This is a genomic window from Ideonella sp. FW305-24, from assembly GCF_058788035.1.
Map to the genome: position 1 here is coordinate 1 of NZ_JBYTAI010000003.1, position 57032 is coordinate 57032.

Annotated in this window: 49 protein-coding genes, 1 tRNA gene and 2 pseudogenes (1 of these 52 running past the window's edge); 18 read left to right on the forward strand and 34 right to left on the reverse strand. The window is 64.3% G+C overall.

Annotated elements, in window-relative coordinates:
- Window positions 1–197: 197 nt before the first annotated feature.
- Together AC3WR5_RS08765 and AC3WR5_RS08770 are read left to right on the forward strand one after the other, a co-directional pair.
- On the forward strand, window positions 198–1109 hold the full coding sequence (locus tag AC3WR5_RS08765; protein ID WP_492483590.1) for an alpha/beta fold hydrolase: 912 nt from the start codon (window positions 198–200) through the stop codon (window positions 1107–1109).
- A 94-nt stretch (window positions 1110–1203) separates the two neighbouring features.
- Window positions 1204–1914, forward strand: coding sequence for a TetR/AcrR family transcriptional regulator (locus AC3WR5_RS08770; protein ID WP_492483592.1), 711 nt, complete (start codon window positions 1204–1206; stop codon window positions 1912–1914).
- Window positions 1915–2015: 101 nt separating this feature from the next.
- Here the strand turns inward: AC3WR5_RS08770 and AC3WR5_RS08775 are convergent.
- Window positions 2016–2204, reverse strand: a pseudogene (locus AC3WR5_RS08775) (SDR family NAD(P)-dependent oxidoreductase); the annotation flags it as partial.
- Window positions 2205–2207: 3 nt separating this feature from the next.
- Window positions 2208–4469, reverse strand: coding sequence for an ATP-binding protein (locus tag AC3WR5_RS08780; protein WP_492483594.1), 2262 nt, complete (start codon window positions 4467–4469; stop codon window positions 2208–2210).
- A 399-nt stretch (window positions 4470–4868) separates the two neighbouring features.
- Here AC3WR5_RS08780 and AC3WR5_RS08785 point away from each other — a divergent pair, with 399 nt between their 5' ends.
- A complete protein-coding gene (locus AC3WR5_RS08785) occupies window positions 4869–5684 on the forward strand; it encodes a transglutaminase-like domain-containing protein (protein ID WP_492483596.1) in 816 nt (271 codons plus the stop codon).
- Between the two features lie 260 nt (window positions 5685–5944).
- Here AC3WR5_RS08785 and AC3WR5_RS08790 read toward each other — a convergent pair whose 3' ends face one another.
- From AC3WR5_RS08790 to AC3WR5_RS08800, 3 genes are all read right to left on the reverse strand, one after another.
- A complete protein-coding gene (locus tag AC3WR5_RS08790; protein WP_492483597.1) occupies window positions 5945–8086 on the reverse strand; it encodes a hypothetical protein in 2142 nt (713 codons plus the stop codon).
- A 14-nt stretch (window positions 8087–8100) separates the two neighbouring features.
- Window positions 8101–10779 carry a TonB-dependent receptor gene (locus AC3WR5_RS08795; RefSeq protein ID WP_492483599.1) on the reverse strand — a complete coding sequence of 893 codons (2679 nt, stop codon included), beginning with the start codon at window positions 10777–10779 and terminating at the stop codon, window positions 8101–8103.
- A 61-nt stretch (window positions 10780–10840) separates the two neighbouring features.
- Window positions 10841–13036: a GH32 C-terminal domain-containing protein gene (locus tag AC3WR5_RS08800; protein WP_492483601.1), complete on the reverse strand. Its 2196-nt coding sequence runs from the start codon at window positions 13034–13036 to the stop codon at window positions 10841–10843.
- 361 nt (window positions 13037–13397) lie between these two features.
- Here AC3WR5_RS08800 and AC3WR5_RS08805 point away from each other — a divergent pair, with 361 nt between their 5' ends.
- From AC3WR5_RS08805 to AC3WR5_RS08850, 10 genes are all read left to right on the forward strand, one after another.
- Window positions 13398–14426: a LacI family DNA-binding transcriptional regulator gene (locus tag AC3WR5_RS08805; protein ID WP_141286698.1), complete on the forward strand. Its 1029-nt coding sequence runs from the start codon at window positions 13398–13400 to the stop codon at window positions 14424–14426.
- The gene (locus AC3WR5_RS08810) at window positions 14423–15664 is read left to right on the forward strand and encodes a sugar ABC transporter substrate-binding protein (protein ID WP_492483604.1); all 1242 of its coding nucleotides are present in this window, start codon (window positions 14423–14425) and stop codon (window positions 15662–15664) included. The genes AC3WR5_RS08805 and AC3WR5_RS08810 overlap by 4 nt, the downstream gene beginning before the upstream one ends.
- Window positions 15654–16718 carry a carbohydrate ABC transporter permease gene (locus AC3WR5_RS08815; protein WP_492483606.1) on the forward strand — a complete coding sequence of 355 codons (1065 nt, stop codon included), beginning with the start codon at window positions 15654–15656 and terminating at the stop codon, window positions 16716–16718. Before AC3WR5_RS08810 ends, AC3WR5_RS08815 begins: the two co-directional genes overlap by 11 nt.
- Window positions 16715–17602 (forward strand): carbohydrate ABC transporter permease, encoded by an 888-nt coding sequence (locus AC3WR5_RS08820; RefSeq protein WP_492483608.1) that lies wholly within the window; start codon window positions 16715–16717, stop codon window positions 17600–17602. Before AC3WR5_RS08815 ends, AC3WR5_RS08820 begins: the two co-directional genes overlap by 4 nt.
- 66 nt (window positions 17603–17668) lie before the next feature.
- Window positions 17669–18724, forward strand: coding sequence for an ABC transporter ATP-binding protein (locus tag AC3WR5_RS08825; protein ID WP_492483610.1), 1056 nt, complete (start codon window positions 17669–17671; stop codon window positions 18722–18724).
- A 28-nt stretch (window positions 18725–18752) separates the two neighbouring features.
- A complete protein-coding gene (locus AC3WR5_RS08830) occupies window positions 18753–20267 on the forward strand; it encodes a glycoside hydrolase family 32 protein (protein WP_492483612.1) in 1515 nt (504 codons plus the stop codon).
- Between the two features lie 161 nt (window positions 20268–20428).
- A complete protein-coding gene (locus AC3WR5_RS08835; protein WP_492483614.1) occupies window positions 20429–21562 on the forward strand; it encodes an FIST signal transduction protein in 1134 nt (377 codons plus the stop codon).
- Entirely contained in the window at window positions 21559–22677 is a 1119-nt protein-coding gene (locus AC3WR5_RS08840; RefSeq protein WP_492483616.1) for an ATP-binding protein, read from the forward strand. The genes AC3WR5_RS08835 and AC3WR5_RS08840 overlap by 4 nt, the downstream gene beginning before the upstream one ends.
- 384 nt (window positions 22678–23061) lie before the next feature.
- Window positions 23062–23661 (forward strand): type IV toxin-antitoxin system AbiEi family antitoxin domain-containing protein, encoded by a 600-nt coding sequence (locus AC3WR5_RS08845; RefSeq protein ID WP_492483618.1) that lies wholly within the window; start codon window positions 23062–23064, stop codon window positions 23659–23661.
- Window positions 23658–24401, forward strand: coding sequence for a nucleotidyl transferase AbiEii/AbiGii toxin family protein (locus AC3WR5_RS08850; RefSeq protein ID WP_492483620.1), 744 nt, complete (start codon window positions 23658–23660; stop codon window positions 24399–24401). The genes AC3WR5_RS08845 and AC3WR5_RS08850 overlap by 4 nt, the downstream gene beginning before the upstream one ends.
- Window positions 24402–24672: 271 nt before the next feature.
- Here the strand turns inward: AC3WR5_RS08850 and AC3WR5_RS08855 are convergent.
- Both AC3WR5_RS08855 and AC3WR5_RS08860 read right to left on the reverse strand, forming a co-directional pair.
- Window positions 24673–24942: pseudogene (locus AC3WR5_RS08855) on the reverse strand (relaxase/mobilization nuclease domain-containing protein); the annotation flags it as partial.
- Between the two features lie 71 nt (window positions 24943–25013).
- A complete protein-coding gene (locus AC3WR5_RS08860) occupies window positions 25014–25589 on the reverse strand; it encodes a hypothetical protein (protein ID WP_492483622.1) in 576 nt (191 codons plus the stop codon).
- Window positions 25590–25924: 335 nt separating this feature from the next.
- Here AC3WR5_RS08860 and AC3WR5_RS08865 point away from each other — a divergent pair, with 335 nt between their 5' ends.
- A complete protein-coding gene (locus AC3WR5_RS08865) occupies window positions 25925–26197 on the forward strand; it encodes a hypothetical protein (protein WP_492483623.1) in 273 nt (90 codons plus the stop codon).
- Between the two features lie 477 nt (window positions 26198–26674).
- Here AC3WR5_RS08865 and AC3WR5_RS08870 read toward each other — a convergent pair whose 3' ends face one another.
- The 14 genes from AC3WR5_RS08870 to AC3WR5_RS08935 all read right to left on the reverse strand — a co-directional run bounded on the left by AC3WR5_RS08870 (window position 26675) and on the right by AC3WR5_RS08935 (window position 37256).
- Window positions 26675–27478, reverse strand: a complete 804-nt coding sequence (locus AC3WR5_RS08870) for a GntR family transcriptional regulator (RefSeq protein ID WP_492483625.1) — start codon at window positions 27476–27478, stop codon at window positions 26675–26677.
- Between the two features lie 4 nt (window positions 27479–27482).
- On the reverse strand, window positions 27483–27650 hold the full coding sequence (locus AC3WR5_RS08875; protein WP_492483627.1) for a hypothetical protein: 168 nt from the start codon (window positions 27648–27650) through the stop codon (window positions 27483–27485).
- 353 nt (window positions 27651–28003) lie between these two features.
- The gene (locus AC3WR5_RS08880) at window positions 28004–28300 is read right to left on the reverse strand and encodes a hypothetical protein (protein ID WP_492484602.1); all 297 of its coding nucleotides are present in this window, start codon (window positions 28298–28300) and stop codon (window positions 28004–28006) included.
- Window positions 28210–28395: a hypothetical protein gene (locus AC3WR5_RS08885; RefSeq protein ID WP_375140549.1), complete on the reverse strand. Its 186-nt coding sequence runs from the start codon at window positions 28393–28395 to the stop codon at window positions 28210–28212. The genes AC3WR5_RS08880 and AC3WR5_RS08885 overlap by 91 nt, the downstream gene beginning before the upstream one ends.
- Window positions 28395–29573: an MFS transporter gene (locus AC3WR5_RS08890; protein WP_492483629.1), complete on the reverse strand. Its 1179-nt coding sequence runs from the start codon at window positions 29571–29573 to the stop codon at window positions 28395–28397. Before AC3WR5_RS08890 ends, AC3WR5_RS08885 begins: the two co-directional genes overlap by 1 nt.
- Window positions 29528–29713 carry an MFS transporter gene (locus AC3WR5_RS08895; RefSeq protein WP_492483631.1) on the reverse strand — a complete coding sequence of 62 codons (186 nt, stop codon included), beginning with the start codon at window positions 29711–29713 and terminating at the stop codon, window positions 29528–29530. The genes AC3WR5_RS08890 and AC3WR5_RS08895 overlap by 46 nt, the downstream gene beginning before the upstream one ends.
- Before the next feature lie 100 nt (window positions 29714–29813).
- Complete coding sequence (locus AC3WR5_RS08900; RefSeq protein WP_492483632.1) at window positions 29814–30923, reverse strand: alcohol dehydrogenase catalytic domain-containing protein; 1110 nt, start codon at window positions 30921–30923, stop codon at window positions 29814–29816.
- A gap of 208 nt (window positions 30924–31131) precedes the next feature.
- A complete protein-coding gene (locus tag AC3WR5_RS08905; RefSeq protein WP_492483634.1) occupies window positions 31132–32562 on the reverse strand; it encodes an aldehyde dehydrogenase family protein in 1431 nt (476 codons plus the stop codon).
- Window positions 32559–34169, reverse strand: coding sequence for a bifunctional 3-(3-hydroxy-phenyl)propionate/3-hydroxycinnamic acid hydroxylase (locus AC3WR5_RS08910; RefSeq protein WP_492483635.1), 1611 nt, complete (start codon window positions 34167–34169; stop codon window positions 32559–32561). Before AC3WR5_RS08910 ends, AC3WR5_RS08905 begins: the two co-directional genes overlap by 4 nt.
- A 28-nt stretch (window positions 34170–34197) precedes the next feature.
- The gene (locus tag AC3WR5_RS08915) at window positions 34198–34599 is read right to left on the reverse strand and encodes a nuclear transport factor 2 family protein (RefSeq protein ID WP_492483637.1); all 402 of its coding nucleotides are present in this window, start codon (window positions 34597–34599) and stop codon (window positions 34198–34200) included.
- A gap of 31 nt (window positions 34600–34630) precedes the next feature.
- On the reverse strand, window positions 34631–35173 hold the full coding sequence (locus tag AC3WR5_RS08920; RefSeq protein WP_141284519.1) for a VOC family protein: 543 nt from the start codon (window positions 35171–35173) through the stop codon (window positions 34631–34633).
- 29 nt (window positions 35174–35202) lie between these two features.
- Complete coding sequence (locus AC3WR5_RS08925) at window positions 35203–35745, reverse strand: cupin domain-containing protein (protein ID WP_492483639.1); 543 nt, start codon at window positions 35743–35745, stop codon at window positions 35203–35205.
- Between the two features lie 46 nt (window positions 35746–35791).
- Complete coding sequence (locus tag AC3WR5_RS08930; protein ID WP_492483641.1) at window positions 35792–36373, reverse strand: amino acid synthesis family protein; 582 nt, start codon at window positions 36371–36373, stop codon at window positions 35792–35794.
- 22 nt (window positions 36374–36395) lie between these two features.
- Window positions 36396–37256 (reverse strand): fumarylacetoacetate hydrolase family protein, encoded by an 861-nt coding sequence (locus AC3WR5_RS08935; RefSeq protein WP_141284525.1) that lies wholly within the window; start codon window positions 37254–37256, stop codon window positions 36396–36398.
- A 189-nt stretch (window positions 37257–37445) separates the two neighbouring features.
- Here AC3WR5_RS08935 and AC3WR5_RS08940 point away from each other — a divergent pair.
- Window positions 37446–38605 (forward strand): IS3 family transposase gene (locus AC3WR5_RS08940; RefSeq protein WP_492484561.1). Its coding sequence is split into 2 segments (ribosomal slippage): window positions 37446–37716 and window positions 37716–38605, totalling 1161 coding nucleotides; the frame shifts between segments, so codons are not numbered across the junction.
- A gap of 176 nt (window positions 38606–38781) precedes the next feature.
- Here AC3WR5_RS08940 and AC3WR5_RS08945 read toward each other — a convergent pair.
- The 7 genes from AC3WR5_RS08945 to AC3WR5_RS08975 all read right to left on the reverse strand — a co-directional run bounded on the left by AC3WR5_RS08945 (window position 38782) and on the right by AC3WR5_RS08975 (window position 48879).
- Entirely contained in the window at window positions 38782–39897 is a 1116-nt protein-coding gene (locus AC3WR5_RS08945) for an alcohol dehydrogenase catalytic domain-containing protein (RefSeq protein ID WP_492483643.1), read from the reverse strand.
- Window positions 39898–39942: 45 nt separating this feature from the next.
- Window positions 39943–41040 carry a WD40/YVTN/BNR-like repeat-containing protein gene (locus AC3WR5_RS08950; RefSeq protein ID WP_492483645.1) on the reverse strand — a complete coding sequence of 366 codons (1098 nt, stop codon included), beginning with the start codon at window positions 41038–41040 and terminating at the stop codon, window positions 39943–39945.
- A 52-nt stretch (window positions 41041–41092) separates the two neighbouring features.
- On the reverse strand, window positions 41093–42457 hold the full coding sequence (locus tag AC3WR5_RS08955; protein WP_141284535.1) for a DUF1329 domain-containing protein: 1365 nt from the start codon (window positions 42455–42457) through the stop codon (window positions 41093–41095).
- 17 nt (window positions 42458–42474) lie between these two features.
- Window positions 42475–44133, reverse strand: a complete 1659-nt coding sequence (locus AC3WR5_RS08960; protein WP_492483647.1) for a DUF1302 domain-containing protein — start codon at window positions 44131–44133, stop codon at window positions 42475–42477.
- 190 nt (window positions 44134–44323) lie between these two features.
- Window positions 44324–44701, reverse strand: coding sequence for a nuclear transport factor 2 family protein (locus AC3WR5_RS08965; protein ID WP_492483649.1), 378 nt, complete (start codon window positions 44699–44701; stop codon window positions 44324–44326).
- Between the two features lie 78 nt (window positions 44702–44779).
- Window positions 44780–47215: an efflux RND transporter permease subunit gene (locus AC3WR5_RS08970; protein WP_141284541.1), complete on the reverse strand. Its 2436-nt coding sequence runs from the start codon at window positions 47213–47215 to the stop codon at window positions 44780–44782.
- Entirely contained in the window at window positions 47212–48879 is a 1668-nt protein-coding gene (locus tag AC3WR5_RS08975; protein WP_492483651.1) for a bifunctional 3-(3-hydroxy-phenyl)propionate/3-hydroxycinnamic acid hydroxylase, read from the reverse strand. Before AC3WR5_RS08975 ends, AC3WR5_RS08970 begins: the two co-directional genes overlap by 4 nt.
- 398 nt (window positions 48880–49277) lie before the next feature.
- On the opposite strand from AC3WR5_RS08975, the gene AC3WR5_RS08980 reads away from it, so the two are divergent.
- The gene (locus AC3WR5_RS08980) at window positions 49278–49559 is read left to right on the forward strand and encodes a hypothetical protein (RefSeq protein WP_310733300.1); all 282 of its coding nucleotides are present in this window, start codon (window positions 49278–49280) and stop codon (window positions 49557–49559) included.
- A gap of 102 nt (window positions 49560–49661) precedes the next feature.
- Here the strand turns inward: AC3WR5_RS08980 and AC3WR5_RS08985 are convergent, their stop codons facing one another.
- The 3 genes from AC3WR5_RS08985 to AC3WR5_RS08995 all read right to left on the reverse strand — a co-directional run bounded on the left by AC3WR5_RS08985 (window position 49662) and on the right by AC3WR5_RS08995 (window position 52496).
- Entirely contained in the window at window positions 49662–49934 is a 273-nt protein-coding gene (locus tag AC3WR5_RS08985; RefSeq protein WP_310733301.1) for an IS66 family transposase, read from the reverse strand.
- A gap of 234 nt (window positions 49935–50168) precedes the next feature.
- On the reverse strand, window positions 50169–51128 hold the full coding sequence (locus tag AC3WR5_RS08990; protein ID WP_141284548.1) for a PDR/VanB family oxidoreductase: 960 nt from the start codon (window positions 51126–51128) through the stop codon (window positions 50169–50171).
- 90 nt (window positions 51129–51218) lie between these two features.
- Window positions 51219–52496 carry a Rieske 2Fe-2S domain-containing protein gene (locus AC3WR5_RS08995; protein ID WP_492483654.1) on the reverse strand — a complete coding sequence of 426 codons (1278 nt, stop codon included), beginning with the start codon at window positions 52494–52496 and terminating at the stop codon, window positions 51219–51221.
- 317 nt (window positions 52497–52813) lie between these two features.
- Here AC3WR5_RS08995 and AC3WR5_RS09000 point away from each other — a divergent pair, with 317 nt between their 5' ends.
- Window positions 52814–53530: a GntR family transcriptional regulator gene (locus AC3WR5_RS09000; protein ID WP_492483656.1), complete on the forward strand. Its 717-nt coding sequence runs from the start codon at window positions 52814–52816 to the stop codon at window positions 53528–53530.
- A 276-nt stretch (window positions 53531–53806) separates the two neighbouring features.
- Here AC3WR5_RS09000 and AC3WR5_RS09005 read toward each other — a convergent pair whose 3' ends face one another.
- On the reverse strand, window positions 53807–54670 hold the full coding sequence (locus tag AC3WR5_RS09005) for a fumarylacetoacetate hydrolase family protein (protein ID WP_492483658.1): 864 nt from the start codon (window positions 54668–54670) through the stop codon (window positions 53807–53809).
- Between the two features lie 685 nt (window positions 54671–55355).
- Between AC3WR5_RS09005 and AC3WR5_RS09010 the strand changes: the two genes are divergently transcribed.
- A complete protein-coding gene (locus AC3WR5_RS09010) occupies window positions 55356–55907 on the forward strand; it encodes a hypothetical protein (protein WP_492483660.1) in 552 nt (183 codons plus the stop codon).
- A gap of 614 nt (window positions 55908–56521) precedes the next feature.
- Here the strand turns inward: AC3WR5_RS09010 and AC3WR5_RS09015 are convergent.
- A tRNA-Val gene (locus AC3WR5_RS09015) sits at window positions 56522–56596 on the reverse strand.
- 82 nt (window positions 56597–56678) lie between these two features.
- On the reverse strand, window positions 56679–57032 hold the 3' portion of the coding sequence (dnaQ, locus tag AC3WR5_RS09020; RefSeq protein ID WP_492483662.1) for a DNA polymerase III subunit epsilon. It continues 354 nt past the right edge of the window; only the last 354 of its 708 coding nucleotides appear in the window; its start codon lies off the right edge, out of view; it ends in the stop codon at window positions 56679–56681.

Here is a 57032-nt window from a genome sequence, read left to right on the forward strand (position 1 = left end):
GGGCCGATGGCCATCGCGATCATGGGCGGCCTCGTGACGGCCACGGCGCTGACCCTGGTCTTCGTGCCGGCGCTGTATGCCGCGTGGTTCCGCATCCGGCGCGACAGCCCGGCGCAGACACCGGCTGCGGCACCGCTCGCAGACACGGCCACACCCGCTGGCCATTGACGCACCCGTCAAATATTGGGGAAACAAGCTTGTCTGCAACCACCAATTCCCGTTCCGGAATCAGAATCCCGGGGACCACCGAACACTTTCTGGACCCGCTCGGGCCACAAGCCCGAAGCCATGGTCGACTGCGTTACCTCGCGGGCGGAACCGGGGCGCCGTTGGTCTTGCTTCACACCGTGCGCACGCAGGCCGAGCACTTCCGCAACCTCATCCCGCTGGTCCAGGATCGGTACACGGTGTACGCACTCGATCTGCCCGGCATGGGTTACTCGCAGATCGTGCCGGGTGCTTCCTACGACGAGCCCGCGATGCGCGATGCAGTGAAGCGCTTCATCACCCAACTCGACCTGCGCGACGTGACGCTGCTTGGCGAGTCGATGGGCGCCACGCTCGCCCTGACAGCCGCTGCAGATCTTCGCGAGAGAGTGCGGCGTGTCGTGGCGATCAATGCCTATGACTATGCGGGGGGAATCGCGCGGTCCAGCCTCCTGGCGCGGTTCATCGTGACCGGCGTGCTTGCCCCGGGCATTGGCCCGACCATCGCGGGTGTCGAACCCAAGGCGATCATGCGCGCCGTGCTGCGTGGAGGTCTCGGCGACACGACCGCCCTGACCGACGACTATGTCGATGAACTGCTGAAGGTCGGACGCGGCCCAGGCTACCCGGTCGTTGCCCGTGCGGTGTACGGGAACCTGCCCAGCCTCATCGCGGCCCGGTCCCGATATCCCGAGGTCGGCGTACCGGTCCATCTCATCTATGGAGAAAGGGATTGGTCACGACCGTCGGACCGACAGGCCAACAGGCGACTCCTTCCCACTGCTGAATTCATCCAGGTGCCGTACGCCGGTCACTTCATCGTCCTGGAAAGGCCTGACGTGCCCGCCAAGGTGCTGAACGACGCGATACGGCTCGCGGGCGTTCCAGAGATCGCGGCATGACCTCGCTCGATGCAACGTCCCCAGCCCAAATCCGGGACGCAAAGGATCAGACAGATGCGCCACTCGCGACGTCGCACTGAAAGCCAGGGCTTCAATGATCAATCGCACTGCCTTCCCGATCCGGCGGCGCAAGCAGGCGCGGCCTCAGGAGCTTCTGGATGCCGCCCTCAGCCTGTTCATCGAAAAGGGGTTTGCGGCGGCTCGTATCGACGAGATCGCCGCGCGCGCCGGTGTCTGCAAGGGCACGCTCTATCTCTACTTCGACAGCAAGGAAGATCTGCTCAAGGCATTGATCGCGCAGCGCTTCTCTTCCCGAGTCGCCATCTCGTTGCACGAGACAACCGATGTTCGCGCCAGCCCTGACATGCTTCGAGAGCTCATTGCCACGTGGCAGTCCGAGTTCGTCGCAGGAGAGGCCGGCGGGATCGTCAACCTGCTGTTCACGGAAGCCCGCAACTTTCCCGTTCTGGCCAATTTCTGGATGCGCGAGGTGATCACACCGACGCGCCTGCTCGTGTCCAGGATCGTCAAACACGGCATCGAGCGCGCCGAGTTCCGTGCCGTGGATCCAGACATCGTGGTGGATGCACTGATGCTGCCCTTGATCGCGGCCTGTCTGCACCGCCATGCGATCGCGCCCTATTCAACACTGGATGCCATGCCGTGCGGTCACGCCGACTTCAACGGCTACTTCGAGTTCGTTCTCGAAGGTCTGATGGATCGGCCTGCAGACAGCTCACAGTCCGATGCGGTGACTGCGCATCGCCCGTGCCCGGCCCGGCGGTGGCCGGGTGATCCACGATGACGTAGTACCCGCCGGGCTTCAGCCGCTCGTGGACAGCTCGATTGAAGAGGGCCGCCGTCGCGCCCTTGGCCTGCATCAGCGCGGTGTGTAGATCGTGATGGAACGCGGATGCGACGGTCCTTCAACTCCAAAGTCCACCCGCGCGAGAAGTTGCGCACAGCCGCCTTGCTCGCAGCGTAAGCAGTCAATCCTGGAAGCCTGAGCACATTCGAGACCGACGAGTTCAGGATGATCGAACCGCCGTCTTTGAAGAGGGGAAGGGCCTTCTGCACCGTAAAGCAATGTCCGCGCCGTCAGCCGCCATGTGTCGCGTCTCGCACCGCCTTGTCCAGCACCTCTCGCACCTTCACCGCCAGGTCGTCCAGCGAAAACGGCTTGGTGAGCAGGTTCACGCCAGCGTCCAGGCGGCCGTGGTGCACGATGGCGTTGCGGGAGTAGCCGGTCGTGAACAGCACCTTGATGCCGGGCTGCAGCACCTTGGCCCGCGCGGCGACATCTGCACCGGTCAGGCCGCCGGGCAAGACCACGTCGGTGAACAGCAGGTCCACGCCCTGCTTCTCCAGCACCGCCAGTGCCGCGGCGCCGTGGGCTGCTTCGATGACCCGGTAGCCCAGTTCCTGCAGCGCGGAAACCGAGAAGGCCCGAACGTCGGCATCGTCTTCCAGCACCAGGATGCGCTCGCCTTCGGCGCCCGGCACCGGCAAGGCTTCGTCATGCTCGGTCGGCTGGGCCAGCTGGTGGTAGCGCGGCAGGTACAGCTTGACCGTCGTGCCGATGCCGAGCTCCGAGTACAGCTGCACATGGCCATGCGACTGCTTGACGAAGCCATAGACCTGGCTCAGCCCCAGCCCGGTCCCCTTGCCCTCGGGCTTGGTGGTGAAGAAAGGTTCGAAGACGCGTGACATGGTCTGCGCGTCCATGCCCGCACCGGTGTCGGTCACGCTGATCACCACGTACTGGCCCGGGGTCACTTCCGCATGCCGCGCCGCATAAGCCTCGTCCAGGTGGCCGTTGGCGGTTTCGATGGTCAGCTTGCCGCCGGAGGGCATCGCGTCGCGGGCGTTGACCGCCAGGTTCAGCAGCGTGCTCTCAAGCTCGTTCGGATCGACCTCGGTGGTCCACAGGCCGCCGGCGCCGACCACTTCCAGCTCGACCGTTTCGCCCAGCGCGTGGCGCAGCAGCTCAGACATGCCCTGCACCACCACGTTGGCAATGAGGGGCTTCGGGTCCAGCGGCTGCCGGCGGGCAAATGCGAGCAGCCGCTGGGTCAACGAGCTGGCGCGTTTGGCACCGGACATGGCCTGCGCCGCAGCCCGGCGCAGGCGTGCCATCTCCTCTGGCAGGCCACGCGAGAGCAAGTCCAGGTTGCCGACGATCACCTGCAGCAGGTTGTTGAAGTCGTGCGCGATGCCACCGGTGAGCTGGCCCACGGCCTCCATCTTCTGCGCTTGCCGCAAAGCCTCGGCGTGCTGCAGCAGCTCGGCCGTTCGGTGCTGCACCTGCGTCTCCAGGCCGAGGTTGAGTTCGCGCAGCGCCGCCTCGACACGGCTGCGCTCGGCGATTTCCAGCTGCGCCTTTTCGAACAGGCGCATGTTGTCGATGGCCACCGCAGCCTCGCCCGCCAGGCCCTCGAGGTTGCGCTCGGAATCTTCCGTGAACACGCCCACGCGCGAGTGGCCGAAGAACAGCCCGCCGATGACCTCGCCCGAGCGGGAGATGACCGGCACTGCCAGGTAGCTGCGCACAGGCAGGTGCCCGGCCGGCATGCCGGCGTTCGGCGCGTTGCGGCCGTAGCGGGCGTCGCGCGTGATGTCGTCGGAGCGCACGATGTCCTCACCGCTGAAGGTCGGCGCAAACACCGCCGTGTTGCGTGGCATCGGGAACTGCGCGAACTTCTCCCTGGGCACGCCGGAGAGGCTGTAAAGCATGTAGCTCTCGCCGGCCGCGTTGACCAGGTTGTAGAAGAAGGCACCGAACTCCGCGCCGGTGAGCGCCACGCCGGCATCGGTGACTGCCTGCACGACCTTGTCCAGCTCGGTTTCACGGGCCAGCGTGCTGCCGGTCTGGTTCAGGATCTCCAACGCACGCGTGCGCTCCTGCAGAGCCAAGGCAAGCTGCTGCGCATCGGTGCGGTCGCGCAGGATCTTCACGAACCCCGAGCTGCCTTCGCCGCTGGCCATGCGCCGCGTTTCGCCGATGGCCCAGAAGCGCCCGCCCCCCTTGCGCAAACGCCAGCCCTCCGAGCCGCCGGTCCCCTGCAGCTTGGCCTGGCCAATCTCGGCCAGCAGGGCCGCCGGACCTCCCGCTTCTTCGGGAAAGATGACACCGAGCGAGCGGCCGAGCATTTCGCCCTCGGACCACCCCAGCAACCGCTCGGCACCCAGGTTCCAGCCGGTGACCAGGCCGTTTTCATCGAGCGTGATGATGGCGGTGTCAAGCGCGCTGTTGAGCACGTCCTGGTATCGCCTGAGCGTGGCCACCAGGTCTTCAGGGCTGCGCAGCAGCTTGGGGTCGAAGCTCGAGGACAGCGCAGCGGTAGGGCCAGAGGTCGACATGGGCGAGGTCCGGAAAGCAGCGCCGCAGCCTGCAGCGCCGAGGGTCTTGGAAGGTGATGGTAATGCCCTGCAAAGCGCTCCGGCCCGCTGGACATCCCGCGCAATGCATTCAGCCTGCCCTCCTCGCCGTCTGATCTGCTTGCGGGTGGGTCTGTGCACGCATGGTGCTGGCTTGGGACAGGTTGAAGAAATCTGCCCGCTGGCGCCGTCCTGGCGGATGCGCAGCAGCGGCGCCACGGCTCGGACGTAGGTTGACTCCCACAGCCGCAAGGCCGCCTGCCCGATGGCGGCCGGGGCGGACCCTTCCTACATTCGTCCTTGGGGCGCCAAAGACGGTGCCGCACCATCACCACGCCGGTGCGCTCGATTCGCGCCGGCCCATTGAAGCAGGAAGCTGTCTTGAAAATTCAAATCGGGTTCGACATCACGCTGGCCGTCAATTCGCCCAACGCCATCCTCTTGATGCTCAACGTGCATCCCGATCGCAAGCACGACGTGCTCAGCGGCGACGCCATCGTCGTCGAACCGGGCCTGGCCATCGAGAACTACACCGACGCCTTCGGCAATCACTGCGGCCGCATCAACGTGCCACCGAACGTGAACAGCGTCCGACTGCGGAACACGGCGGTCGTGCTCGACTCTGGCCGGCCCGACCCGGTGTGTCTGGACGCGATCCAGCATGCGCCGCAGGACCTGCCCCACGAGACCTTGCAATACCTGTTGCCCAGCCGATACTGCGAGGTCGACAGCGCCTTGATGGACTTCGCCTGGTCGCGCTTTGGCAGCACGCCACTGGGCTGGGCACGCGTGCAGGCCATCGTGGACTTCGTGCACGGCCACCTTCAATTCGACTATGGCCGGGCCCGTGCCAATCGCAGCGCCCTGGAAGGGTTCAATGAGCGCACCGGCGTGTGCCGCGACTTCGCCCACCTGGCCGTGACGCTGTGCCGCGCCATGAACATCCCTGCGCGCTACACGACCGGCTACCTGGGGGACATTGGCATCCCGCCGGTGCGCTCCCCAATGGACTTCAGTGCCTGGTTCGAGGTGTACCTGGGCGACCGCTGGCACACCTTCGACGCCCGCCACAACACGCCCCGGATCGGCCGCATCGTCATCGGCCGCGGGCGCGATGCGGGCGACGTCCCGATCACCATGACCTTTGGTCAACACCAGTTGATGCACTTCTCGGTGGTCACCGAGGAGCTGACTTGAGCCAACCGGCGACTGCGCCGCGCGGCCAGAAGCCCCTTCGGCGCTCCATCTTCTGGTCACGGTAGGGACGGAGATCGCCCACGCTGTCGCCGGCATGCCGGACGATGATCACCTTCCCTTTGGCATGGCCGCCCCGCCCGCGGTGCGCCCACAGGTCGAAGACGCAGTGCAGGCAGATGTTCGCCAGTGGCGGCGAGATCACGGCCCCTTGCGGGGTGCCTACCTGCCCTGCATCAGCTTTGCTTGCCCACTGTTAGGGCCTACTGCTTGCGCACGGCTCCCATGTAGACATGGTCGAAACTGAGGAAGCCACAACCGCCGGATTCGTTGTCGAATATCTGCACCTGCGCCTGCTTGCCGGCCTGGACCGACAGGTCCAGCGTCACCCAGTTCCCATCGTCCCTGATCGAGGACTGGTTACAGGAATTCGGTGTGTAGGTCGCGAGAACCTCGCCGGCAGCGTCCAGCACCTTCAGGCCAACGGTGCCGTCGGGATTGCCGCCAGACATCAGGAAATTCAGGAAGGGGCGCGCGGCATCTACGGTGAACAGCGGAGACGTCAGCGTGCCGGTGGAGGCATCGCAGCCCTTGTTGTTGCCGTTCATTTCGCAGGTGCTGACGGCTCCCACGCCGACCCGTGCGCCGCCGGATGTCCCCTTCCAGACATCGGCGTTGGCCGGATTGACGAAATCACCGGTGGCGGTCCAGACCTGCGCGGTGGCCATGGCATCGTCGAAGTCGCCGATCAGCTGCGCGAAGGCGTCGGCCGTCACCGTGACATTGAAGCCCAGCCTGGCCGTCATCGCTGCACTGAGCACGACCGTGCCGCCGTCCTTGCCTTGGCCCGAGGGGTTCCATGCGGTAGGCGACTGGTACCAATGGTCGGTGCTGACGAAGCCACAGCCGCCTGCCTCCTCGTCGAAGAGCTGGGCCTTGATGAAGGCGCCATTCAGGGCCGAGATGTCGATGTGGGTCCAGTCATCGTCGTTCTGGATGAAGGACGGTCCGCAGCTGTTCGGGCTGTAGCTCAGCAGCACATTGCCCAGTGTGTCCATGACGCGCAGGCCGACGTTCTTGCCCGCACCGCCGCCATGCATCAGGAAGTTCAGGTACGGGTCCGTCACCTTGAAGGCCGGCGAGGTCAGCGTGCCGGTCGGCGAGTCGCAGGGCGAGCCGGGGCCGCCGATCTCGCAGGTGCTGATGGCCGTGTCGCCGACGCGCGCGGCGTTGGCGTCCGTGCCAGTCGTGCCCTGCCAACTCGTCGCCGTCGGGTTGGCAAACACCCCGGTGCCGGCCCACCCGCGCTTGGCCACCATGTCCACCGGGTTCTCGAAGCTGGCGAAGGGCACCATCTTCTGGAACGCCACCGGACCTTCGACGCTGACCTTGACCGGCGTGAGCGGCTTGCTCAGCACGCCGGCATTGACACCGCGCGGCTCGTCGGTCTGGTAGAAGTGGTCGAAGGCGACGAAGCCGCAGCCGCTGGACGCATTGTCGAAGATCACCAGCTGCACCGTCTCGCCGATCAGGCCGCTGGTGTCGAAGTTGACGTAGTGCTGGTCGCCCTTGAGCACAGGATCCCCGCAACTGTTCGGGTTGTAGGTTCCCAGAACGACCGGGGCGCTGGCACCGGGCGGCGTGTAAAGCACCTGCGCGCCGACGTCGGGCCCGCCGTTGCCACCCGACATCAGGAAGGTGATCGAATCCTTCTTGATGAGCACGTTGTTGATCGCGATGCTGCCAGTCGGCGCATCACATCCCGCGCCGCCGATCTCGCAGGTGCTGACCGAGGCATCGCCGATGCGCGCAGCGATCGGCGCCATGCCCGGGTTCGAATACTCGAGATTGTTCCAGTTCGTCGTCGTGGCGAAGGCACCCGTCAGCGTGTACTTGGCCGTGTCCTGCTGCATCTGTGCCGGGTACTCGAAGCTGGAGATGACGTTCTCGGTGACGAAAGTGGTGTCGTCGGTGGTGACATGTGCCGAGGTGTTGGCCACGTGGCATGTCGGGCAGGCGGTCACCTTGATGGACAGGTTCAGCTTCGACGGCGTTGAGTAGCTGTCGTCAGCGACGACGGTGACCTGGTAAGTGTTGTCCTTGTCCGCATCGGCGGGATTCTGAAAGTCGGGCGGAATCGCGAAGCGGATGGAGCCATCGCCGTTGATCGCGAACAATGCCGCATCGGCGCCGGAGAGCGTGAGTTCGAAGGCGTTGTTGTCCGGGCTGCTGACCGTCAACTTCGCCACGGCCGTGGTGAATTCAGGCACGCTCAACGCACCCGGATCGGAGATGACCGGCGAGTGCGGCTGAGGCAGCGACTCGGCGCTGCCGCCGTTGCCACCACCGCAGGCGCTGAGCAGGACAAGTACGGGCAGGCTCAGCATGCAAAGCAGTTTTTTCATCATGGTTCTCCCACTCAGAAGAAGTAGGTGTACATGGCGCGCAGCGTGCGACCGAACAGCGGTCGGCTCACGCCGCGGTTGGTCGCGCCGTTGGGGCCCTTCAGGTCCACGAAGACCGGATCGCCCTCGGTGAACGAGAGGCGGTTGGTGATGTTCGAGACGTGGAACTGGATCGAACTCTTCTGGCTGAAGTCCCAGATGAAGCCGCCATCGAGGTGGTAGTACGCAGGGTAGAGCGTGACGTTGACGTCCTGCGATTCCGAGTAGCGGCTCCCGAAGTAGGTGTACTTGGCATAGGGCTTCAGCGGCAGGCCGGTGTAGGGCTTCAAGTCCCAGCTCGCCTGCAAGTTCGCCATGACCGCGGCAAGGCGGCGCGGTCGGCGGCCGTCCTCGCCGATCTGCTCGAAGGTGTAGCCGGTGACCACGTCGTTGACGCGCAGCTCCTTGACGGTCCGGTAGTTCGCGTCCACGACCTTCGGGTCCTGCACGAGGCCGTTGAAGCGCAGCTCCAAGCCCTTGACCTCTGACGGCCGCCACGCAGCTTCCAGCTCCAGGCCGACGTTCTCGATGCCGCGGCGGTAGAACTCGCGCACCAGCGGGCAGCTGTTGATGTCCACTGTCACCCCGGCCGGCGTGCAGCTTGGCGACGTGAAATCGCGGAAGTCCACGTACTGGTCGCGTGGGCTGAACTTGTTGTAGAACAGCGCCAGCTGGGTGTCCCAGGTCTTGGCGTAGTAACGGAGGCCGCCTTCGTACTGCATGATGCGCTCGACCTTGCTGCCGGGCTGGCTTGGGTCGAACTGCAGCTGGTTCAGCTGCTCCAGGCTCGGCAGCCGAAAGGAGCGCGAGACCAGGCCGTAGACGGCCAGGTTGGGCTGCACCGAGTAGTTGCTGCCCAGCGACCAGCCGGTGGCGCTGAGCTTGGAGTCAAGCCTCTGGTCGGCACCTGGCAGCAGGATCTCGTTGTCGGCCAGTGTGTCGGCGGTGCTGCCGGGCAGGACGCCGGCCGGCGTCAGGTCGCTTGTCTGGTCGCGCACGTTGTAGATCACGTTGGCGCGCTGCGTCTGGTGGCGCACGCCTGCGTCGATCTTCAGCCGGCCGTCACCCGTTTCCCAATGATCAAGGAAATACAGCGCTTCGCCCTTGACCTTGGCATCTGCCAAATAGCCATTGAAGCCCAGGCGCATCACGCCATTGGAAGTGACCGAGGGGCCGACAGGATTGCCCGCGGCATCGATGGCGCGCAGGTCTACCAACTGCGGATGCGCCTCCATCGTCGAGACCAGCAGCGACTGCTGAAAGTTCTGCCTGTTCGCATAGTTGGTGGCATATGCACCGAGGGTCAGCTGATGCTCGCCCAGCCACTGCACCGACTTGCCCAGCTTCAAGTCGAACGAGGTGCTGCGGGCCTCGGTCCTCGCGATGAAGGGAATCAGGTAGTTCAGATAGGCGCTGTCGGCGATGCGTGCGCCGCCGTCCACGCCATAAGCTGCCACGCCGACGGCGGTCGGGTAGAAGCTGCCGAAACGCAGCACGTCGTTGTTGAAGCGGGCATTGTTGAAGCGGGCGGCCGTGGTCGTGTCGTTGCCGGTGAACATGCCGTTGAAGCCGCTGCTGCCGTTCGAGTGCCGCAGGCCGGCGTCCAGCGTCCAGCCCGACTCGAACTCGTGGATGCCCTTCAGCGTGGTGATGTTGAAGTCGGGGTGGATGCCGTCGGCGGTGTCGATCTGGCGCTCACCGTACTCGCCGAGCATCCTGAAGCGGCGGTTCGACGAGGACGCCACCGTGCCATGCGCGAAATCGATGCCCAGCGGCCAGACCTGGTCCATGCGGATCTTGACAGGATCGGCCGGCGTACCCGGCGCGCTGATGGCCGGCACCTGGAAGGGCACGTTCTGGTAGAAGGCGGTGCGGTCGTTGATCTTCAGCGCGTGAAGCTGCACTTCGCTTCGACCGTCATCGGTCTGATAAACGAGATTGCCCCTCACCTGACCGCCCTTGTCAGCGGTGTAGCCGGTGTTGCGCAGGCCGTCGGAGGTGCGGTAGAAGCCGCCCACGGCGAAGGTCAGGTTCTTGCTGATCGGGCCGGAGACGAAGAGGTCATTGCGGACGAAGTTGTAGTCGGCCACTTCCAGCTTGTAGCCGCCCTCGAACTGCTGGCTGCCAGTGCGGGTGATGTGGTTGACAGTGGCGCCCAGGCCGTTGGAGTACAGGATGCCGCCAGTCCCTCCCTTGACCACTTCCACACGCTTGGTCATCAGGTCGTCGCGCACGGCGACGTCATTGTTCATGAAGGGCACCTCTGGCTCTTCGAACCAGGGCAGGCCGTCGATCAGCTGCGGTGCGTACCGGTAGCCACCAGTGACCGGCAGGCCGCGCACGGTGATGTTGTTGCTGGCTTCACCGGCGGTGCTGCCCTCGGCGAAGATGCCCGGCACGTTCTGCAGCAGGTCGGCGGTGCTGATCGGCGCCAGGCGCCGGATCTCCTCGGCCGACAGCGTGTTGATCGTGTTGGTCGAGTCCTTTTTCAGCGTCTGGCGCCCGCTGCTGGCAGTGCCGGTGATGACCACCTCCTGCGGCTTTTCGGCGCTCTCGGAGGCTTCGGGGGCCGGGGCCTGCTGGGCGAAGGCGGCCTGCGCTGCCAAGGCCACGGGCAACAGACGCCAGGCGATGGCGGCTCGTGGGTATTTCATCGTTCGTCTCCTGTGGATCCCCTTGCCGGGGTATTTCTCGAGGTCGGTGGTGGTGGGGCGATCAGGGTGGCGGCCGCAGCGGCCAGAGCTGAACCTGCGCGGTCATGGGTCTGTCTGAGGACAGGCGCAGGCCTGTGCTGGCGGGCAGGGTCGGGTAGCTGCGCAGGGAATAGGCTGCGGCGTCATTGACGAACACATCGACGACCGAGCCATCCACGAACACGCGCAGGCGGCGCATGACCCCGAACGCGGCGCGGTCGTAGTGGCCTTGCAAGCGCAGCGGGCCTTCGTTCTCGGCGGACAGGCTGGCGTGCGTCTTGTCGACGGACACGCTGCCCTGCTCGGGGTCGAAGCGCAGGCGGGTGAATTCGCCCCCGTCCGGCGAGGCCATCAGGTCCATGGTGACCGGGGCGGTGCCGCTCAGGTCGAGTTGCAGCTCGTAGGCCTGCATCCCGCTGGCCAGTCGCTGCGGGTGCTCGTCCAGCGCCAGCGCGCTGTCGGCGCGCAGCGGGTCGTCACGCAAGGCGCGCAGCTCCGGCGCTGGCGCCTGGCCCAGCGTGCGCCGATCGGGTCCCAGCGTCCACACCCGCGGCAAGCTGAAGACATGGGCCCAGCCGGCACGCAACTGCGCCGCCGGCGTGCGCCGCTCGTCCACGATGCCGATCGCGCGCAGGCTGCCATCCGCGGCGCGGCCCACCGTCGGTGCCAGGTGACCGGGCAGCAGGTCCAGGGGCTTAGGGCTGCGGTCGAAAGGCGTGAACAGGTCGCCGGACCATGTGCCGGTCCAGTAGACGGCGCGGGTGGCGGGCTCCCCGTACTTGCTCACCTTGCCGCCGATTGGATTGGCCAGCAGCAGCCACACGCCGTCGCCCAGCGGCACGAAGACCGGCATCTCCCAGATCTCGGAGCCGTTGTCGAGTTGGCGCCACGCGACGTCGGTGAAGCGAAGGGGCTTCCATTGAGGGCGCGCCTGCGAACGGTCCAGCACATAGTGCTGCAGTCCGCCGCCGCTCTCCAGCGCAGCACCGACGAGCATGTGCCAGGTGCTGCCCTCCTTCCACAGGAAAGGATCGCGAAAGTCGCGCAGGCCCTGGCTGTTCAGGACTGGGCCGAGCTTGCGCCAGTGGCGCAGTTGCGGATCCTCGCTGACGGCCATCGCCACGCCGGGGTTGGCGGCCGCCAGCCGGTCGCCATGGTTGACGCTGGTGTAGAAGGCAAGGGCTTTGCCTCCGTCCTCGATCACGTGCCCGGACCAGATGCCCTTCATGTCAAAGCCGCTGTCTTCCGTTTGCAGCTCGGGCCACAGCGCGTCGGGCAGGTGTTTCCAGCTCACCAGGTCGGTACTTGTCATGTGGCCCCAGTGCATCAGGGTCTTGTAGGGACCGTTGGGTGTGCGCTGGTAGAACAGGTGCCAGGCGTTCCCGACGCGGATCAGGCCGTGCGGCTCGTTGGTCCAGTTGGCCGGCGGCATCGGATGCACGCGCGGGCGCTGCGTGTCGCCAGCGAAGCGTGTGGCCGGCACTACAAGCGAGGCTTCGGCATCGGGCGCGACGGCCGGAACCGGCAGGCGCCTGATCTGCTCGACGCTCAGTGCCGAGGGATAGACAGCCAACTCGTCATAGGCGGCATTCAGGCGGTTGACGATGAAATCCAGGATGCGCGCCTCGATGGCCGGTGCCGCCAGCGTCAGCGGCACGGCCGACAGAAGCAGGCGCATGCCGGGTTGGCCGCTGGCGGTGCCGAGCAGCGCGCCGTCCTGGTAGAGGCGAACGAGACCGGCTTGCGGATCCACGCTGACGATCACCTGCACCCAGCGGCGCAGCGGGAAGCGCTGTGGCGCCAGCAGCTCCAGCATGCCCGCCGAGGTGGCGATGCGGAAGCCCCAGCGGCCAAAAGCGTCGACATGCAGGTCGAAGCCTTTGCCGTCCTGCGACTGCTGGGCGATCGAGGAGGGAGACAGCTCGTCGACCGGCACTTCCCGATCGGAAGGGAAGCTTTCCAGCGCCAGCCAAAGCGACAACGTGAAGCCGGCGTGGGCGTCCAGAGGCAGCGCGGCCTGGATGTAGCTGGAAAAGCCATCGGTGCGCCAGGCACTGCCGATCACGCCCGGCACCACGTCCGGTGCGCGGAACTGCGTGTGGATCGTCGCGCCCACGGGCAGCTCGCCCTGGGCCAGCCGGTCGAAGTTCAGCGCGAGCAGTGGCGCCGGCATCGGCTGCGCCGATGCAAGCCGCGCACCGAGGCAGATGAAGGCCATGCCCAGCCGCATCCATCGATAGACATCTGGATCGCGCGGGGCACGGCCGCCGGCCCCATGCACCGCGCCCGGCCTGCGGTCGCCGGAGGCCTTGACCGATGTGCAAAAGAAAAAGTCCGGCATAATGTCTATCGATAGCCATTTTATTGGAAAGACAGGCGCCGAACACCTGAGAGAGGCTTCGGCGCCAAAATGTCTATCGATAGTATTTGCGGGAAAGAGAAGCCGTTCCTGGTGTTTCCCCGAGGTTCCGGGCCGGCATTCAACGCCTCGGGTAAACACGCAGTGCATCGTCTTCCCTGGAAACTACCATCGATAGACAAAATGCCGCTGAACAGAGACGAAAGACGAGCTGGCCCCGATGAATGACGCTTCGACCATCTACCAGGTCGCCGACCAGGCCGGCGTTTCGGTGCGTACCGTATCGCGCTACCTGAACGACCCGAACTGCATCTCTCAGAAGACCTCCGCCAAGATCGTCGCGGCGATGCGCGAGCTGCAGTTCCGCCCTTCCGTCGCGGCCCGTGCGCTGAAGGGCGTGAAGCCCAACCTGATCGGCATCGTGTCCGACCGCATCACCACGAGCCCCGACTCATTCGAACTGATCAAGGGCCTGCAGCTGGCCGCAAAGGCGCTGGGCAAGCGCCTGTTGATCGCCGAATGCGGCGGCGTGGACGCCGACGTGCCGGAACTGATCGATGGACTGATCGAGCACCGAGTGGACGCGCTGATCTTCGCCACCCATTTCCACCGCGCGCTTGATGCGGCCCAGCTGAGGCGCGCCGAAGGCACGCGCCTGGTCCTGCTCAACTGCTACCTGCCGGGCGGCGAGGTCCCCAGCGTCGTGCCGGACGACGAGCAGGGCGCGCGCGACGGCCTGGCCCATCTCTACACCCACGGTCACCGCCGCATCGTCGTGTTCGAGCTCTTTCCGGACATGCGCGCCACGCAGCTGCGCCACCGCGGCTTCCTGAAGGCCGCGAAGGCGGCGGGCCAGCCCGAACCGGTCTTCGTGCAGGGCTCGCAAGGCGCATCGATCGAGGATGAGTTCGCCGCGATCGATTCGCTGGTCGGCCAGGTGCTGCGCGAGCACAGGCCCACCGCGATGCTGGCCGGCAACGACAAGATGGCCGCCCGCATCATCCAATGCCTGCACAAACGCCAGATCGCCGTGCCGGGCCAGGTCTCGGTGCTGGGCTTCGACGACCATCCGATGCTGGTCCATGCCACCGACCCGCCGCTGACCAGCGTGCGCCTGCCCTATCTGCAGATGGGCCGCCGCGCCGCGCAGATGGCTTGCGACGAAAGCGCCTCAGGCGCCATTCGCGAGCGCTGCGAGGTTCAGGTGCGCGCCTCCGTGGCCGCGCCCCCGGGCAGGAAGCCCAAATGAGGCCGGCCATCCTGCTGCTGGCGGCCACGCTGGCCGCCGGGGCGGCCCTTGCCGAACCGGTCGAGATCCAGGTCTGGCGCCACCAGACCGGCGATGCCGACATGCGGGCCAGCGCCGCCGCCGAGGCCCGCTTCAATCGCCAGCAGTCGCGATGGCACGTCGTCGTCGAGACGCTGCCCCAAGGCTCCTACCAGCAGTCGGTCATCGCTGCGGCAATGACGAAGAAGCTGCCCTGCGTGCTCGACCTCGACCAACCGGCGGTACCCAATTTCGCCTGGGCCGGCCATGTCCAGACGCTGGAAGGCGCGCTGCGGCCGGCCGGCGTGGAGGCACTGATCCCCGGCGCGCGCTCGACGTTGAAGGGCAAGCTCTACGCCGTGGGCCAGTTCGACGCGGCGCTGGCCCTGTTCGCCCGCAGGAGCGTGCTGGCCACGCACGGCATTCGCCTGGCGACGATGGCGCAGCCCTACACGGCCACCGAGTTCCGCGACATCCTGCGCAAGCTGAAGAACGAAGGCTTCCGCTATCCGCTGGACCTGAATGCGCAGTGGACCGGTGAATGGGTCAGCTACGGCTTTTCGCCCTGGCTGCAGAGCGCCGGCGCCGACCTGATCGATCGCAAGAACTTCACGCGGGTGGACGGCGTGCTCAACGGCGATGCTGCGCTGGGCGTCGTCGACTACTACGGCTCGCTGTTCACCGAGCGGCTGGTGGCGCGCAAGCCGGTCGACGACCAGTCCTTCACCAGCGGGCGCGCCGCCTTCCACTACACGGGCTCCTGGTCCGCCAAGGACTACCTCGCTCGCATCGGCGACGACCTGGTTGCGCTGCCGCCGCCGGCCTTCGGCGCCCAGCCGCGCATCGGCGCAGGTTCCTGGCAGTGGGCGGTGTCGAGCAGTTGCCCGCATCCTGAAGGCGCACGGCAGTTCATCGAATTCCTGATCTCCGCGCCCGAGATCGCTGCCTTCTCGCAGGCCACCGGCCTGATGCCCACCAGCGAGGCGGCAGCCGACCAGACCGCGCTCTACCGCCCCGGCGCCTTTGGCCGCAGCTTGTTCGAGTACGCCCGCGCCTATGCCTTGTTGCGGCCCGAGACACCGGCCTATCCGATGCTGTCCAGCAGCTTCGAGCGGGCCCTGAAGGAGGTGCGCGAGGGCGGCGATTCCGCCGAGGCGCTGGACCGGGCGGTCGAGGCGATCCAGCAGGACCTCAAGCGCAATCGCAACTATGGCTTCTGACCCGAACTCCCGCCTCGCCCAGGCGCACTGGTCCGAGGTGGCCGTGCTCGCCGGCCCAGCCCTGCTGCTGTTCGCAGCCTTCGTGCTGCTGCCCTTTGCGCTGGCCGTGGGCTTCAGCTTCACCAATGTGAAGCTGCTGCAGACCGAGCGCATCGAATGGACCGGGCTGGACAACTACACGCGCATGTTCGCGCTCAAGGTGGTGGACGCACCGCCGGCCGCCAGCGAGACCGAACGCGAGTTGCCGCAGCGCCAGTGGCGGCGGATGAAGCGAGAGGCACCCGCGGGCCTCGACGGCTATCAGTACCTCGGCCATGTGTCGCTGGCCGGCCGCCATTACCTCGTCGGTGCGCGCGATCCGCAATTCCTGCGCTCGATCGCCAACACCTTCCTGTTCGCGCTGATGGTCGTGCCGCTGCAGACGGCACTGGCCTTCGCAATGGCACTTTGGGTCAACCACGGTTTCCGCGGCCGGGTGGTGCTGCGCACCGTGTTCTTCTCGCCGGTGGTGACCTCGATGGTCGTCGTCGCAGCGGTCTGGGGCCTGATCCTGCACACCGAAGCCGGCCTGGCCAACCAGCTGCTGCGCGTGATCTTCGGCGACAACGCGCCGCAGCCGGACTGGCTGGGCGACCCGCACCTGGCCATGCTGTCCATCGCCATCATGTCGGCCTGGCAAGGCGCGGGATTCCAGATGCTGATCTTCCTGGCGGGCCTGCAGGGCATCTCCATCGACCAGTACGAAGCAGCCGACGTGATGGGCGCCAGCCGTTGGCAGAAGTTCGTCTACATCACCTTGCCGGGCCTCAAACGCACGCTGGTCTTCGTCGCCCTGTCCACCACCATCATGGCCTTCGGCCTGTTCACCCAGGTGGACGTGTTGACCGGCGGCGGGCCGATGGATTCGACCAGCACGCTGATCTTCCATTCGATGCGCGTGGGCTTCCGCGAGCAGGACATTGCCTACGGCTCGGCGATGACGCTGTTCTTCTTCGTCTTCGTGCTGCTGCTGTCGCTGGGGCAGAAGAAACTGATGGAAAGGTCCAGCCGATGATGAACGGCAAACGCGCCACCGGCCCGAGCGAGGTGGCGAAATCCTTGCTGCACATCGCGCTGATGCTGCTCGCCGGCCTGGTCTTTGCCTATCCACTGCTCTTCATGGTGGCGGCCAGCTTCAAGCCGGGCGAGGCGCTGTTCACCGACCTGGGCAAGCCGACCGCGCTGCTGCCCGACGCTCGCTGGTCGCTGAACAACTACCGGGCGGTGTTCGAGAAGGGTGCCGTCGGCGCCTACCTGCTGAACTCGGGGCTGATCGCCCTGGTCAGCGTGTCTGCCGGCATCTTCATCAACAGCGCAGCCGCTTTCGCGCTGGCCAAGTTGAAGTGGCGCGGCCAGGGCCTGGTGCTCACGCTTGTCATCGGCCTGCTGATCGTGCCCTTCGAGGTGCTGGCGATCCCGATGCTGCTGATCGTCTCCAAGTTGCCCTGGTTCGACGCCAGCGGCCTGACCATTGGCTGGCTGGACACCTTGCACGTGCAGATCATTCCCTTCCTGGCCAATTCCTTCTGCGTCTTCCTGTTCTACCAGTTCTTCAAGGACGTGCCCGACGAGCTGGTGGAGGCCGGACGCATGGACGGCGCCGGCGCGCTGACCATCTACCTGCGCCTGGTGCTGCCGGTGTGCAAGCCGGTGATCGTGACGGCCGCGATCATCCTGTTTCTGGGCATGTGGAACCAGTACCTGTGGCCGGTGATGACGGTGCACACCGCCAGCGCCCGGCCCGTGATGGTGGGCCTGCAGCAGTTCTTCGGCCGCAGCACCCAGTGGGGCGAGGTGATGGCCTATGCCTGCCTGATCACGCTGCCAGTGATGGTCTTCTTCCTGCTGTTCCAGAAGCAGTTCATTCGCTCGGTCGTCGGCGCAGGCATCAAGGGCTGAAACCTGCCCGCACATCCTCGCACATCGCCACATTTGTCTATCGGTAGCCAGTGAAGTTCAATCGACATGCCGAACATCGTTTTCCAGCACGCAGACAAGCGCTACGACGAGCGCATGGAGCGCTACGTCTTCCGCGACTTGAACCTTCACATCCGTCGTGGCGAGTTCACCGTGCTCGTCGGTCCCTCGGGCTGCGGCAAGTCCACACTGCTGCGGATGATCGCGGGGCTGGAAGCCGTCAGCGGCGGCCGCCTGATGTTCGATGACCTGTGCGTCAACGACCTGCCGCCGGTCAAGCGCGGAGTGGCGATGGTGTTCCAGAACTACGCGCTCTACGCCCACATGACGGTCTACGACAACATCGGCTTCGGCCTGAAGATCGCCGGCCTGCGCCGGGCCGAGCGCCATGCGCTGATCCTCGATGCCGCCCGCCAGCTCCAGCTCGAGGAGCTGCTGCAGCGCAAGCCCACACAACTCAGCGGCGGCCAGCGCCAGCGCGTGGCCATCGGCCGCGCCATCGTGCGCAAGCCCACCGCCTACCTCTTCGACGAGCCGCTGTCCAACCTCGATGCCAACCTGCGCGGCCAGATGCGGGCGGAGATCGCCGAGCTGCACCGCCGCCAGGGTGTGACCACCGTCTACGTGACGCATGACCAGGTGGAAGCGATGACCTTGGCGGACCGCATCGTCGTGCTCAGCCGCCAGGGCCTGGAGCAGTTCGGCACGCCGGACGAGCTCTTCGACACGCCGGCCAATGTCTTCGTCGCCGGCTTCATGGGCACGCATCGGATGAACCTTGTCCCGGTGGACGCCGCCCACGCGCCTCAGTTGGCGCTGCTGACCGGCCGCTCGGTCGAGGCGCTGGCCGCCGCTGGCATTGCCACCATCGGCGCGCGGCCCGAGGACATCGCGCTCGTCGCGGGCGCGGCCGGCAGCGTGCAATTGGTCGAACGGCTGGGCGCCGAATCGCTGGTTCACCTGGTCGTCACCGGCGCGTCCACGCCGCTCACCGCGCTGACCACTGACCGCAGCCTCGCCTTCGGCCAGCCGCGCTCGCTGCGCGTCAACGCCGACAAGCTCCATCTCTTCGGCCCGCAAGGCCAACGACTTCCCTCGCCCTGACCGAGCTCGCACCACCGTGACCACACCGATGCCGACGACCGATGCCGACCAGCATGCCTGGCGGCCCCGCTACCACTTCTCGCCGAAGCGCCACTGGATGAACGACCCCAACGGGCTCGTCCACTTTGACGGCGAATACCACCTCTACTACCAGTACAACCCGCAGGGCGACGACTGGGGAAACATCAGCTGGGGCCATGCGGTGAGCACCGACCTCACGCGCTGGCAGGAGTTGCCGGTGGCCATCCCCGCGACGGACAGGCTGATGGCCTTCTCGGGCTCCATCGTCGTGGACCATGCGAACCGTGGCGGCTTCGCGCCGGCCGGCGCCACCGTCCCGGCACTGGTGGCCTTCTTCACCGGCTTCGACCCGGGAACCAAGATCCAGTCCCAGCACCTGGCTTTCAGCCTCGACCGGGGCCGCACATTCACGCCCTATGCAGGCAACCCGGTGCTGGACATCGATTCCACCGAGTTCCGCGACCCGAAGGTGTTCTGGCACGAGCCGACGCAGCGCTTTGTGATGCTGGTGGTGGTGGCGCTGGAACAGCAGGTCTGGTTTTATACCTCCCGCAACCTGGTGGAGTGGACCCGTGTCTCGACCTTCGGCCCCGCCGGCTCGGCCGACGGGAACATCTGGGAAGTGCCCGAGCTGTTCGCGCTGAGCGTCGACGACGACCCCACTCGCAAGCGCTGGGTGCTGATCGTCTCGGTCAACCACGGCTCGCTGTGGGGCGGCAGCGGCGTGCAGTACTTCATCGGCGATTTCGACGGCACGCGGTTCGTCGCCGATGACGCGCAGCCACCGACGCTCTGGGCTGACCACGGCCGCGACTTCTACGCCCCGATCATGTTCGCCAACATGCCGGACGAGCGCGTGCTCTGGCTGGGATGGTGCAGCAACTGGGAATACGCCCGCGAACTGCCAACGCAGCCCTGGCGCGGCCAGCAGTCGGCGCCGCGTGAGCTGAGCCTGGTCACCACCCCGCGGGGTTTGCGCCTGCGCCAGCGCATGGCGGCGGAGATGAAGGCGCTCGTCGGGCCAGAACCGCTGTTCACCGCGCGTGAGAACTCTGCGCACGTGACAGCGGCATCGCTGGCCCAAGCCGGTATTCAGGGCAGGCAGCTGATGGTGCGTCTGCGCGCGCTTCGGGCCGGCCTGGACTCACCCATCGGACTGGAGCTGCTCAAGGGCGCAGGCGAATCCGTGCATGTGGGATTTGACCCTGAACGCAACAGCTTCTTCATTGACCGGAACTGCGCGGCGCCCCGCTTCAAGGGTCAGTCCGAGAGGCACGATGCACAGCGGCTGTCCAACGCCAACGAGATAGAGATCGAGGCATGGATCGACGGCAGCCTGATCGAAGTCCTGGCAGACGGCGGCAGCGTTGCGTTGACAGATCTTGTCTATGCGCGTCCAGAAGCGTCATGCCTTGGCCTTTTCCATGGCGCCGCTGCCACGGTTCGCTTGCTCGAGGTGCATGCCATGCAGGCCACATTGTGTTCCCCGGACGGTCTCCAGGTCGAAGCGCGACATCTCTGACGCACGGCATCGAAGGTCAATCCGAGGTTTCGATCCGGACGAGAGGCGCAAAACAGGCTCAAGTGGCGCTCCAACTTGTCGAAATGTCCAAGAGACGCTGGTGCCCGCTCCATGTCAGCAAGATGCGGTGTGTTGATGCCGCGCCCACCTGGAGAAGACCCATGAAGATTCGACAGCGCCTGTGGACGCCCGCCGTCGGCTGGACAGACGGATCCCCCGCCGCCGGCGACCGCGATCAACTCGTGCTTGCCTTCGGTTCACCGGACACTCTTCGCCAACAAGGGCTATTCGATCAGTTGCGGGCGTGGCACCCGAATGCCCTGATCGCTGGTTGCTCGACCGCCGGAGAGATCCTCGGTACGCGTGTGCACGATGACTGCCTCGTGGCGACGGCCGTGCAATTCGAGCGCAGCGTGATCGACTGGGTACTTGTTCCGGTCGCCGAAGACACGGATGGCCGCGAAGCGGCAGAACAGATCGCGCTCAAGCTGGTGCGCCCGGGCCTGCGACACGTGATGACGTTTTGTGACGGCCTTGTGGTCAACGGCACGTCGTTCGCCAAGGCTTTGCGCGAGCGCCTGCCCGAGGGCGTTTGCGCTACCGGAGGGCTGGCGGCCGACTCCGACAGGTTCATCGAGACCTTGGTCATGTGCAACGGCATCGGGCAGAGCCGGCAGGTCGTTGGCATTGGCTTCTATGGCGATGACTTGCTCGTCGGATATGGCAGCGTCGGTGGCTGGGACAGCTTCGGGCCCCTTCGCACCGTGACTCGCTCGCGAGGCAACGTGCTTTTCGAGCTGGATGGCAAATCGGCACTGGAGCTCTACAAGAGCTACCTGGGCGAACACTCGTGCGGATTGCCCGCGACGGGTTTGCGCTTCCCCTTGCTGCTGGAAGACGGGCGCGGCGGTGCCGGGCTGGTACGCACCGTGCTGGGCATCGACGAAGCCTCCGGGAGCATGACCTTCGGGGGTGACATCCCCGAGGGGGCCAAGGCCCGTCTGATGAAGGCCAACTTCGATCGCCTGGTAGATGGCGCGTCCGGTGCCGCGTCCGAAGGGCTGCGGCGGCTGGGCCGCGACGATGCGCAATTGGCCGTCCTGATCAGTTGCGTCGGCCGAAAACTCGTGCTGCGCCAGCGCATCGAGGAAGAGATCGACGGCGTTCGCGAAGTGCTTGGCGATACGGCGCTTGCCGGCTTTTACTCCTACGGCGAACTCTGCCCGCAGGGGACGCTTGGTGGATGCGAACTGCACAACCAGACGATGACGATCACGACTTTCTCAGAGGTATGAATCCCTCCCATCACAAGTTGCTTCGACGTCAGCTGCGGCGCGCATTCGGCGACACCTATGCGCTGCCCACCGGGCTGGAGCTGCTGCTGGGGGCGGTAAGCCAGGCGTACGAAGATGCGGACGGAGAGCGCATGCTCATCGAGCGGGCGCTCGAAATGATGTCTCTCGAACTCAACGAGCGCAATGAACAGCTGCGAGCCGACCTGCGCGAGCGCCAGCAGGCGCGTGACGAACTGCAACGCCGGACCGACGAACAGCAGGTGCTGATCAAGCGCCTGGAGGAGGCCCACCATCAATTGCTCCAGTCCGAGAAGATGGCTGCCATTGGCCAACTCGCCGCCGGAGTGGCGCACGAAATCAACAATCCGATCGCCTTCATCACGTCCAACCTCGGCACCCTGCGCGATTATTCGAAGTCGCTGCTCGCCATCGTTGCGGCGTACGAGGCGCAGGAGCATGTGTTCAGTGCGGCCGCCTTGTCGGACCTGCACCGGATCAAGGACGTCAACGACTACGCATTTCTGAGCCAGGAGGTGCTGCAGCTGGTGGACGAATCCAAGGACGGCGCCCTCCGAGTGAAGCAGATCGTCCAGGATCTAAAGGACTTCTCGCATGTGGGCGAGCAAGGCTGGCAGTGGGCAGATCTCCACAAGGGGCTGGACAGCACCCTGAACATCGCCAACAACGAGATCAAGTACGTCGCCGAGGTCAAGCGCTGCTATGGCAACATTCCGCAGATCGAATGCCTGGCGTCGCAACTGAACCAGGTGTTCATGAATCTGTTGGTCAACGCCGCACACGCGCTTCAGGGAATGATGGGATGCATCGTTGTCACGACCGGGTGCGAAGGCGATGACCACGTCTTCATCGACATCTCGGACAACGGTTGCGGGATCCCGCCCGAGAATCTGAAGCAGATCTTCGATCCTTTCTTCACCACGAAGCCCGTCGGCAAGGGCACCGGTCTCGGGCTGTCGCTCTCGTACGGCATCGTCCGCAAGCATGGCGGCCGCATCGCAGTCACCAGCGAGGTCGGCGTCGGCACCAGCTTTCGCATCTCGCTGCCGGTGCGGCAGGTTGTCGGTAGCGCACCCGACGCCACGCCCGCGTCATAGACGACCCCAGAAGTCGCGCGCCGCACTTACCCGCCCACTGCGCCAGTGTCGAGCGGGCAATCAGATGACCGGCGCGCTCGAAGATGCGCTCCTGGCCATGCCAGCAGGTGAGTGGCGCGGGAATCGCGCCCTCGCGCACTCCCAGAACCGGAAGTGAACCTCTCGACTCATTGGCACCGACTTGACCGGCCCCTGTACGGGTTGAGTGCCTGTGGCGTGCCGGTGCGGCAGGTGGGCCATCGAACGCATCGTTCACTGCCGCACAGGCATGGAGAAAGCGACCTGGCCATGGCGCAGGACCGGTGAGCTGTGAGGCCAAAGCCCCTCGCTCGATTGAAATCCGCATCACTTGAATAAAAGTAATGCAGATATTAAACTTCCCCAATGACCCAGTCTGACCACATCCTCGAACTTGCCCGGCACCGGCGTGTGCTGCGGGCAGCGGATGTGCGCGAGCACGGCTGGTCACCGCAGCTTCTGATCCGACTGCACCAGGCCGGCAAGCTGCAACGATTCGCCCGCGGCCTGTACGGGCTGGCCGACGCCGAAGCCACCGAGCACCAGACGCTGATCGAGGTTTGCCAGCGCGTGCCAAAGGCCGTGCTCTGCCTGCTGAGTGCGCTGCAATTCCACGAGATCGGCACGCAGCTGCCGCACGAAGTGTGGATCGCACTGCCCGAGGCGACACAGACCCCGGCGCTGAGCTACCCTCCGCTGCGCATCGCACGCCTGCGCGGTGCCGCGTACAGCGACGGTATCCAGACCGTGGCCGACCAGGGCGCACCCATCCGCGTGTACAGCGCCGCCAAGACGGTGACCGACTGCTTCAAGTTCCGCAACAAGATTGGCCTGGATGTGGCGCTGGAGGCGCTGAAGGATGCTTGGCGCAGCCGCAAGGTCAGCATGGCAGAGCTGAGCCACTTCGCCAAGATCAACCGGGTCGAACGTGTCATGCAGCCCTACCTGGAGGCGGTGACGCAATGAGCGCAGCGCAGGGCCGCCCCAAGCAAGCTCGCACCGCAGCCCGCGAGGGCGGAGGTCACGCATCCTCCAGCAACCTCTCCGCGTCCATCCTGGCTCGACTTCTGACCCTCGCCAAACAGCGCGGCGACGACTACAGCCTGCTGCTCAACCGATTCGGCATGGAGCGCCTCCTGGCGCGCGTCAGCGTGTCTGCGCATGCCGACCGCTTCCTGCTCAAGGGCGCCCTGCTCTTTGCGCTGTGGTACGACACGCCGCACCGCCCGACTCGGGATGCCGACTTGCTGGGCTTTGGCCCGGACGATGAAGCGAACCTGATCGCCACTTTCAGGGAAGTCGCTGCCATGGACCTGGGCGACGGCATTGTGTTTGACCCTGACTCTGTGAAGGCGGATGCCATTCGCGAAGACAACACCTACGGCGGCACCCGCATCAAGCTGGTGGCACGTATCGGCTCCGCACGCTGCGCGCTGCAGATCGACGTGGGCTTCGGTGATGCCGTGACGCCAGGGCCGCAGACGGTGGCCTATCCCACCTTGCTGGGTGACTTCCCGGCTCCCACGCTGCGGGTCTATCCGGTGTACACCGTGATTGCAGAGAAGTACCAGACCATGGTGATGCTGAGGCAAGCGAACAGCCGCATGAAGGACTTCTTCGACCTCGCGGTGATCGCACGGCGCACGGAACTGGATGGTGCCACGCTGGCCGCAGCCATCGCCGCCACCTTAGAGCCCGGAGAGTGACGGCGCTCATGTCCTCGACGTACTTGGCGATCGACACCGCCAGACCTCGATCAGATCTGTCATCGGACAGCGCGAGTGCCCGCGAAATCTCCAGCCAAGCACCGATCGCCGTTTCACGTCGGGCCATCGCCTTGGCACCATCGTTCTCGGTCAGCCGGTGCAAGCGCAACCGCCCTTCTTCCTTTGCCTTGATGCGCCAGAGCGGCTCGTAGTTGCGCGCCTGCCCGCGCGTCGCCTGCCTCGTCGACTCCGCGTCAATGCCATGGCCTCGCAGCTTCTCCGCAAAGGTGTCCCGCCAGCGACGCAGGTCGGCCTTTCGCGGGTTCAGGCGCTTGCCGTGCCGAGACTCGGCCCGCACGCTGATGTGAACGTGCGGGTTGGCCTGGTGATCGTGCAGCACCATCACGTACTTGTGATCTGCCAGTTCGTCCTGCGCAAACTCTCGCGCTGCGCGCTGGACGGTCAACGGGTCGATGCCGCGGGGCATCGACAGCATGATGTTGTAGGCCTCGCGCCGGTGACCACCCGGTTGCCGGGACAGAACAGGCGATCACCCCAGGTGATCAGGACGCCGTCGATGTTGGGCGGTAGCGCCATGGCGATCTCCTTCGGTCAACGAGAAGCGCGAGCTGAGGAAGCGCCGCCGCGGCTGAGCGGCTGCAGGTCGGCCAAGACGCGGGCGGCCAATTCCAGGTGGCGGCGGACGTCACCGTTCAGCGTGTCCAGCATATCTCGGTAGGGCCTGGCCGGCTCCACGTTGGCCTGGCGCAGCAGCGCCGTCAGGCGGTGGATGTTGCGGCTGAGGGTCGACAGTTCGGCGCTCGATGCCATGAGCGCGGCAATGTGTTCGGCACGGCCCGCACCGGCGGTCAGCACCGGTACGTCTCCGATGAGACCCAGGTAGGCATCGCGCGACAGGCCCGCCGCTTGCGCGCCGGCTGCGAGTTGTCGCGCTTCCTCGGTTTTCATGCGAATCGACAGCTTGACGCTGGTGGCCCTTGAACCGACCCGGCTGGCCACGCGCATCTGCGATGGATCGCACTCGACCGAAAGCCCGAGTTCGAGTGCCACCGCGCGGCGCACCAGCACCGACACGCTCACGCGTTCCGCATGTGCGCGTGCCACCAACGTGGCCTTCAAGCCGCGCATGTCGACGGTGACGAAGTCGTGGGAAGTAGTGGTGTTCATGGGCCGACCGATGGGGAACAGCGGGACGGGCGCGAAGCGCTTGTGAAACTGGCGGCAGGCCGCCTATCTCTGCACTCACCTTGGTACCCAGTATTGGCCTCGAACGATGCAGCTGGCCTGCGAGATTCGGCCCGTAATCCTGCGCGCAGCAAGCCGACTGGCGGGCCGATCATGAGACGAATGAACCGGCACCGGGACCGGACCGGGACGAAACCGGGATGGCTGAGACAGCAGTGAGACAGGTGCGAAACACAGCCGGTACGGCAATGAGACGGGTGGGACGCCACCGAGACAAAAGCGAATCGGAACCGGATCAAACCGGATCGAAAGCGCACATGAACCACCCCGATCCGAACCACCACGACGGCGCGCAGTTGGCGCCCAGGCGCCCGCCAGGCCGCGGTTCGCGCAAGGCCCGCGCCTACGCCGCCGAGATGGCACGGCTCCAAGCCTTGGACTACACGCTGGACGCCATCTGCCGGGCCTTGGTCGACATCGGTGTCACGGTCAGCAGGAGCACGGTGCACCGGGAGCTGGCCGCCGGGTGCTTACGATCATCCTTTTACTCATCGGATCGCGATGTGCGCCTCGAGAGCGCGTGGAGGTAATCGAACTTGTCAACCGGTGGCCAGTGCTGGGAAGAGGCTGTTCTTGGCATGCATCTCATCTCGGCCCAGGACTCGACCTGCTCGCGGATCCTCTGCAATGCTGTCTCGGGACATCCCGCCAGCAGGCGCTCCGTCTCGGTCCGATGCCACGCGGGAATCTCGAATCCATACGCACGCATCACCAGCAGCCGACGAATCGCGATGCGCCAGTGCCGACGCTTGAGCGCGCGCGAGAGCTGCAGGAGCAGGACTTCCCGAGTGTCCGGATGAACGCACTGTTCATGGCTGCGCGGACTCGCATGCCTTGACTCCCATTCGAATGGTGTCGTCAAGTTCAATGCGAACCGCGTTGACGCGTTGGTAAGCGCGGCGGAACGATAGGCGCGATCTCGATCGACGATCTCTGTCGAACGCGAGATAAGCCTGCATTCTGCGCAGGAGACCGGCAGAGTCCAGCCGCGGCGCGGCCGCAGCGGCTCATCCGGCGCTGGCCGCCTGCATGGCGCGCAGGCTCTCGGTCACGTTCAGCTCCGTGGAGCGGATGTGACCCTGGATCAGGCTGCACGCCGCATCGACGTTGCGTTGAAGGACGGCATCCACAATGCGTTGGTGCTCCGTACCCTTCGAGCGCTCGCCCGTGCGAAACCGTGCGGAGAAACGTCGATAGCGTTCGGCTTGGTCGAAGAGTCCTTCGACCATATTCTTCAGCAATGGCGACGAGCACCCGGCATAGATGCCCAAGTGGAAGATGCGGTGCCGGTCGGACCACTTGTCGTCGAGGACGAGCAGGCCTTCGGTGAGCTTCTTCTCGACGGAGGACAGCCCGTGAAACGAGGCGACGACGTCGCCCTCCCAGTCTTCGGAACCGTTCTGCAGAGCGTCGCGCAGGGTCTCGGTTTCGATCAGCAGGCGCACGCGCGTCAGGTCGGCGATCCCCTGGATGGAGATCGGCGCGACGCGGAAACCACGGTTGTCGATGGAACGAACCAGGCCCTGATGCACCAGCCGATTGAGTGCTTCCCGTAGCGGGCTGCTGCTCTGGCCGTACTGGCGGCTGAGTTCCTCGACGCGCAGACGGTCCGTCCAGCTTGAAATCGCAGCGGACGATCGCTCGGCGCAGCTCCTGATAGGCGCGCTCGCCCAGCGGAAGAGCGTCGACTTCCTTGGTAGGTGCGGTGAGCGCTTCCATATTCGCTGACTATGCCATAGAGCATGTATTGCGCATAATAATATTATTTGTGCACAAAGACATGCGCAGCGGCGTCGCGAGCCGGAGGACATCCGATCAAGACGCCGCCAGGCGTCCCGCGGTTGTCCCGCCGCCGGGCTGGGCCGCCTCCGTCACTGGCCGCGAAGTCGAAGAGGCCGCCGCGACCACGCTGCCAACCTTGGGCTTCAACAGGAAGCAGGCCAGGGCCGGGATCAGGATCAGCATGAACATGAACGCTGACATGGCCTCTTCCTGTCAATCGGCAAAGGCATTTCCTCTGCGACACAGATGGGATTGAGGGACCTGTTTCCGGACGGGGAACGCGACGGAGCCGTTGGATGCCACCCGTGGGGATGCACGATGGTTGGTCATGCTGATATGCGCGGGTTGGGTACCGCAAGACAAGTGTTCGTCGCAGGCCTGCCTTCGGTCTAGGGGCTGAGGTCGCCGGGCCGCATTGCTGCGGTGGCGCTCAATAACGTTGCCGAGGATTGCCCTGATGGCCGTGGCTGCGCCGCGCTCCCGATCCGGCCGCTGGTTGGGATGGTTCGATGAGACCTCCCGTCTTGAGTTTCAAAGTCAAAAGCAGAGGGTGTTCAATGCGCGGGGCCGACCGGGGCTGCAACCGCACTCGCAGGCAAGCCCCGCCAACCCGAGGCTTGTACCTCGCAGCCAATGGCCCAGACGAAGCCTGCCAGTTCGCGTGCCACGGCGACCACGGCCTTGTTCTTCATCACCCGCCGTGCGGTAAGCCGCTTGAACTTGCTGGTCAGCCGCAGCTTGGCCTTCCAGGCGATGTCGGTCACCGTGGTGGGCAGCCCGTCCTGGCGCTTGGCGATGACCGGGCTGACCCTGGCCTCGTGCTGGTAGTGCCAGGCCACCTCGACCAACATCCGCCGGGCCGCGCTGTTGCCGGCCTTGGTGATGCTGCCCTGGCGGCGCTTGGGCCTGAGCTGTGCTCGCCCGGCACCAGGCCAACATAGGCCATCAACTGCCGCGGCGAGGCAAAGCGGTGGAAGTCCTGCAACTCGGCGGGCGCGCGAACGACGGCGGGAAGGGGCTTGCATGTCTGTCTCCTCGAATAGTTATGGGCGAGCTCGACCAACGCAGGCTTCGACGAAGCCTCACGAAAGGAGCGTTCTGGCGTGACGCGACCCACTGCTCTGACGGCGCCGCAAGTTCAGTTCGGCCACGGGAGCCGACGCCGGCAGCCGGTCTACCGGATCGGTGACGGCGACGGCCTGCATCGCAGCGAGGCGTCTCACCAGCAGCAAGGTGCAGATGCGCCACGCCCGGGATCGCCGAGGCGATCACCATGCTGGCCGATTGCCCGCCCGCAAGCAGCATGCCGCCGAGCGCCGGTCCGGCCACCGAACCGATGCGCCCGATGGCAATCGCGGTGCCGACGCCGGTGCCCCGGACATCGACCGGATACGGGCCCGGTGCCAACGCGTAGATCAGCGACTGCGCGCCCAGGACGCAGGTGCCGGCCAGGAAGCCGATGACGGCCAGGGCGGCGAATCCATCGACCGAGGCGAGCGCGGACAGCGAGGCCAGGATGCCGGCGAACACCAGCACGATGACCCGCTGCGGACGCCAGCGATCCATCAGCACCCCCAGCACCGCGCAGCCGATGGCGCCGCCGACGTTGAACAGGATCATGACCGCGCCGGTCATCGGCTTGGTCAGGCCCTTGCCGATCAGCAGCGACGGCAACCAGTTCAGCAGGAAGTAGACGACGAGCAGCGTGAACAGGAAGCTGGCCCACAACAGCCAGGTCGAGGCCGCGCGGCCGGGCGCGAAGAGTGCGGACCCCAGCGTCGGCTTGGCGGGTGAACCCAGGCCCGTTCCCGCGGCGGGATGCAAACGTGCGAGCAGTTGGCGCGACTCTGGCAGGAATGCCATGAGCACCGGTGCCAGCAGCAGCGGCGCGATGCCGCCGACGTAGAACACCAACCGCCAATCGCCAGTCGTGTTCAACAAGCCGATCGCGGCCGCCGTGGCGCCGCCCAGCGGCATGCCGCAGTACACCGTCGTGACCGCGGTGTTCTTCAGGCGAGCAGTTCGGTGTACCCCGGGGCGTGGGCGGTCAGCAGCGACGCGAGCGCAAAGGCGACCATCTAGCCGAGCAGGACGCGCTTGCGCCCCACGTGATCGGACAGCCACCCGCAGATCGCGGCACCGGGCAGCAGCCCGATGACGCTTGCGCTGAAGACGAATCCCATTTGAGCCACCGACAGGCCGAACTGCGCGCGCAGGCCAGGGCCGGCGACGCCAGCCGATTGGATGTCAACGCCCTCCAGCAACGCTGGCCAGGCCGCAGAGAAACCAGGTCAGACGGGCGTGGCCGTCGAGAGGTTCACGCGAAGCTGCGCGAGCAGAGCTTGTCATGATGATGTCCTCCGCTCACGGGTTCACGACGAAGTTGCCGAAGCCACCGTTGCGGTTCTCGATGCCCGAGATCGCTTCGTTGACCTTGGCCAGCGGGAACTTGACCTGCTCGAACACGGAGAGGTCCAGCAGGCCCGCGGCGGCCATGTCGGCCATATCCTGGCCCTCTCCCGCGGAGAACCACAGGGAGCCGGCCAGCGAATGCTGGCAGTCCATCATCGTGTGGATGTCGACCGGTAGCGACCCGGCCGCGGCGCCGATGTCGATCGTCTGGCCGCCACGGCGCAGCGAACGCATGCCCTGCAGGAACGACTCGTGCGGCGCGCCCGGGCCGCTGGCGTCGATGAAGATGTCGATGCCTTGACCCTGCGTCACCTTGAGCGCCCATTCATCGATAGAGCGGCCATCTTCCAGCGAGAGCACTTCGATGCGCGACGGCGCGAGCGCCTTCACACGTTCGAGCAGCCCCTTGTTGCGGGCGGTGCCGAGGATGCGCGTCGCGCCCATCGCGAGGCCGAACAGCGCGCCGCCCAGGCCCAGCGTACCGCTGATGCCGTTGACCAGCAGGTTCTTGCCCGGCGCGACACCGGCCTTGCGCATGGCCGAGTACGCGGTGCCCAGGTAGCCGAAGCGCGAGGCCTGGTCGTAGGTGACCGAATCAGGCAGCGAGACCAGCGAATACTGCGGCGCCGTCATGTACTCGCCCAGGCCGCCGTACGGATAGGCCTGGAAGATGGGGAGCGACTTCTCGGAGAAGCCGAAATAGCCGTTGAACGTGTAGTGCGTGCAGTTGATGTGGTCGCCGTAGCGGCAGGCGCGGCAGCCGCCGCAGTAGCGACCCGGGTTCACGTAGACGCGGTCGCCGGCCTTCCAGGCGTGCACCTGCGAGCCGACGGCAGCGATCTCGCCTGCCGGGTCAAGGCCGAAGATCGCGGGCAATGGCGGCAAGGGACGCTCGGGAAACCACGTCGGCCAGTTGGAGAGGATGTTGGCCAGGTTGGGGACGATCCCGCAGGACCGAACACGAACCAGCACGTCCTGGGGGCCCGGCGTCGGAACGGGAATGTCTTCCAGTTCCATCGGGCCGCCCACCATGTGCATGCGCGCTACTTTCATCGTCTTCATCAGCTGTCTCCTGAGGTGCCGTGTGATTCAGTCTCTATGCACACTTTTATTTTCTGTGCGCAAAACCGATTTCTTTGCGTGAACATTCGCTTCGCGACGGTCTTCCCCCATCGGGGCTAACCCGCAAGACAACGCCAGTAGAAGCGTCGCTCGGGCAGCGCTCCGCCAGCAGCCGCCCGGCCCGATAGGATCGGTGGCTTGTGAGCCTTCAGGCCGCGGTGTAGGCGGTCTTGACGGTGGTGAAGAACTCGGCGGCGTAGCGCCCTTGCTCGCGCGAGCCGTAGCTCGAGCCCTTGCGACCGCCGAATGGCACGTGATAGTCCACGCCGGCCGTCGGCACGTTGACCATCACCATCCCGACCTCCGCCTCGCGCTTGAATCGGGTCGCGTGGCGAAGTGACGTCGTGCAGATCCCGGCCGACAGGCCGAACTCGGTGTCGTTGGCGACGCGAATGGCGCCGTCCACGTCGTCGACCGCGATGACGCACGCGACCGGCCCGAAGATCTCCTCGCGGGCGATGCGCATCTCCGGCGATGCGTCGACGAACAGCGCCGGCTCGAGGTAGAAGCCCGGCGCGTCCCGCTTCGGTTGCGCGCCGCCCACCACGAGCCGGGCGCCTTCGCTGCCACCGACGTCGATGTACTGCAGATCCTGCGCGAGCTGGTCGGCGTCGACGACGGGGCCGATGTCGGTGCCGGCCGCGCGCGCGTCACCCACCTTCAGGACGCGCAGCCGCTCCGTGACGCCGTTGACGAACGCCGGCAGGATGCCCTTCTGCACGATCAGGCGGCTCGACGCCGTGCAGCGTTGGCCCGTCGAAAAAAAGGCGCCCTGGACGGCGCACTCGACCGCGGTCTTGAGGTCGGCGTCGTCGAGCACCACAAGCGGGTTCTTGCCGCCCATCTCGAGCTGCACCTTGGCAAACCGGGCTGAGGTCCCCGCGAGCACGCGTCGACCGGTGTCCACGGAGCCGGTGAACGTCAGCGCGTTGACGTGGCGATGGTCGATCAGCGTCTGCCCGACACGGCTTCCCGGCCCCATGACGAGGTTGAAGACGCCGGGCGGCAGCCCCGCGCGCGAGATGATCTCGGACAGCGCCCACGCCGAGCCGGGCACGAGGTCGGCAGGCTTGAACACCACGCAGTTCCCATAGGCCAATGCGGGCGCGATCTTCCAGGCCGGAATTGCGATGGGGAAATTCCAAGGCGTGATGATGCCGACCACGCCGACCGGCTCTCGCGTGATGTCGACCTCGACGCCGGGCCGCACGGACGGCAGGTGCTCACCGCCACCACGCACGACCTCGCCGGCGAAGAACCGGAAGATCTGGCCGGCGCGCGCCACTTCGCCGATAGCCTCGGGCAAGGTCTTGCCTTCCTCGCGCGCCAGCAGGTCGCCGAGCTCGGCCTTCCTGGCGAGCAGCTCGCTGCCGATCCGGTCGAGCGCGTCGGCGCGGGCCTGCACCGACCCGCGCGCCCAGGCGGGAAATGCCGCATGCGCTGCGGCGATGGCGGCTTCCGTCTGGGCGACATCGGCATGCGCGTACTCGCCGACCAGGTCGCGCGTGTCGGAGGGGTTGATGTTGCGGCGCACGGCGGCGCCCTCGAGCCACTCGCCCGCGATGAAGTTGCGATTCATGTCCACGTCTCCAGGATGGCCGGCGGCGCCAGCGCGAGTCGGGGTGTTGGGGCGAGCCGCTCGCGCAGCCGGGCCAGCAGGCGCAGAGCGCCTTGAACGTCCCCGGCGGTGCCGAAGACGTAGTGATCGGGACGAACGACCGCGATCGTTGCGCCGAGCTGCGCCAGCCAGGGGCCGATCACCGGGCCCTCCTCGCGCACCGCGACGACCTCGCCGGGCGGGCCGGCGTCGTCGTCCTCGAGGACGATGAGTCGACCGCCGGCGGGCAGCGCCGCCATGAGCGCGGCGGCGTCTTCTGGCGCGAGCGGGCCCGCACACGCGACGCGTACGCAGGGTCCCGTGACCTCGTCGAGCAGAACAGGTTCGGCGCCGCGCGCACGGATCAACGGCTGCGGAAACAGCGTGCCGGCACCGGGCGTGTCCTCCGCCACGAGGTCGCCGGTCAGGTCGGGAATCATGTTCTGCCGGATGGCGGTCCTGATCGATCCGCCGTGCTCCTCGAGCAGGCGCGCGTCACGCTCGCGTGCGCGCTGGGGATCGCGCTCGCAGATGACGCGACCGAGTGCGATCGACGCCGCCGTCGTCGCGCGAACGTGCGGGCGGCGCTCCTTCCCGTAGGTGTCGAGCAGCGCATCCGACGACTCGCCCTTGATCACGCGGCGCAGCTTCCACGCCAGGTTCTGGGCGTCGCGGATGCCCTGCACCATGCCCTGCGCCATGAACGGTGGCGTCATGTGGGCGCTGTCGCCCGCGAGCAGGACGCGCCCGCTGCGCCAGCGCTCGGCCACGAGTCCGTGGAAGCGATAGGCGGCGGCGCGCCACAGCTTGACCTCGCCGGGCTTCACCCAGCGCGCCAGCAGCGGCCAGAGTTCCTCGTCCGGAAAGTTGGCCGACAGGCTGTCGCCGGGTAACAGCATCACCTCCCAGCGCCGGTGATTGCCTGGCCCGACGACGAACGTGCAAGGGCGCTCCGGCTCGCAATACTGGACCTGGGTCTGCGGCAGGTCCGCCAGCTTCGCGTCCGGGACGATCGCGTCGACCACCAGCCACGGTTCGTCGAACCCCAGATCCTCGAGCTTGATGCCCAGCTTCTTGCGGATCGGGCTGGAGCCGCCGTCGCAGGCCACGAGGTACTTCGCCGTGAAGCGCGTCACGTCGCCGCCGGCCAGGCGGACGTCGGCCCAGACGTGCCCGTCGCCCTCCCCGCTGTCCTGGATCTCGGCCGAATAGTGCACCTGCGCGAGCTCGAGCTCGGTCAGCCGCTGACGGATCTCGCGCTCGAACGCGGGCTGGTCGAACACGTGGTTCGGCGCCCAGCCCAGGCGATGCGGGGCCGGCGCGGAATCGAGCCGCTTGATCAGCTGGCCCTCCACGCCCAGGTACTCGCTCGGTCGGTACGGTGCGGAGTGGCGGCGCACGCGATCCGCGATCCGGAGTTCCTGCATCACCCGCATGACCTCGTGATCGAAGCCGATCGCGCGCGGCAACGGGAACAGGTCGGGCAGCTTGTCGAACGCGGCCACGCGCAGGCCGCGCTGAGCCAGCAGGCTGGCCAGCACGGCGCCGGTGGGCCCGAGTCCCGCGACGATCACATCCGCATCGAACATATGTCTCTCATTGATCTTTCGCGAACCGTCAGCCTGGCAATCGCGTCGACTGGAACACCGCGAATCGCCACCCGTCGCGCCGGACCCAGATCTCGGTCGCCAGGGACTGGACGTCGATCCGCTGCGATTCACCGTGCCGCTGCATGGTCTGCGACAACTGGCCGCAGACCACCACCGTGTCCATATCCTCGAAGGTGCAGGCCACCGCGAGCGACACGCGGCGAAATTGCTGTCGGTCTCGGACGAACGCCAGGTACCCTTCGCGATCGTGCGTGATGCCGGTCGCGTGCGTGTAGCGGAGTTCCTCGGCCAGCAGCGTGCGCAGGAGCGATCCGTCCCGCGTCTCGAGCGCCTCGGCTCGCTTGCGCGAGGCCGCGAGCACGCTGGTCACCGACGGACTCGTCGCGCCCTCAAGAGTCGAAGGCGACATCGAGGATTCCTTGCGACGTGAAGTGGGGAGGTCAGGCCGACTCGGCCGAGAACTGCCGTTGCCATTCCTCGCGCGGCAGGAACGTCGGATCTGCGCGGCAGATGCGCTCGGTCTCGGTCCAGATCTCGGCGTCGGCCTTCTCGAGATCCAGCGGATCGCCATGCGGTTGCGCGACGTAGTACGGTGTGTCCAGGTACACCTCGACGGTGTTGCCTTCCGGGTCGGAGAAATAGATCGACAGCGCGTTGCCATGGTTCAGGCCGCGCATCTGGCTCGCGCCCAGCCGCAGCGCGTCCTGCTTGACACGGCGCAGGTCGTCGAGGGCCTGCACTATGAACGAGAGCTGCATCACGGTGCTGAAGACCGCCTCCGCCGGACGACCCGACGACAGCACGAGCTGATGGTGCTGCTCGGGTCGCGCGCTGAGGAAGACCAGCTCGTTGCGAAAGGTCTTGCCCATGCCGCGGTCGGTGATCTTCAGGCCGAAGACCGAGGTGTAGAAATCGACCATGCGCGGCAGGTCGTGGACGAACACGCCGACATGGGAGAGGTTCGGAAGTGCGGAGGCAGTCATGAGTTCTCGCTCGTACGGAGTGTGCGCGCTCAAGCGGCGCGTTCGGCGCCCACCAGCACGAACAGCATGACCGCCGGCGCGTGGCTCTTGTTGCGCCACGCGTGCCGGTTTCCATGCTGCACCACGACGTCGCTGCGCTTCAGGAGAACTTCTTGACCGTCGTCGAGCTCAAGCGTGATCTCGCCGTCGAGGACGACGTCGTAGTCGATCGAGTCCGTGGTGTGCATCCCGGGACTGTCCATCTCGAACGTCTCGGCCAGGCCCGGCATCGCGCCGCCGAATTCGACGCCGAAGGCGGCGGGATCGAAGTCCGCGCGCATCATCACCGCGTCCGGCGGGAAAGTGACGATCATGAGGCGGGTGCCGCCGGCACCGGGCGTCCACGTGGCCGTGGGGGTCACGTCGTCGACGCCGGACCGGCCCACCTTCGCACCGCCGTTCGTCGACCACAGCAGCGTTGGCGAAAATCCCGGAACGCTCTTGAAGTCGGTCGTGCGCGGAGCCGCGCCGTCGGCCAGCACGCGGGACTTTCCGTCGGGCCCGTTGCCCGTGATGACACGTCGAATCTGCATGGCTTGTCTCCGTCTGATTGATTTATGGATGCTCGATCGAGCGAGGTCAACGCAGGCCGTCGAGCCCCTTGACGTCCGCCGCCGCCAGGCCGCCGATGCGGGCGTGGATGCGACCGCCCGTGGCCATCGCGAGGCCGAACGCGATCTCATCGCGGCGCGGCCCGTCCCACACCGTCATCTCCGCGGTACCGAAATGGCTTCGGACATACGCCGCCCGGGTATGTCCCAGCGGGATCATCAGGCGCGCACCCATGTGGCCGATGGTCTTGGCCGCCGGCACGATCGCCTTGGGCTGGCCCAGCACCTCACGCATGGCCCAGCCGCCGGCCTCGTGCCAGAGGGCGCCGTGTTCGAGTTCGCCGTCCTCGCCGACGATCGCGCCCTTGCCGTAGGCCTGCACGCGGTCCGCGCCGCCCAGGGCCTCGACCAGCCGCGTCGACAACTGCGTGCCGAGTGCGCGCAGTTCGGCCATGAAGCCCATCAGGTCGGCCTCGTGCCGTCCCGCGTAAGGGTTGCGGATGATTGCGAGCGCGGTTGCCACGACCAGCGGCTGGGCCGCGCGCGGGCCGCGTTCATGGAATATCTCCTCGACCGCGAGGTGCGTCTTTCGAATATCTACGAGCGACATGGATTTTCTCTCGAATCGGGGTTCAGGCTTGATCGACGATCGGGTTGCGGAGCGTGCCGACGGCTTCAATCTCGACTTCGACGACGTCGCCGCCCTTCATGTACATCGGCGGCTTGCGGCCGAAGCCGACGCCGGCCGGCGTGCCCGTGACGATCACGTCGCCGGTCGCGAGCGTGAAGATGGTGGACGCGTAGGCGATCAGCTTCGGAATCGAGAAGATCATCAGGCTGGTGTCGCCCGACTGCATGACCTCGCCGTTCAGGCGCGTCTCAAGCTTGAGCTTGCGGCCGGGCTCGATCTCGTCGGCGGTGACCATCCAGGGGCCGAATCCGCCCGTCGATTCGAAGTTCTTGCCCGAAGCGATCTGCTTCGCGTGGAACTGCCATTCGCGCACGCTGGCGTCGTTGTAGCAGGCGTAGCCGGCCACGTGCTTGTAGGCGTCCGCCTCCGCGATGTTGCGGCCGCCTTCGCCGATGATGACGGCGAGCTCGCCTTCCCAATCCAGCGTCTCGGACACGCGCGGACGCACGATGGGCGCGCCGTGAGCGGTCTGCGAACGCCACACGCGCAGGAAGACCGGTGGGAAGTCCGACAGCTCGCGCTGCAGGCCGGCGGCCAGCGCCTCCTGGTGGTGATCCATGTAGTTGCGCACGGCGCAGACGATCTTCTCCGGCCGCGGGATCACCGGCAGGAACTCGATCTCCGAGAGAGCCACCTCGGCGGCCTTGCCCGCGACGAGCGCGTCCCGATCGATGTAGCCGGGGCTGCCGATGAACTCGGCGAGCGTGGCACAGCCGGTCGGGCCGGCGAGTTCCACGACGCCGTCACCGACCACGGCGCCCCAAGTTTCACGGCCATCGCGCTTGTAAGAGAGCAGTTTCATATCGACTTCCTCGAATGTTCGTTGTCAATCGAAGTTTGCGCATAAAACATTCGACCATGCACAATGCTACCGCCGACGCCGGCGCGTGTCCAGCGAGCATGGAGGGCGAAGGGCAGTGGTTTACCCGAGTGACCTGCTCCCCACAGGCCGTACCAATCTGAAGTAGCAAGGGGTCCGCCATTCAGGAGAATCGCGGACAAGAGGAAGATCAAGTTCACAGAGGAACAGATCATCGGGTTCCTCAAGCAGGCCGAGGCCGGCATGGCGGTGGCCGAGATCTGCCGCAAGGGCGGCTTCTCGGACGCCACGTTCTACAAGTGGCGCGCCAAGTTCGGCGGCATGGATGTATCCGAGGCGCGGCGGCTGCGCGAGTTGGAGGCGGAGAACGCCAAGCTCAAGCACCTGCTGGCCGAGGCCCATCTGGACCTGCATGCGCTCAAGAGCGTGCTCGGGGTAAAAAGGTAGCCCCACAGGCCAGGCGCGAGATGGCCACGCGGCTGATGCATGAGCATCAGTTGTCCGAGCGTCGCGCGTGCTGGCTTGTGGGGCTAAGCCGAGACAGCTTCCGACACCCGCCAGTGCTCAGCGCGCAGACGCAGGCGCTGAAGGACAAGATCGTCGAGATCGCGCACGTGCGTCGGCGCTTTGGCTACCGGCGCGTGCATGACCTGTTGCGCCTGGACTTTCCGGGCGTCAACCACAAGCGGGTGTACCGGCTCTACAGCGCGGCCAACCTGGCCGTGCGCAGGCGCAAGAAAGCCAAATGCCCGGCGATGGAGCGCACGCCGCTGAACATCGCCCAGCGCATCAACGAGGTGTGGAGCATGGACTTCGTCAGCGACAGCCTGGCCGGTGGACGGCGCATCAAGTGCCTGACGGTGGCCGATGACTTCAGCCACGAATGCGTGGAGATCGCCGTGGACTACGGCATCAGCGGTTTGTACGTGACCCGGCTGCTGGATCAGGCGGCGCGCCTTCGGGGCTACCCTGCGATGGTCAGAACCGACAACGGGCCGGAGTTCACGAGCCGGGCCTTCATCGCCTGGACGCAGGAGCATCACATCCGGCACATCCTCATCGATCCGGGCCGGCCCATGCAGAACGGCTACATCGAGAGCTTCAACGGCAAGTTCCGAGACGAGTGTCTCAACGAGCACTGGTTCCAGAACTTGCGGCAAGCACGCAGCGAGATCGCGGCCTGGCGCCGGGACTACAACGAGGTGCGGCCTCACAGCAGCATTGGCCGCGTGCCGCCAGCCCGGTATGCCGAGCAACTGCGCCAAGAAGTCGGCGATGCTGCTCGCCACGCGCCCCCCAGATCCATTGACCTTCAACCCCAGGACCCCTGACGAATCACTGGTTCGGCTGAAGGGGGCAGGTCACACGCGGCGACCATGTCGCCGCAGTTGCGCATCAGCTCGTCAGGCTGGACGCGAAGCGAAAGCCTCCCAAAGTCCTGCAAGATCGCTGGGCCCGGGTCGCCAGCCGGGCCCAAGGGAGCCTTCTCACTCCCCGCCACACCGCGTCACGGACGGACGACGAAGTTCGTGAACCCCCCGTCGCGCCCATCGACTTCGACCAGGGCGGTGTTCACCTCTTCCAAGGAATAGACCTTGTGTTCAAAGACGCTGAGATCCAGCGTGCCGGCTTCAACCATCTGCGCCATGTCCTGGCCTTCGCTCGTGGTGAACCACAGCGAACCGACCAGCGATCGCTGCGTGATCATCAAGTAGCCGGCATCCACCGCGAGCGCTTCGGACACGCCACCGACGTTCACCGCGACGCCGCCATGACGAAGCGAGTGGAAGGCATCCATCACGCTGGAGGCTGGAGCCCCCGGGGCCAGAGCCTCCAGCATCGCATCGACACCGTTCCCGCCAGTGGCCTCCATTACCTGTGCGGCAACGGTACCGTCCCTGCTCGACACTGGGACGATCCGGTGAGGGTCCAGCTGGCGCAGCTTGTCGAGCCGATGGGAATCCCGGCCCGTGGCAAAGACCTTCGACGCGCCCATGGCGAGCCCGAGCAGCACCGCGCCGACACCGAGCGTCCCGGTCCCGCCGTTAACAAGCAGGCGCTGGCCAGGCTTGAAGTTCGCCTTGCGAAGGCCAGCGTAGGCCGTGCCGAGATAGCCAAAACGAGACGCCTGTTCGAAGGACAGGTTGTTGGGAAGCTTGACGACGTTGCCGACCGGACAGGTAACGTATTCAGAGAAACCTCCGTACGGATAGGCGTCGTACTGGTTCTGCGACTCGGGGCCGAAGCCGAAATACCCCATGAAGGTGTAATTCCGACAGTTGGTCGGGTCGGCCCTGCGACATGCTTCGCACGAACCGCATGAAAGGCCTGGATTGACGTAGACGCGGTCGCCCACCTTAACGTCGGTCTTCACCAACGAGCCGACGCTTGCAACCACCCCGGTGGTGTCCAACCCGAAGATCGCCGGGAGCTTGGGCAGCGGCAGAAACGGCGCCACCTTAGGGTATATCGTCAGCACGTTGCGCAAGTTGTGCACCAAGCCCGCCGCCGCCACTTTGACCAGCACGTCGGTGGGACGCGGTTCGGGCACTGGAATGCGATCAATTTGAAACCGGCCGTCCAGCTCGTGCAGCCGCGCTGCTCTCATCAGCTTTTCATTCATCTATGTCTCTCAATTGGTTCAAAGTCAGTGAAGGTGGCACTTGGATCAAGTCAAGGCCGAACGAAGGCTGAGGCGCTGCACGCCGCGCAAGCTGGTCGCCACCAATGCACCATTACGCCCTAGCGCCATCGCGGTAATGGGCAATCCCGTCGGATTTGAAACCGCACGGAAGCTCTTGCCATCATCCTGGCTCATCAACAGCTCGCCCGCCTGAGAAGCGAGGAGCAGCGACCCGTTGTCAAGCGCGAGGCCTGCGCTGATCGATGCAGCGCTTCCTGTGGGCACTTCGCTCCAGGTACCGGCCGCATCCCGGGATACGAAGACACGACCCCTCAGGCCATACAGCACCAGTTCGCCTTTCTGGCCGGAGACTAGACCGAAGTACGAGCCTTTAGAGGGCGCCTGCAGCGCTTCAAAGTGCTGCCCATGGTCATCCGATCGAAGCAGCAGACCTTGCTCGCCCGTGATGTAGATCGAACGACCGACCTCACGCACCGCGTAGAGATGCAGTCCTTTCGGGTTGGGCAAGCGCGGCATCACGCACTCCCAGGAACTCCCACCATCGTTGGTGAGGAATGCGAGGTTGTAGGCGCCAATCACCCACCCCACGTTCTTGTCCTGGAAATACAGGTCCAAGAACGGCTTGTCCGGGCCGTCCTCCAGCAACCGGCTTGCGACAGCGGCCTGGCCTGCGTCGGTTGCGGCTTTGGCCGCAAGTGCTGCGGCCCGGATTCCGTCGAACTGAACAGCCCAGGTTTCTCCGTTGTCACCGGTCCGCAGGACCACCCCGAGATGCCCGACGGCCCAGCCCGTGTGGTTGTCCACGAACTGGACGGCCGTCAGCGAGACACTAACCGGAACACGGGCTTGGCGCCAACTCACGCCCTCGTCGTCCGACAGCAGCACGATGCCCCGTTCGCCTACGGCCACTAGGCGGTTTCCGGACCGTGTCACTGCGAGAAGGGCCGCGCTCGCCGCCTTGCGGGTTGCGAGTGCCGGTTGTTGCAGGACATCGAAGCGGGGCAAGGACGCGGCCCGCGCCAGCGACATCCCCGCCCACGCACCAGCCGTGAGCAACTTCAGAAACCGACGACGCATGACAACACCAGAAACACCGAAAAAAGCAATCCAGCCACCGGGCATCGCACAAGGGTCGCAATAACGCCCGCCCCCCAGAGGGGCTGATGCAAATCGGTCATCGCGCACCTTCTGTGAGGGAATCCGGGGAGAAAAATTCAGGCGGACGACGGCTGGTGACCTCGTACTGCCGAGGCGACCCGAGCGTGGAAACGCTGAGGTAATACTCGCCCGTCTGGACGTTGTAGCCGCCCCAATTGACCAGATTGCCAAGCAGCGCGGGGATGTCGGGCGCTAGCAGGGTCAGCGAAAAGTACCCGCGCCACAGCGAGCCCTTGGCATCCCAACCATCCGTCAGCAGAACGCACCAGGTGTCCTCGTCGAGATAGTATGTTCGCTTGGGCACGACGTGCCGTTTGCCCTCGCGCAGAGTCGCTTCCACCACCCACACGCGGTGCAGTTCCCACCGCACGAGGCTGGGGTTCAGAAAGTTTGGCTGAACGAGTTCTTCAGGCGACGCAGCCGCTGCCTTATTGTTGTTGTAGGGAACCAGCATCTCCTGTTTACCGACCAACTTTAAGTTGTGTCGACTCAGCGCTCCCGCAGCACCGAATGCCTCGTCGAACAGGCCGATGCCAGAGGTGATGAAGTTCGGCGTGTCATAACCGACCGACGGAGACCGCCGCACGCGCCGCTGGCCCACCAGGTACTGCCACGCAGAGCCCTTTTCGCTTTCGAAAGCCTGCCAGGCGAGCAATGCCTCGCCTGCCTTCGAAGCCGGCTCCAGGGTCAGCACCTTCGTTTTGTAGTACTGTCCGTCGAAGTTACTCGCTGCGCCATCCTTGTAGTAATACGGATTGGCAAACCATTCATCGTACTTCGTCGCCATGATGCGCTTGCCTTGGCCGGTAACAACCCAGGTCGTGTACTGTCCCTGCGCATCTTCACCGGCCCATGCCATTCGGCTATTCCACATGGCCTCGGAGCCATCTTTAGGAATGGGAAACGGAATACCGCCAAAAGCGCCTTCAATGCTGTCGCCCTCCTGAAACGTCTTCGCGCGCGTGGCATTCTTGAAAATATTGTCGTAGACCAACTGCGGCGCAGAGGCGGTGCGGTGCGTCGGATATACATCCAGGCGATAGTCCGGATGCTTCTTCAGCATCGCCTTCGTGACCTCGCTAAGCTTATCCGCGTACTGATCAATGTTCTTGGAAGTCACCGAGTACAACGGCTTTTCCGACGCAAAAAAATCCGGACGCGGCTGCCCCTGCTTGTAGCCGGCAGGTACCTTGCTGAAGCCGCCGTCCCAGGCAGGGATGGAGCCATCTTTGTTGCCCGACTTTTCCGCGCCCATTGGCGTTAGCGTTGACTTCAACTTGGCAGCCTCGTCGGCTGAGACCGCAGCCCAGACAGACCCAGAGCCAACCACAACCGCAGTTGCCAGCGCCGTTCGCGCAATCAATGAAAGGGAATTCTTCATACAAACCTCGTTGTCAATCAGAAGGTGCGCTTGATGTTCAGCGACAGAAAGTCGCGATCCTTCAGGCTCTGTCCGTAAGACAGCACTGCGGAGTTCGAGTTGGGAGGAGAGAGATAGGTAGACTCTTTGCCCAAGTACTTCACGTAGTTGATCCCGAACGTCCAGACGCTTTCATACTCGCCCGTCAGGCCGATGGAGATATCGCCGCCGTGCTCGACGCCGCCATTGAAACCGAAGACCGCAGAAGATCGGCCCTTGGGGTTGTAGCCTAGGCCGATCGGCAGACTCAAATCGAGCCCTGGCAGGACTTGGTAATAGGACGGCGTGAACAATATTCGCAACGCCAAGGCGTCCCGCGTTGTGTTCGGGTCCAGCGCACCGGGATTGCGCGTGATGCTGAGCGTGCGGTTCCACGCCACCTCGGCCAGGAGGAAGGCTCCTTGCCACAGGGTCCCGGGGCCCATGGAATAAATGCCAGACACCTGGGCATGCGCCGTCTTGCCGACGGGGTAAGCTGGGTTATGGACGTTGTCGGCCCCTGCGTTGTACTGAACCAGCGCCGCGTCGCCGACGAGCGGCGCGTTGTTCCGCACCGAGACCTCGCCCGCGAGGTTCAGTTCACCGAGCACCGTGCTTGCGCTCGCGCCGTAGGTCTGGATCCCTTCCGGATAGACGTTTACGAAGTTGTGGGGCGTGCCCAACCCCGGGATTTGCGGCGTCGTGAAGTCAGTGGTGAGGTAGATCTGCGGCGTCTTATCGTGATAGCGCACAGCGTAAAGACCGAATTCGGTGTCGATGGAGCTGGCGCGGTAGCGCAGTTGAATACCGCCCTGACCACTGTTGCGCGGCTTGATATCCGCGCCGCGCGGCCACGGCCCCAACCGCTCCCCCCCTTCGCCGACGAAATCGAGCGTGCTGAGGTAACTGCCGGCTGGCGGCAGAATGGATTCCTTCCACTCAAACTGGTAATAGGCGCCGATCGACAGGACGGGGGAAATCTGCAGTTGTCCCGACACCTGATTGACCGGCCTCAATACCTCCTTGAACTGACTGCTCGGTACACTCACAAGCTTGACAAGATCAAGCGGGCCCTGTGCATTGGCGATTCCGTTCTGACCGAAGAACAGGCTTTCTCCGAAAACGAGGGAGTGTCGTCCCAGTCGCAAGGTCCCTTTCATGTCAGCGACGGATCCGTTGACGAAACCGAACGCATCGAGTAGCTCCCCTTTGCGGCCCATGCGGTTACGAGTCTCCCGCGTAAATTCGTTATATGGAACGCTGACGTTGTTGCTCGTAGCAGGACTGTTGTTGTCGTTCTTGCTGTTGTAGACGGTGTCGTACCACGCTGCGCCGCTCAGCCGAACGCCAACGTTCTTGTACGAAGCATCCAGCTCGGAAAAGATGTCGAGCCGATTGGAAATCAGTCCCCTTGCGAAGTTGCGGTCGCCGTCGTCGCCGCCCGCGTCTTCCATGATGACGTTGGAGCGCTCCTTCAGACGGGTCGCAGCGCTGTACTTGAAGGTGTTATCCCACCGCAGCTTGACATCCGGACTATCGGTATCAAACGAGAAAGCGTGAACGCCAGAGGCCGCCGCCGCGCATGCGATCACGATTGCCTTCGGGAAGACCGCCACCCGCGCGGCTCCGACTCTGCGGATGTACTCGCCATTCTTCATCTTGTCTCCATTTGCTTGGTACTGAGGGAGTCCTGGATCAGCGGCGTTCCCAAAACACTGCCTCACGGCAGTCACGTCACGCCGCCGATCTCCAGCGACTACCTGTCTCATGCATATTATCTATCTTTATGCATAAAGAGCAGTCGGTAGGAACCCGATACGCCACGGAGGGCGCTGTCACCCAGTGGTATCAAGCCTTGGGCAAGCTCGTTGACTGCCAGTTGACCACCTGCCACAGCCCGTCTGATTGTTGGGCCCATAGGATGGTGAACCGGTTGTTGAGGGTCCGTTTCTCGCCTGCGATCTCTACCTGCATATCGGCGACACCGCTCACCGCTGCGACGCTTCCAAACAAGCGGACGGACTCATCGCTGCATTCGATGGATCGGTACTTGGTCTTGCCAGAACCGATGGTGTTCAGAATGCCAAGCTTGGAGTCGATGCGCCCATTGCCGTGAATCCATAACAGCTCGTCATTGAAGAGCCCCTCAAGGGAGGACACGTCGGCCTCGATCATTGCGCGTCGACGGCGTTGATCGAGCGCCAGAATCTCTTGTTTCCCAGTCATATCGTTTTCTCCAGAAAGTTGGGTTGGCGACCGTTCTCGCCGCACGCTAGCGGTGTCAATAGATCGACGCAGGGTCGCTCAACCAACGGCCTTCATGAGGGACGCCTGCGGCTCCCGGTTGGCAGCAGTCGTCGACTTTCGAAGCAAGAAATGCGAAAGCGCAGGAATGAGAATGAGCGCTCCGAGCATGTTCCAGAGGAACATGAAGGCCAGGAGGATGCCCATATCGGCCTGGAACTTGATGTCCGAGAAGGACCACGTCAGGACGCCCACCGCCAGCGTGAAACCCGTCAGCAGAACGACCTTGCCGGTAAACAGCAATGCCTTGTAGTAGGCCGTCGACAGGCTGCTGCCCTGGCGCAGCTGCTGCAGCGTCACACTGAGGATGTAGAGCGCGTAGTCGACACCGATACCCACGCCCAGGGCGATGACCGGGAGCGTCGCGACCTTGACGCCCATGTTCAACTTCACCATCAATGCCTCTGCCAAGACCGAGGTCAGCATCAACGGTAGGACGGCCACCAAGACGGCGCGCCAGGACCGGAACGTCAGAAAGCAGAGGATCGTGACGGCCGCATAGACCAACAGCAGCATTTGCGTCCACGCTTGCTTCACAACGATGTTCGTAGCGGCCTCGATCCCTGCGCCGCCAGCAGCGAGCACGAACTTGGCCTCCGGTGTGTCGTTCGCTTTGGCATACGCCTCCACCTCGGCGACGACACGGCTGAGCGTCTCCGCCTTGTGGTCCTTGAGGTAAACGTAGAGCGACAGCAGCGAGCACCCCTGGTTCAGCAACTCGCGAGGTGCACGCGTCTGCACGGCCCCGATTGCTCCCTCATTGGGGATCAACTCATACCACTTGAACGCGCCTTCATTGAACCCGACCATGGAAAACTTCGACAGCATGGCCATGGAGTTGGTGGATTCGACGCCGGTCAGTTGCTCGATCTGCCACGCCAGGCGGTCGACCTTGGCCAAGGTGCCATATGCTCCGCATCGGTCCGGTTCAGTGGGAACCATCACGACCAGGATGTCGGAACTGGCGGCGTAGTTGGCCGAGATGTACGCGTTGTCCTTGTTGTAGCGGGAATCGGGACGCAGCTCGGGCGCCCCCGCGTCAAGATCACCGATCTTGAGCTGGGTAGAGACCGCGACCCCCCCCACCGCCAGGACGACCGCTGCGACTATCGCCGCGGCTGCGGCGCGTCGCTGGGTGAACGCATCGAGCCAGCGCCACAGACGGTGCTTCGCTGCGCCGCCGCTGTCTCGATCCGCATGTTCGGTGCGCAGGCTGCGGTGAGCAGCCGAGAGGCTGACCCCGGTGTAGCTCAGCAGAATGGGAAGGAGGATCAAGTTGGTGAAAATGAGCATCGCCACGCCGATGCTCGCCGCCACCGCAAGCTCCTTGATCACCGGAATGTCGATGACCAGCAACACGGCGAATCCGACAGCGTCGGCGAGCAGCGCGGTCAGGCCCGCCATGAACAGACGTCGGAAGGTGAATCGTGCCGCAACAAGCTTGTGCACGCCTCTCCCGATGTCCTGCATGATCCCGTTCATCTTCTGTGCCCCATGGCTCATGCCTATGGCGAAAACGAGAAACGGCACCAGCACCGAGTAGGGGTTGAGCTCGTATCCCAACGTTGGCAACGCCCCCAACTGCCAAACAACCGCAACCAGCGAGCTGGCCATTACCAGCAACGTGCTACGCACGTCGCGATTGAACCAATAGATCATTCCCGTCGCGATGCCGATGGCTACGGCGAAGTACCGAAGCACTTCGCGCAAACCCGCAATCAGGTCGCCCACGACCTTGGCGAATCCGGTGATGTGCAGGTCGGTCGCCTCGTCCTGGTACTTCGCCCGGATCTCTTCGAGACCCTCGGAGAACTTCCGGTAATCGAGCTTTTTTGCGGTCTGCGGATCCTTGTCGAGCAACGGCACGAAGATGATGGAGGAACGGAAGTCGGCCGCCACCAGCTGGCCAATCTCGCCGGAGCGTTCCACGTTCAGCCGCACCTGCTGAAGTGTGCGCTCCGAGCCGTCATAGTCTTCCGGAATCACGGCGCCGCCGTCCACCCCGTCTTCTGTCACTGCCGACCATCGGACGTTCGAGGTAACCATCGACTTCATGAACGACCGGTCGACCCCCGGGAGCAGAAACACCTCGTCGTTGATCTTTGCAAGCTTCGAGAGATAGTCCTTGTCAAAGACCGTTCCGCGCTTATTGACTACGGCGACCCGCACAACATTCTCAAGTCCCGTCAAGTCTTCTTTGTGCGACAGGAAGTTGACGATGTACGGATGCGAGGTCGGGATCGTCTTCTCGAAACTGGCGTTCAGTTGCAGCTTGGTGGCCTGGAACCCGAACACCACGGTGAAGATGAGGCAAAGGATCAGCACGATCCGCCGGTGATTGAAGAGCGCACGCTCGATGAGCGAGCCGGACCGAGGATCGAAGTCTTCCAGCCGCTGAATTTGGCCGGGCGTGTCGGAGAGGGAGGCAGGATTCACGGAGTACTCGTAGTCGCGGGTTGGATCTGCAGAGTCAAAGGCGGGTGCTCTCGCTCTGGTTCGCACGGCGTGGTAACGCTTCCAGGATCGCCGCAGTTCTTGTTCTTAATTCGTTCGCGCAATTGGTCAACCAGCGCGAGTCCGGCTTCAACCCCAGCAGCTGTGCCGTACACGTAATGGTCCGGGCGGACGATGGCGACGTCGGCACCGAGACCGTGCAGCCAGGCTTGCAAGAGCGGAGTCTCCTCTTCAACCGAAAAGCCCAGGCCGGCATGGCGTTTCGCGTCCGGACCGACGAAGACCGCGCAGCCCTTGAGCGCTGCCGCCATCACGGCCACCGCGCCGGCTTCGTCGTCGGTGAGCCGTTCGGTCACGACGATGCGGAAGCACGCACCGGTGATGTCGTCCAGCAGCTTCGACACTCCACCCGGCGTGATGACGGTCGGCTGGGGAAGCGGTTCGCCGGCGCCCGGCGTCCCCGTGGCGATCAGTCCGTCTCGCAGCGGCGGAATCATCGACTGGCGAAAGGTCGTTTTCACCACCCCGCCCTGCTCGGCCAGCATCCGCGCATCGCGGGAACGTGCCTTGACGGGATCGCGCTCACAGATCACACGCCCAAGCTGGATAGCCGCGCGGGTGGTCGCCGTCACGTGCGGACGCCGTTCTACCCCATAGTCGTCGAGAAGACGATCAGTCGAGGCTCCGGACAGCACTCTTTGGAGACGCCAAGCCAGTCCGTGAGCATCCCGCATCCCCTGAACCATGCCCTGCGCCATGAATGGAGGCGTCATGTGCGCAGCATCGCCCGCCAATAGCACGCGGCCCTTGCGCCACTGTTCGGCCACCAGACCGTGGAAGCGATAGGCTGCTGCGCGCCGCAATTCCGCGTCTCCCGGCTTGATCCAGCGCGACAGTAACGGCCATAGCTGATCGGGCGGAAAGTCGCTCGAGAGGCTGTCGCCCTCGAGCAACATCACCTCCCAACGGCGGTGATTACCAGGCCCAACCACGAAGGTGCATGGCCTCTCGGGCTCGCAGTACTGGACTTGCGTTGTCGGCAGATCTGCGATTTTGTGGTCATGAACATCGGCATCGACAACTAACCAATGCTCATCGAAGGCAAGGTCTTCCAGCTTGATGCCCAAGGCCTTGCGGATGGGACTGGAGCCACCGTCGCATGCGACCAGATAACGAGCCGTCCATTGTTCGATTTCCCCGTCGGCGTTCTGCACCTCAACCTCGACACCCTCCCGGCTCTGCGTATGCGACAGCACCTGGCAAGAGAGGAACACACGCACGCCGGCCAGCTCGCTCAGACGTCCACGGATCTCGCGCTCGAAGGCGGGTTGATCAAAGACGTAATTGGGCGCCCAGCCGAGCCGATGCGGCGGCGGCTCCATGTCGAGCTGCTTTATCAACTGACCTTCAACGCCACGATATTGGCTGGGCCTATAGGGCGCCGCATGCGTCAGCACGCGGCTTGCAATGCCGAGCTCCTGCATCACACGCATCACTTCGTGGTCGAAACCGATGGCGCGCGGCAGAGGAAACAGGTCAGGCATCCGATCGAAAGCCGCGACGGTCATACCCCGCTGAGCCAGCAAAGCCGCCAGCACGGCACCTGTAGGACCTAACCCAACGACAATGACATCTGCGCTATTCATGTGGACCTAACACCTTCGAAGGCTAGATTGTGCACAAAGATATGTCGAGTGCATAGATTTTCCCAGGTCCTCATTCCCAGTGGAAACCCGGATGCGCAAGGCTTTCATCGCTGTTTAAATCTGCACAAATATTTTTTTGTGCATTATTTTTCCGTTAGATGTAGCCGGAGAAGAGAGTGAGCACCATGAAGGCCGCACGCCTGCACGCCGTAGGCGAATCGAAGAGGTACCGCGCCCGGATCCCGGACCGAATGACGTGCTGGTCCGGGTACGGTCTTGCGGCATCGTGCCCAACCTCGCGAACATCCTCGCCAACTGGCCAACCTGGTTCCCCGAACGACCACAGCCGCCGTTGCCCGCGATCCCCGGGCGCTCCGCACGAGGTAGTTCTGCAAGGGATGCGTGCGCTCAAGCGAGGCGGCAAAGCGGTTGACATCGGCGCGATCGCGGGAGCGCTCCCAATCGACATCCACACGATGATGGATTGCCAGCAGTCTTTGAGCGGATCGCTTTGGTTTACCGCCACGGAAGGTGAGGACATGGCCGACATGGCGGCTCGTGGCCTGCTCGACCTATCGATCTTCGAACAGGTCAAGTTCCCACTCGACCGCGTCAACGAAGCTATCGCCGGAATCACGAACCGAAACGGCGGGTTCAGCAACTACGTGATCAATCCCTGATCTCAGCCGGCGGCCGCAAGGTTCGCTGGCGTCCGCGGCTTGCAAACCCGGCAGCGGATTGTTCGGCTCCTACAGGGCCAGGCGATCTTGCGCCTGGTGCAGTCATTCAGACATTGCCCCCACGGCATGCGTGCTGGCCGAGGAGACGCCCAATTCCGGCGGGCACACCAGAACGGCCATGGGCGCAGTGTTGAACCGTGGGGCCAGTTGATCCGGTCCGCGCTGGCTCTTGGGCAGCGCCTGCAGAGCGTCGTGGAAGTAGCGTCGGCAGTGCGCCCAGCAAGCCACCCTCGTGCAGTTGCGCTTCACTTCGTTCGTCGTGATCAACTTACGGCGGGACTTGCACCCGCAAGAGTGCGCCCATGCTGGGCGCACAACGGAATCAGAACCTGCGCACAGGTCCTGATGGGGTGGGTCTGGGTGTGTGGCCGATGCCTTTGGGCATGGCCGATGCGATGGGCTAGAACGGGTCGTCGGGATCGAACTCAGGCGGTGCCTGGTCGGGCATGAGTTGTTCGTGCCACGCCTGCTGTATCTGTGGCCCGTAGGCGGCCCACAGTCACCGAGTCAGATTGGCAGAGAAGCATCAGCAATGCAATGATGGCCGATTTACAAATCGAGCTCTAGCACCGGCGACATCGCTCGGGAGACGCACACCATCATGCTCTGACCGGCTGCACGCTCCGCCTTCGTCAAGACATGGTCGCGATGATCGACGACGCCTCCGCAGACGGCGGTCTCGCACGCTCCGCAGATGCCCTCGCGGCATGAATTGGCCACAACCACGCCATTCGCATCTAGAACGTCCAACACCGACCGGTCCTCGGGAATCGAAAGGCGCAAGCCGCTCCTCTTCAAGACCACCTCAAACTCCGCCGGCTCGGCTTGGTGGACGTTCGACGCGTCGGCGCTGAACCATTCGAAGTGAACAGTGTCCGGGTCACGGTTCAAGCAGAGGCTCTCGACCGCCTTCATCAACGGGGAAGGTCCGCAGCAGTAAACGTGCTCCCCCGGCTTCGGGTCTGAGAGCTCCGCCTGCAGATTGGGCAGGCCGGACTCGTCGTCGAAATGGAATCGCACCGACTCGCCCATGCCATTCAGTTCCTCGAAGAATGCGGCGCGCACCTTCGATCGAACGCAATACAGCAGCGACCACGCTTTTCCGGCTGCTATGCACCATCGAATCATTGACAGGATCGGCGTGATGCCGATGCCACCGGCGATGAAGCGGTAAGAGGCCGCCTCGCGGGTGAGCGGGAAGTTGTTACGCAGAGCCCGGACGTTGACCGATGTGCCAACCTTCACGAGGTCGTGCAAAGCCGCAGAGCCGCCACGACTTGCGGCCGCCCGCGCCACCGCAATGACGTAGCGGTCCGCCTCCGCACTGTCATTGCAGATCGAGTAATGGCGAACGAGGTGTCTACCCCCTCCGGACTGCAGAACGTCGATCTCTAAATGAGCACCGGGTTCGAACGGCGACAAGTCCTTGCCGTCGTGAGAGCGCAGCTCCACCGAAATAATGTCGAGGGCTTCCGCTCTGATGGCAGCAACGGATAATGTAAACGTCATGAAACTCCGCTCTTCAATGCCGATACACCGAAGGGCAGAGCATCTGCCCTCCTGTGAGTCGGCTATGAAATCAAATCACCGAAAACCAACTCAGCCTATGCTGCCCCACTCAGGCGTGATTCCTTCAATCATCTTGTGCGTTTGAGGATCCAGAAACGCGTTACCAGACTTGACTTCGATGAGTCGCTTGACGCCGGCACCTGCACCGACGGGGCTCTTGCCGCTCGCCACCGCGAGCCCCTGCTTCTTGAACATCCGGCGCGCCATGCCAATTGCGGTATCAGGCACAGTGAGATGCTCTTCCGAATGCAGCGTGATGTCGCCCTGCCCCTTTTGAGAAGCGTAGTCAGTCTGCCAGTTCTGATGATCTTCAAGCGACCATTCGCGGAACGGCCTGCCATGCTTGGGGCCCCAGTTGTCCTTCAAGAAACCCAACAATTCAAGGTTCGCGATGGCATCGTTGTTCGGTCCCATGCGATAGAGCACGTAGTGGCGATAGCTGGTGTCGTCCGCCGGCACGAGCCAACCGATGCTCGAATAAGACATATCCTCGTCGGTCACGCCAGGGGTGCAATGCAGGTTCGGCATGATCACTTGGGCGATCCGCTGATGGAGACGCCCATCTGGCAGACGACGTAGAGAGCGGTTCACCACGCCGTCGTCGGTGTACTTGGTTTCCACTTCCGGCATGATGCCGAAGCTCTCGGTGAACTGCATACCGTTGATCGCGTAATGTGTAATCGCGACATGGAACGGGTCTGCGAAGTTGTCAAACAACTGGAACCAGTTGTAGTCGTTGCTGGCCGCGATCTTCGGGTGTGGCCCGTTGGGTCCCGAAGTGTTTTCCTTCGCAACAAGGTACTCCCCCTCCTGCATGTCCAGTTCAAGGGAAATCGTCGGAAACTCGGGCTGCTCCGCCGGGGGGCCCATGTAGGCGAACACCATGCCGAACTTCTCCACCACGGGATACCAGGGCTGACGGACCCGGTTCTTCGTGTCACTGCTCGGCTCGCAAGGCGTTTCCAGGCACGTTCCGCACGGGCTGAAGAGCCATCCGTGATAGCAGCACCGGATCCCCTTTTCTTCGACCTTCCCATAAAGCAGCGACGTGCCGCGGTGCGCGCAACGAGGATAAAGGAGACCCACTTCCCCCTCCGCGCTCCGGAACAGCACCAGCTCCTCGCCGAGCGCCTTGATCAGCTTCGGGCGAGACGTCGCATCTTCGGCCATGGCGATTGGCTGCCAATACCGGCGAAGCAGTTCGCCACCTTTCGTTCCGGGCCCGCAGCGAACCAAGTCTTCGTCTGGCTTTCCCGCAATATGGCCATAGGCGCGACCATCAGTGTCGTGGTTTGCTTGCATTGTCATGCGAGGATCCTTCGTTTGAGCAGCGATCAAAATAATGCAAGAGCGCATCAAAGAACGTCGCGATCCACTTGTCGTGAAGCAGCCCGCGCGATCCGGAGCGCCCTTAATTTCCATGTTCTGCACTTTTGTGCACAGAAAAGATGTTCACACATTTCTATGGGCGACACCTTAGGGCTTGTACTAACGAACGATGCAGCATGCCGCGGTGCAGCTGTCGCCTCGCCCAGCAGCCCAGCTGCATGCTTTTTGTGCGGTTCCGGAATAATGTGCACAAAGAGCGATTGTTCGCAAGCAAGGTCTCTGGCAAAATCTCGCGAATGAGAAACGATGCCCCCATCGCGTCCGCGCCGCCGGAAGCCCCGTTGGTCGAACAGGCCTACGAGGCCTTGCGGCGTTCGTTAATCCGCTGCGAGTTCGAGCCCGGCCAACGGTTGCGGGTTGAGGAACTGCAGCGTCGGTACGGGTTCTCGAGCAGTCCACTGAGAGAGGCGCTCAATCGTTTGGTGCAACAGGGGTTCGTCCGTACCTTGGAACATCGCGGCTTCCGTGTGGCCCCACTGTCGATTGAGGGCATCACCGACCTGACCCGGGTGCGTCTGCTGGTGGAATGCGAAGCATTGCGCGACGCGATGCGCCACGGCGACGACCGCTGGGAAGCCGGTCTAGTTGCCGCTTTACACGCACTGTCGCTTGTCGAGAAACGCCTGGGCACCGGCCCGGTGGTTCTCGACGACGAATGGACGTCGCGCCACCGCGCCTTCCACTTAGCCATATACAGCGGCTGCACCTCGCCGCTGCTCACGGAGATGGTCGACGGCCTGTTCGACCAGGCTGAGCGGTTCCGCCGTTTCTCGGCGCGACTCCGCACCGCTCACCGTGCGAAGAACAACGAGCACCAGCGACTGTTCAACGCAGTTTTGGCACGCGACGAGGTTCAAGCGCTGGCACTGCTGGAGCAGCACATTCGCAGCACCGAGCGCAACGTAACGACCGCGCTTCGCACGCTGGCGGCCGGCAATAGCGGCCCGCATTGATCACCGGCCGCGCCGCCTCAAGCGCTCAAGTAGTCCCGGTAGCTCTTCAGCGGCGCAGAGTGCCGACACGTGGTGATCAGACCGCACCACTGCGATGCGCGCTCCGTGCGCCTGCAGCCAGAGGCGGATCAGAGGTACGGTCTGGTCCACCGCCCACACCCGTGCCACGTGGTACTGCGGCGCACCAGGCGGTGTGCGACGATGGCTGCGGAAACAGCGATTCATCGCAGGCACTGTCGGCAGAGAGCCGTGCGCCAGGAACGGGGTCATCGCCCCTTAGGCGTGAGCGACGATCGGGTTGCGCAACAGCCCCACTGCCTCGATTTCCACCTCAACCACATCACCGACCTTCATGAACTGCGGCGGCTTTTTGCTCCAGCCGACGCCGGCAGGCGTGCCGGTGATGATCACATCGCCAGGCACCAGCGTAAATATTGTTGATGCATAGTTGATCAGCCGCTCGACCGAAAAGATCATGTGCCCGGTGTGACTGGATTGAACCACTTCTCCGTTCAGACGCGTCTCGAGCTTTAGTTGTTGGCCCGGCTTGATCTCGTCAGCGGTCACCATCCATGGCCCAAACGCGCCGGTCGATTCGAAATTCTTGCCCGAGGCGATCTGCTTCGCGTGAAATTGCCACTCGCGCACGCTCGCGTCGTTGTAACAGGCATAGCCGGCTACGTAGTCAAACGCTTCGGCAACGGGTATGTCGCGGCCCTCTCGGCCGATGATCACGGCCAGCTCACCCTCCCAGTCCAGCGACGGAGACGCATTGGGAAGCACGATCGGCTGCTCGTGCCCCGCCTGCGAGCGCCACACTCGAAGGAAGATTGGAGGATATTCCGACAACTCGCGTTGCATTCCTGCGGCCAGCACTTCCTGATGGTGGTCCATGTAGTTGCGAACCGCGCAAACAATCTTTTCCGGTTTCGGGATGACCGGCAGAAAGACGATCTCACTCAGCTGGGCATCGATGGGACAGCCCTCAACATGCTCAGCCGCGTCGCGGTACCCGCCACAGGCGATGTAGTCCTGCAACGTCTGCACATCGGTTCGCCAGTTCGACAAGTCCACCACCCCATCGCCGACGACAGCGCCCCAGGCTTCCCGACTTCCCACGCGATAGGACAAAAGCTTCATGTTTATCTCCGAATCAACTAGCGCAGATCAAAAACGTCCACCGCAAACTATATCGTCAAAAGCCATTTTTGTGCATAAAATTTTACCTTAGGCAGACACCGTGGAGAAGCCAAAAAGCGCAGCTCGATCCGCCCGCCTTTTGTAAGCGTTCCCAATGTCATCCGACTGCCCCACGTCGAGTCGCTCGACCTCTTCAGCGCTCAGCAGAACGACTAGCCTGTGGATTCGGTGCCATACAACTCCAACCCCGTTGCGATGTCATAGCGCGAGCTTTGAATACTGCGAAGCATCCAACAGGCATGCCACAAGTCACTCACACCACCCACTCCCGAACTGAGCGCGATTCAAGGGGAGCGTGCCGGTCGCGTCGTAGGGCCAGACGTGCGGCTAGCATCCAGGAGGCGGCCGGAAACCATACGCATAGTCCGAGCGAGCCGGCCATCGCTCTTAGCCAGGCGCTGCCAATTGCGCACGAGGTTCGCATTGAGGCAGTAGGTCGCCGCCAACGTTGTGGCCCGTCGCTTCAAGCCCGCGCGCCCAAATGAGGCTTGGGCCAGCGACATCACCTCTATCGGCACGCGCAGCGGTACCAGCCGCTGGCTAAAGGCAAGTTCAACTCGGAGGAGGGCTCGCTGGACGTGTCATTGGTGCCGGTGCACTGAAGCTGACCTTCAAGCTCTATGGCGTGGGCGGGCCTTACTTTGGCCTTTCGGCCGCGGGCGCGGCCAATGGCACCTTCGAGAAGAACGGTGCGCCTGGCGAGGAAGGCGTTCGGGCTTCGATAGACGGGAAGTTGAAAGGCTCGCTGGGCGTGGGTGGCGGACTGGACTTCTTGAAGAAGATGTTTTCAGATCTGGCGGGTGATTTCGAGCTGGTGAACTATGACTTCGACATCTTCACGATGCCCGTTTGGAACGACTTCTTTCCGTTCCAGGGCGACGGCAGCATCCTCGTGCGCGACAACGGCAATGTGGCCGACGACATCTTCGAGGTGGCCGTGGACGGTGTGGTGCTTGGACGCACCAGCAAGGGTGGCAGTGGACAGTTCCGTGTATCCAGCTTGAGACCGGGAGCCCATACGCTGCGCTTGCTCACGGTGGAAGACGACTCCCCGCCCGGCACCTGGGAAGTGAGCCTTGCCAATGGGCTGACCTTCGATGACGGAAGCAGCCTGAAGTCAGGCGGCCTGACTCTGGGGCAATTTCAGACGCTGGGCTTACTTGTGCCGCAGCCCTGAACGGGCGAGCCGGCAGGCGCACGATATGGTGATATGCCAGATCTCGGCCAGGGGGGGCCGTGCATGTGAAACGAGCTCACAGACGGCCTCTTCAGTCCAGGAATCAACTGCTCAAGCGCTGCCGCTGAAAATTGCAGCCATGCTGCATTGAACTTGCAAACGGCAATCCATGCGCGTACAAGTCCTTCAAGTTCGGTAAGAGCGCCAGGGCCCCAGTCTGGTCGGCCAAGTGCCTGATCGCACATGGCGGTCAAACGCCGACTCAGTAGCTACGCGAACGATCGGTGGCACACCGCAAGGGCCCAACCGCGGTGGGCCTGAGCGGACAGGGGCGTCGCGCAAAGCGGCCCTGCTCGCCAAAGCCGAAATCAGTGGTCATCGCAACTCGGTAGCACCGTGCGAGGTCCGCGCAACAAGGCTTGGGCGTAGCCGCCATCCCGCTTAACGACATGGGCCGTTCCCTGCGCGCCAAGCTTGCCTACGGATGCATCTTTTCTGCTTAAGCAATCTTGGCGTGGGCCAAGGCTCGCCATCGACTTTCCCCACTTTTCCCCCACCACGACGAAAAACGCCACCCGAAGGTGGCGTAAGTCGTTGATTTACTGGGTAAATCCTGGTGGGCGGTGCAGGGTTCGAACCTGCGACCCCTGCCGTGTGAAGGCAGTGCTCTACCGCTGAGCTAACCGCCCGAAAACTGAGGGCACCTTGGTCAAAATCAGCAGCGATTTGCTTGATTTTTTGAAGGATCTTTTGTTCCCGGGAAGCCTCGCATTATGCCATGACTTTTCGCCAGATCGCAAGCCCCCCGGCGGATTTGTCGAGTTCCTTCAGTACCGTCTCGTGGAGCAGCAGTTCGGCCTCGTCGGCGTCCAGCACCGGCAGCATGAAGCCTGAAAGGTCGATCTGCGCCACGGCCAGGCCGGGACCGCTGCCGCTGTCGGCGGAGTCGATCATCAGCGTGTTCTGGCCACGCGTGAGGCGGATGTAGACCTCGGCCAGCAGGCCCGCGTCCAGCAGCGCGCCGTGCAGCGTGCGGTTGGAGTTGTCGACCTCCAGGCGTTTGCACAGGGCGTCCAGCGAGTTGCTCTTGCCGGGGAACATCTCGCGTGCCATGAACAGCGAGTC

Excerpts from the sequence above, each read along its gene's own strand:
- AC3WR5_RS08770 (WP_492483592.1), top strand. The coding sequence starts at position 1,204 with ATGATCAATCGCACTGCCTTCCCGATCCGGCGGCGCAAGCAGGCGCGG.
- AC3WR5_RS08780 (WP_492483594.1), bottom strand. The coding sequence starts at position 4,469 with ATGTCGACCTCTGGCCCTACCGCTGCGCTGTCCTCGAGCTTCGACCCC.
- AC3WR5_RS08790 (WP_492483597.1), bottom strand. The coding sequence starts at position 8,086 with ATGAAAAAACTGCTTTGCATGCTGAGCCTGCCCGTACTTGTCCTGCTC.
- AC3WR5_RS08795 (WP_492483599.1), bottom strand. The coding sequence starts at position 10,779 with ATGAAATACCCACGAGCCGCCATCGCCTGGCGTCTGTTGCCCGTGGCC.
- AC3WR5_RS08800 (WP_492483601.1), bottom strand. The coding sequence starts at position 13,036 with ATGGCCTTCATCTGCCTCGGTGCGCGGCTTGCATCGGCGCAGCCGATG.
- AC3WR5_RS08805 (WP_141286698.1), top strand. The coding sequence starts at position 13,398 with ATGAATGACGCTTCGACCATCTACCAGGTCGCCGACCAGGCCGGCGTT.
- AC3WR5_RS08810 (WP_492483604.1), top strand. The coding sequence starts at position 14,423 with ATGAGGCCGGCCATCCTGCTGCTGGCGGCCACGCTGGCCGCCGGGGCG.
- AC3WR5_RS08815 (WP_492483606.1), top strand. The coding sequence starts at position 15,654 with ATGGCTTCTGACCCGAACTCCCGCCTCGCCCAGGCGCACTGGTCCGAG.
- AC3WR5_RS08820 (WP_492483608.1), top strand. The coding sequence starts at position 16,715 with ATGATGAACGGCAAACGCGCCACCGGCCCGAGCGAGGTGGCGAAATCC.
- AC3WR5_RS08825 (WP_492483610.1), top strand. The coding sequence starts at position 17,669 with ATGCCGAACATCGTTTTCCAGCACGCAGACAAGCGCTACGACGAGCGC.
- AC3WR5_RS08830 (WP_492483612.1), top strand. The coding sequence starts at position 18,753 with ATGCCGACGACCGATGCCGACCAGCATGCCTGGCGGCCCCGCTACCAC.
- AC3WR5_RS08835 (WP_492483614.1), top strand. The coding sequence starts at position 20,429 with ATGAAGATTCGACAGCGCCTGTGGACGCCCGCCGTCGGCTGGACAGAC.
- AC3WR5_RS08840 (WP_492483616.1), top strand. The coding sequence starts at position 21,559 with ATGAATCCCTCCCATCACAAGTTGCTTCGACGTCAGCTGCGGCGCGCA.
- AC3WR5_RS08845 (WP_492483618.1), top strand. The coding sequence starts at position 23,062 with ATGACCCAGTCTGACCACATCCTCGAACTTGCCCGGCACCGGCGTGTG.
- AC3WR5_RS08850 (WP_492483620.1), top strand. The coding sequence starts at position 23,658 with ATGAGCGCAGCGCAGGGCCGCCCCAAGCAAGCTCGCACCGCAGCCCGC.
- AC3WR5_RS08860 (WP_492483622.1), bottom strand. The coding sequence starts at position 25,589 with ATGAACACCACTACTTCCCACGACTTCGTCACCGTCGACATGCGCGGC.
- AC3WR5_RS08865 (WP_492483623.1), top strand. The coding sequence starts at position 25,925 with ATGAACCACCCCGATCCGAACCACCACGACGGCGCGCAGTTGGCGCCC.
- AC3WR5_RS08870 (WP_492483625.1), bottom strand. The coding sequence starts at position 27,478 with ATGTCCTCCGGCTCGCGACGCCGCTGCGCATGTCTTTGTGCACAAATA.
- AC3WR5_RS08875 (WP_492483627.1), bottom strand. The coding sequence starts at position 27,650 with ATGTCAGCGTTCATGTTCATGCTGATCCTGATCCCGGCCCTGGCCTGC.
- AC3WR5_RS08880 (WP_492484602.1), bottom strand. The coding sequence starts at position 28,300 with ATGTTGGTCGAGGTGGCCTGGCACTACCAGCACGAGGCCAGGGTCAGC.
- AC3WR5_RS08885 (WP_375140549.1), bottom strand. The coding sequence starts at position 28,395 with ATGGCCTATGTTGGCCTGGTGCCGGGCGAGCACAGCTCAGGCCCAAGC.
- AC3WR5_RS08900 (WP_492483632.1), bottom strand. The coding sequence starts at position 30,923 with ATGAAGACGATGAAAGTAGCGCGCATGCACATGGTGGGCGGCCCGATG.
- AC3WR5_RS08905 (WP_492483634.1), bottom strand. The coding sequence starts at position 32,562 with ATGAATCGCAACTTCATCGCGGGCGAGTGGCTCGAGGGCGCCGCCGTG.
- AC3WR5_RS08910 (WP_492483635.1), bottom strand. The coding sequence starts at position 34,169 with ATGTTCGATGCGGATGTGATCGTCGCGGGACTCGGGCCCACCGGCGCC.
- AC3WR5_RS08915 (WP_492483637.1), bottom strand. The coding sequence starts at position 34,599 with ATGTCGCCTTCGACTCTTGAGGGCGCGACGAGTCCGTCGGTGACCAGC.
- AC3WR5_RS08920 (WP_141284519.1), bottom strand. The coding sequence starts at position 35,173 with ATGACTGCCTCCGCACTTCCGAACCTCTCCCATGTCGGCGTGTTCGTC.
- AC3WR5_RS08925 (WP_492483639.1), bottom strand. The coding sequence starts at position 35,745 with ATGCAGATTCGACGTGTCATCACGGGCAACGGGCCCGACGGAAAGTCC.
- AC3WR5_RS08930 (WP_492483641.1), bottom strand. The coding sequence starts at position 36,373 with ATGTCGCTCGTAGATATTCGAAAGACGCACCTCGCGGTCGAGGAGATA.
- AC3WR5_RS08935 (WP_141284525.1), bottom strand. The coding sequence starts at position 37,256 with ATGAAACTGCTCTCTTACAAGCGCGATGGCCGTGAAACTTGGGGCGCC.
- AC3WR5_RS08945 (WP_492483643.1), bottom strand. The coding sequence starts at position 39,897 with ATGAATGAAAAGCTGATGAGAGCAGCGCGGCTGCACGAGCTGGACGGC.
- AC3WR5_RS08950 (WP_492483645.1), bottom strand. The coding sequence starts at position 41,040 with ATGCCCGGTGGCTGGATTGCTTTTTTCGGTGTTTCTGGTGTTGTCATG.
- AC3WR5_RS08955 (WP_141284535.1), bottom strand. The coding sequence starts at position 42,457 with ATGAAGAATTCCCTTTCATTGATTGCGCGAACGGCGCTGGCAACTGCG.
- AC3WR5_RS08960 (WP_492483647.1), bottom strand. The coding sequence starts at position 44,133 with ATGAAGAATGGCGAGTACATCCGCAGAGTCGGAGCCGCGCGGGTGGCG.
- AC3WR5_RS08965 (WP_492483649.1), bottom strand. The coding sequence starts at position 44,701 with ATGACTGGGAAACAAGAGATTCTGGCGCTCGATCAACGCCGTCGACGC.
- AC3WR5_RS08975 (WP_492483651.1), bottom strand. The coding sequence starts at position 48,879 with ATGAATAGCGCAGATGTCATTGTCGTTGGGTTAGGTCCTACAGGTGCC.
- AC3WR5_RS08980 (WP_310733300.1), top strand. The coding sequence starts at position 49,278 with ATGCGTGCGCTCAAGCGAGGCGGCAAAGCGGTTGACATCGGCGCGATC.
- AC3WR5_RS08990 (WP_141284548.1), bottom strand. The coding sequence starts at position 51,128 with ATGACGTTTACATTATCCGTTGCTGCCATCAGAGCGGAAGCCCTCGAC.
- AC3WR5_RS08995 (WP_492483654.1), bottom strand. The coding sequence starts at position 52,496 with ATGACAATGCAAGCAAACCACGACACTGATGGTCGCGCCTATGGCCAT.
- AC3WR5_RS09000 (WP_492483656.1), top strand. The coding sequence starts at position 52,814 with ATGAGAAACGATGCCCCCATCGCGTCCGCGCCGCCGGAAGCCCCGTTG.
- AC3WR5_RS09005 (WP_492483658.1), bottom strand. The coding sequence starts at position 54,670 with ATGAAGCTTTTGTCCTATCGCGTGGGAAGTCGGGAAGCCTGGGGCGCT.